Source organism: Tardiphaga sp. 619_E2_N8_4, from assembly GCF_051810905.1.
Lineage (GTDB): Bacteria > Pseudomonadota > Alphaproteobacteria > Rhizobiales > Xanthobacteraceae > Tardiphaga > Tardiphaga robiniae.
This window is the reverse complement of record NZ_JBPWQJ010000001.1, coordinates 6,147,256-6,203,413: the sequence shown is the minus strand read 5'-3', so window position 1 is coordinate 6,203,413 and position 56,158 is coordinate 6,147,256. Positions and strand designations below refer to the sequence as shown.

The 56,158-nt window shown below is 61.2% G+C and carries 55 protein-coding genes and 1 pseudogene (2 of these 56 running past the window's edge); 32 read left to right on the top strand and 24 right to left on the bottom strand.

The window, feature by feature from the left end; genetic code table 11:
- Positions 1 to 1,577, bottom strand: partial view of a dicarboxylate--CoA ligase PimA gene (gene pimA / locus AB8A23_RS29480; RefSeq protein WP_439057429.1) — the 5' portion only. It extends 127 nt beyond the left edge of the window; only the first 1,577 of its 1,704 coding nucleotides appear in the window; it begins with the start codon at positions 1,575 to 1,577; its stop codon lies off the left edge, out of view.
- Between the two features lie 166 nt (positions 1,578 to 1,743).
- Positions 1,744 to 3,828, bottom strand: coding sequence for a 3-hydroxyacyl-CoA dehydrogenase NAD-binding domain-containing protein (locus AB8A23_RS29475; RefSeq protein WP_093759244.1), 2,085 nt, complete (start codon positions 3,826 to 3,828; stop codon positions 1,744 to 1,746).
- 161 nt (positions 3,829 to 3,989) lie between these two features.
- Here AB8A23_RS29475 and AB8A23_RS29470 point away from each other — a divergent pair, with 161 nt between their 5' ends.
- The 7 genes from AB8A23_RS29470 (at position 3,990) to AB8A23_RS29440 (ending at position 11,119) form a co-directional block, all read left to right on the top strand.
- Entirely contained in the window at positions 3,990 to 4,856 is an 867-nt protein-coding gene (locus tag AB8A23_RS29470; protein WP_120288678.1) for an IclR family transcriptional regulator, read from the top strand.
- Between the two features lie 63 nt (positions 4,857 to 4,919).
- Positions 4,920 to 5,732: an ABC transporter ATP-binding protein gene (locus AB8A23_RS29465; RefSeq protein WP_089261596.1), complete on the top strand. Its 813-nt coding sequence runs from the start codon at positions 4,920 to 4,922 to the stop codon at positions 5,730 to 5,732.
- Positions 5,729 to 6,442: an ABC transporter ATP-binding protein gene (locus tag AB8A23_RS29460; RefSeq protein ID WP_116663743.1), complete on the top strand. Its 714-nt coding sequence runs from the start codon at positions 5,729 to 5,731 to the stop codon at positions 6,440 to 6,442. The genes AB8A23_RS29465 and AB8A23_RS29460 overlap by 4 nt, the downstream gene beginning before the upstream one ends.
- 10 nt (positions 6,443 to 6,452) lie before the next feature.
- Positions 6,453 to 7,331 carry a branched-chain amino acid ABC transporter permease gene (locus AB8A23_RS29455; protein ID WP_089261600.1) on the top strand — a complete coding sequence of 293 codons (879 nt, stop codon included), beginning with the start codon at positions 6,453 to 6,455 and terminating at the stop codon, positions 7,329 to 7,331.
- Between the two features lie 2 nt (positions 7,332 to 7,333).
- Positions 7,334 to 8,362 carry a branched-chain amino acid ABC transporter permease gene (locus AB8A23_RS29450; RefSeq protein ID WP_320447118.1) on the top strand — a complete coding sequence of 343 codons (1,029 nt, stop codon included), beginning with the start codon at positions 7,334 to 7,336 and terminating at the stop codon, positions 8,360 to 8,362.
- A gap of 6 nt (positions 8,363 to 8,368) precedes the next feature.
- Positions 8,369 to 9,598 (top strand): ABC transporter substrate-binding protein, encoded by a 1,230-nt coding sequence (locus AB8A23_RS29445; RefSeq protein ID WP_184513957.1) that lies wholly within the window; start codon positions 8,369 to 8,371, stop codon positions 9,596 to 9,598.
- 315 nt (positions 9,599 to 9,913) lie between these two features.
- Positions 9,914 to 11,119, top strand: coding sequence for an ABC transporter substrate-binding protein (locus tag AB8A23_RS29440; protein ID WP_231081190.1), 1,206 nt, complete (start codon positions 9,914 to 9,916; stop codon positions 11,117 to 11,119).
- Positions 11,120 to 11,181: 62 nt separating this feature from the next.
- Here the strand turns inward: AB8A23_RS29440 and AB8A23_RS29435 are convergent, their stop codons facing one another.
- The 8 genes from AB8A23_RS29435 to AB8A23_RS29400 form a co-directional block, all read right to left on the bottom strand.
- Positions 11,182 to 11,655 carry a hypothetical protein gene (locus tag AB8A23_RS29435; protein WP_439057428.1) on the bottom strand — a complete coding sequence of 158 codons (474 nt, stop codon included), beginning with the start codon at positions 11,653 to 11,655 and terminating at the stop codon, positions 11,182 to 11,184.
- Positions 11,656 to 11,790: 135 nt separating this feature from the next.
- Positions 11,791 to 12,108, bottom strand: coding sequence for a hypothetical protein (locus AB8A23_RS29430; RefSeq protein ID WP_439057427.1), 318 nt, complete (start codon positions 12,106 to 12,108; stop codon positions 11,791 to 11,793).
- A 619-nt stretch (positions 12,109 to 12,727) separates the two neighbouring features.
- Positions 12,728 to 13,726: a M23 family metallopeptidase gene (locus AB8A23_RS29425; RefSeq protein ID WP_309947362.1), complete on the bottom strand. Its 999-nt coding sequence runs from the start codon at positions 13,724 to 13,726 to the stop codon at positions 12,728 to 12,730.
- A gap of 37 nt (positions 13,727 to 13,763) precedes the next feature.
- Positions 13,764 to 14,906, bottom strand: a complete 1,143-nt coding sequence (locus tag AB8A23_RS29420) for a helix-turn-helix transcriptional regulator (protein WP_439057426.1) — start codon at positions 14,904 to 14,906, stop codon at positions 13,764 to 13,766.
- 45 nt (positions 14,907 to 14,951) lie between these two features.
- Positions 14,952 to 16,298, bottom strand: a complete 1,347-nt coding sequence (locus AB8A23_RS29415; protein WP_231077868.1) for an HlyD family type I secretion periplasmic adaptor subunit — start codon at positions 16,296 to 16,298, stop codon at positions 14,952 to 14,954.
- Positions 16,299 to 16,309: 11 nt separating this feature from the next.
- On the bottom strand, positions 16,310 to 17,980 hold the full coding sequence (locus AB8A23_RS29410; RefSeq protein ID WP_439057425.1) for a type I secretion system permease/ATPase: 1,671 nt from the start codon (positions 17,978 to 17,980) through the stop codon (positions 16,310 to 16,312).
- Between the two features lie 128 nt (positions 17,981 to 18,108).
- On the bottom strand, positions 18,109 to 19,518 hold the full coding sequence (locus tag AB8A23_RS29405) for a calcium-binding protein (RefSeq protein WP_439057424.1): 1,410 nt from the start codon (positions 19,516 to 19,518) through the stop codon (positions 18,109 to 18,111).
- Between the two features lie 922 nt (positions 19,519 to 20,440).
- Complete coding sequence (locus AB8A23_RS29400) at positions 20,441 to 21,502, bottom strand: class I SAM-dependent methyltransferase (protein WP_439060437.1); 1,062 nt, start codon at positions 21,500 to 21,502, stop codon at positions 20,441 to 20,443.
- Between the two features lie 212 nt (positions 21,503 to 21,714).
- Here AB8A23_RS29400 and AB8A23_RS29395 point away from each other — a divergent pair, with 212 nt between their 5' ends.
- Positions 21,715 to 22,632 (top strand): alpha/beta hydrolase, encoded by a 918-nt coding sequence (locus AB8A23_RS29395; protein WP_439057423.1) that lies wholly within the window; start codon positions 21,715 to 21,717, stop codon positions 22,630 to 22,632.
- 119 nt (positions 22,633 to 22,751) lie between these two features.
- Here AB8A23_RS29395 and AB8A23_RS29390 read toward each other — a convergent pair whose 3' ends face one another.
- Complete coding sequence (locus AB8A23_RS29390) at positions 22,752 to 22,937, bottom strand: hypothetical protein (RefSeq protein WP_439057422.1); 186 nt, start codon at positions 22,935 to 22,937, stop codon at positions 22,752 to 22,754.
- Between the two features lie 37 nt (positions 22,938 to 22,974).
- On the opposite strand from AB8A23_RS29390, the gene AB8A23_RS29385 reads away from it, so the two are divergent.
- The 9 genes from AB8A23_RS29385 to AB8A23_RS29345 all read left to right on the top strand — a co-directional run bounded on the left by AB8A23_RS29385 (position 22,975) and on the right by AB8A23_RS29345 (position 29,182).
- Positions 22,975 to 23,175 (top strand): hypothetical protein, encoded by a 201-nt coding sequence (locus AB8A23_RS29385; RefSeq protein ID WP_439057421.1) that lies wholly within the window; start codon positions 22,975 to 22,977, stop codon positions 23,173 to 23,175.
- 61 nt (positions 23,176 to 23,236) lie between these two features.
- A complete protein-coding gene (locus AB8A23_RS29380; RefSeq protein ID WP_439057420.1) occupies positions 23,237 to 24,037 on the top strand; it encodes a FadR/GntR family transcriptional regulator in 801 nt (266 codons plus the stop codon).
- The gene (locus tag AB8A23_RS29375) at positions 24,027 to 24,524 is read left to right on the top strand and encodes a 2,4'-dihydroxyacetophenone dioxygenase family protein (protein WP_439057419.1); all 498 of its coding nucleotides are present in this window, start codon (positions 24,027 to 24,029) and stop codon (positions 24,522 to 24,524) included. The genes AB8A23_RS29380 and AB8A23_RS29375 overlap by 11 nt, the downstream gene beginning before the upstream one ends.
- Positions 24,524 to 25,300 carry an SDR family NAD(P)-dependent oxidoreductase gene (locus AB8A23_RS29370; protein WP_439057418.1) on the top strand — a complete coding sequence of 259 codons (777 nt, stop codon included), beginning with the start codon at positions 24,524 to 24,526 and terminating at the stop codon, positions 25,298 to 25,300. Before AB8A23_RS29375 ends, AB8A23_RS29370 begins: the two co-directional genes overlap by 1 nt.
- 115 nt (positions 25,301 to 25,415) lie before the next feature.
- A complete protein-coding gene (locus tag AB8A23_RS29365) occupies positions 25,416 to 26,237 on the top strand; it encodes an ABC transporter permease (RefSeq protein WP_439057417.1) in 822 nt (273 codons plus the stop codon).
- Complete coding sequence (locus AB8A23_RS29360; RefSeq protein ID WP_120288669.1) at positions 26,234 to 27,040, top strand: ABC transporter permease; 807 nt, start codon at positions 26,234 to 26,236, stop codon at positions 27,038 to 27,040. Before AB8A23_RS29365 ends, AB8A23_RS29360 begins: the two co-directional genes overlap by 4 nt.
- Positions 27,037 to 27,795, top strand: coding sequence for an ABC transporter ATP-binding protein (locus AB8A23_RS29355; RefSeq protein WP_068731304.1), 759 nt, complete (start codon positions 27,037 to 27,039; stop codon positions 27,793 to 27,795). Before AB8A23_RS29360 ends, AB8A23_RS29355 begins: the two co-directional genes overlap by 4 nt.
- Positions 27,792 to 28,124 carry a hypothetical protein gene (locus tag AB8A23_RS29350; protein WP_092138836.1) on the top strand — a complete coding sequence of 111 codons (333 nt, stop codon included), beginning with the start codon at positions 27,792 to 27,794 and terminating at the stop codon, positions 28,122 to 28,124. Before AB8A23_RS29355 ends, AB8A23_RS29350 begins: the two co-directional genes overlap by 4 nt.
- Before the next feature lie 2 nt (positions 28,125 to 28,126).
- Positions 28,127 to 29,182 carry an ABC transporter substrate-binding protein gene (locus AB8A23_RS29345; protein ID WP_093759258.1) on the top strand — a complete coding sequence of 352 codons (1,056 nt, stop codon included), beginning with the start codon at positions 28,127 to 28,129 and terminating at the stop codon, positions 29,180 to 29,182.
- A 124-nt stretch (positions 29,183 to 29,306) separates the two neighbouring features.
- Here the strand turns inward: AB8A23_RS29345 and AB8A23_RS29340 are convergent, their stop codons facing one another.
- The 5 genes from AB8A23_RS29340 to AB8A23_RS29320 form a co-directional block, all read right to left on the bottom strand.
- Positions 29,307 to 30,053, bottom strand: coding sequence for an SDR family NAD(P)-dependent oxidoreductase (locus AB8A23_RS29340; protein WP_439057416.1), 747 nt, complete (start codon positions 30,051 to 30,053; stop codon positions 29,307 to 29,309).
- A gap of 134 nt (positions 30,054 to 30,187) precedes the next feature.
- Entirely contained in the window at positions 30,188 to 31,105 is a 918-nt protein-coding gene (locus tag AB8A23_RS29335) for an MBL fold metallo-hydrolase (RefSeq protein WP_439060436.1), read from the bottom strand.
- A 151-nt stretch (positions 31,106 to 31,256) separates the two neighbouring features.
- On the bottom strand, positions 31,257 to 32,462 hold the full coding sequence (locus AB8A23_RS29330; protein ID WP_439057415.1) for an NAD(P)/FAD-dependent oxidoreductase: 1,206 nt from the start codon (positions 32,460 to 32,462) through the stop codon (positions 31,257 to 31,259).
- Positions 32,463 to 32,584: 122 nt separating this feature from the next.
- Complete coding sequence (locus AB8A23_RS29325; RefSeq protein WP_139285859.1) at positions 32,585 to 32,914, bottom strand: hypothetical protein; 330 nt, start codon at positions 32,912 to 32,914, stop codon at positions 32,585 to 32,587.
- Between the two features lie 101 nt (positions 32,915 to 33,015).
- Positions 33,016 to 33,960: a helix-turn-helix domain-containing protein gene (locus tag AB8A23_RS29320; RefSeq protein ID WP_439060435.1), complete on the bottom strand. Its 945-nt coding sequence runs from the start codon at positions 33,958 to 33,960 to the stop codon at positions 33,016 to 33,018.
- 479 nt (positions 33,961 to 34,439) lie between these two features.
- Between AB8A23_RS29320 and AB8A23_RS29315 the strand changes: the two genes are divergently transcribed.
- Both AB8A23_RS29315 and AB8A23_RS29310 read left to right on the top strand, forming a co-directional pair.
- Positions 34,440 to 35,285 (top strand): tetratricopeptide repeat protein, encoded by an 846-nt coding sequence (locus tag AB8A23_RS29315; RefSeq protein WP_439057414.1) that lies wholly within the window; start codon positions 34,440 to 34,442, stop codon positions 35,283 to 35,285.
- Positions 35,286 to 35,370: 85 nt separating this feature from the next.
- Positions 35,371 to 35,802 carry a hypothetical protein gene (locus tag AB8A23_RS29310; protein WP_439057413.1) on the top strand — a complete coding sequence of 144 codons (432 nt, stop codon included), beginning with the start codon at positions 35,371 to 35,373 and terminating at the stop codon, positions 35,800 to 35,802.
- Positions 35,803 to 35,919: 117 nt separating this feature from the next.
- Here AB8A23_RS29310 and AB8A23_RS29305 read toward each other — a convergent pair whose 3' ends face one another.
- A complete protein-coding gene (locus AB8A23_RS29305) occupies positions 35,920 to 36,324 on the bottom strand; it encodes an Imm63 family immunity protein (protein WP_439057412.1) in 405 nt (134 codons plus the stop codon).
- Between the two features lie 159 nt (positions 36,325 to 36,483).
- Here AB8A23_RS29305 and AB8A23_RS29300 point away from each other — a divergent pair, with 159 nt between their 5' ends.
- Positions 36,484 to 36,717, top strand: a complete 234-nt coding sequence (locus AB8A23_RS29300; protein ID WP_439057411.1) for a hypothetical protein — start codon at positions 36,484 to 36,486, stop codon at positions 36,715 to 36,717.
- On the opposite strand, the gene AB8A23_RS29295 is transcribed toward AB8A23_RS29300, so the two are convergent.
- On the bottom strand, positions 36,714 to 37,181 hold the full coding sequence (locus AB8A23_RS29295; protein ID WP_439057410.1) for a low molecular weight phosphatase family protein: 468 nt from the start codon (positions 37,179 to 37,181) through the stop codon (positions 36,714 to 36,716). The genes AB8A23_RS29300 and AB8A23_RS29295 overlap by 4 nt on opposite strands.
- Before the next feature lie 140 nt (positions 37,182 to 37,321).
- Here AB8A23_RS29295 and AB8A23_RS29290 point away from each other — a divergent pair, with 140 nt between their 5' ends.
- The 3 genes from AB8A23_RS29290 (at position 37,322) to AB8A23_RS29280 (ending at position 38,684) form a co-directional block, all read left to right on the top strand.
- A complete protein-coding gene (locus tag AB8A23_RS29290) occupies positions 37,322 to 37,759 on the top strand; it encodes a hypothetical protein (RefSeq protein ID WP_068731288.1) in 438 nt (145 codons plus the stop codon).
- 395 nt (positions 37,760 to 38,154) lie between these two features.
- On the top strand, positions 38,155 to 38,373 hold the full coding sequence (locus tag AB8A23_RS29285) for a hypothetical protein (protein WP_068731389.1): 219 nt from the start codon (positions 38,155 to 38,157) through the stop codon (positions 38,371 to 38,373).
- 122 nt (positions 38,374 to 38,495) lie between these two features.
- A complete protein-coding gene (locus tag AB8A23_RS29280; protein WP_439057409.1) occupies positions 38,496 to 38,684 on the top strand; it encodes a hypothetical protein in 189 nt (62 codons plus the stop codon).
- A 42-nt stretch (positions 38,685 to 38,726) separates the two neighbouring features.
- On the opposite strand, the gene AB8A23_RS29275 is transcribed toward AB8A23_RS29280, so the two are convergent.
- Positions 38,727 to 39,701 carry a VOC family protein gene (locus tag AB8A23_RS29275; protein WP_439057408.1) on the bottom strand — a complete coding sequence of 325 codons (975 nt, stop codon included), beginning with the start codon at positions 39,699 to 39,701 and terminating at the stop codon, positions 38,727 to 38,729.
- Between the two features lie 209 nt (positions 39,702 to 39,910).
- Here AB8A23_RS29275 and AB8A23_RS29270 point away from each other — a divergent pair, with 209 nt between their 5' ends.
- Positions 39,911 to 41,773 carry a tannase/feruloyl esterase family alpha/beta hydrolase gene (locus AB8A23_RS29270; protein ID WP_439057407.1) on the top strand — a complete coding sequence of 621 codons (1,863 nt, stop codon included), beginning with the start codon at positions 39,911 to 39,913 and terminating at the stop codon, positions 41,771 to 41,773.
- Positions 41,774 to 42,096: 323 nt separating this feature from the next.
- Positions 42,097 to 44,292: a TonB-dependent siderophore receptor gene (locus AB8A23_RS29265; protein ID WP_439057406.1), complete on the top strand. Its 2,196-nt coding sequence runs from the start codon at positions 42,097 to 42,099 to the stop codon at positions 44,290 to 44,292.
- A gap of 256 nt (positions 44,293 to 44,548) precedes the next feature.
- Here the strand turns inward: AB8A23_RS29265 and AB8A23_RS29260 are convergent, their stop codons facing one another.
- A complete protein-coding gene (locus AB8A23_RS29260; protein WP_231077880.1) occupies positions 44,549 to 46,168 on the bottom strand; it encodes a hypothetical protein in 1,620 nt (539 codons plus the stop codon).
- Positions 46,169 to 46,221: 53 nt separating this feature from the next.
- Entirely contained in the window at positions 46,222 to 47,514 is a 1,293-nt protein-coding gene (locus tag AB8A23_RS29255) for an adenylosuccinate synthase (protein WP_089261652.1), read from the bottom strand.
- A gap of 473 nt (positions 47,515 to 47,987) precedes the next feature.
- Here AB8A23_RS29255 and AB8A23_RS29250 point away from each other — a divergent pair, with 473 nt between their 5' ends.
- The 4 genes from AB8A23_RS29250 to AB8A23_RS29235 all read left to right on the top strand — a co-directional run bounded on the left by AB8A23_RS29250 (position 47,988) and on the right by AB8A23_RS29235 (position 52,393).
- Positions 47,988 to 48,509: a FecR domain-containing protein gene (locus AB8A23_RS29250; RefSeq protein ID WP_175367553.1), complete on the top strand. Its 522-nt coding sequence runs from the start codon at positions 47,988 to 47,990 to the stop codon at positions 48,507 to 48,509.
- A gap of 37 nt (positions 48,510 to 48,546) precedes the next feature.
- Positions 48,547 to 50,436 carry a CHASE2 domain-containing protein gene (locus AB8A23_RS29245; RefSeq protein ID WP_439057405.1) on the top strand — a complete coding sequence of 630 codons (1,890 nt, stop codon included), beginning with the start codon at positions 48,547 to 48,549 and terminating at the stop codon, positions 50,434 to 50,436.
- A gap of 200 nt (positions 50,437 to 50,636) precedes the next feature.
- Positions 50,637 to 51,989 (top strand): HWE histidine kinase domain-containing protein, encoded by a 1,353-nt coding sequence (locus tag AB8A23_RS29240; RefSeq protein ID WP_439057404.1) that lies wholly within the window; start codon positions 50,637 to 50,639, stop codon positions 51,987 to 51,989.
- An 11-nt stretch (positions 51,990 to 52,000) separates the two neighbouring features.
- A complete protein-coding gene (locus tag AB8A23_RS29235; protein ID WP_231077883.1) occupies positions 52,001 to 52,393 on the top strand; it encodes a response regulator in 393 nt (130 codons plus the stop codon).
- An 8-nt stretch (positions 52,394 to 52,401) separates the two neighbouring features.
- Here AB8A23_RS29235 and AB8A23_RS29230 read toward each other — a convergent pair whose 3' ends face one another.
- A complete protein-coding gene (locus AB8A23_RS29230; protein ID WP_439057403.1) occupies positions 52,402 to 52,593 on the bottom strand; it encodes a hypothetical protein in 192 nt (63 codons plus the stop codon).
- Positions 52,594 to 52,767: 174 nt separating this feature from the next.
- Complete coding sequence (locus AB8A23_RS29225; protein WP_068731259.1) at positions 52,768 to 52,977, bottom strand: cold-shock protein; 210 nt, start codon at positions 52,975 to 52,977, stop codon at positions 52,768 to 52,770.
- Between the two features lie 268 nt (positions 52,978 to 53,245).
- Between AB8A23_RS29225 and AB8A23_RS29220 the strand changes: the two genes are divergently transcribed.
- On the top strand, positions 53,246 to 53,947 hold the full coding sequence (locus AB8A23_RS29220; protein WP_439057402.1) for a class I SAM-dependent methyltransferase: 702 nt from the start codon (positions 53,246 to 53,248) through the stop codon (positions 53,945 to 53,947).
- Positions 53,948 to 53,953: 6 nt separating this feature from the next.
- Here the strand turns inward: AB8A23_RS29220 and AB8A23_RS29215 are convergent.
- Positions 53,954 to 54,863 (bottom strand): annotated as a pseudogene (locus tag AB8A23_RS29215) (PhzF family phenazine biosynthesis protein).
- A gap of 263 nt (positions 54,864 to 55,126) precedes the next feature.
- On the opposite strand from AB8A23_RS29215, the gene AB8A23_RS29210 reads away from it, so the two are divergent.
- Both AB8A23_RS29210 and AB8A23_RS29205 read left to right on the top strand, forming a co-directional pair.
- Positions 55,127 to 55,912 (top strand): alpha/beta fold hydrolase, encoded by a 786-nt coding sequence (locus tag AB8A23_RS29210; RefSeq protein WP_439057401.1) that lies wholly within the window; start codon positions 55,127 to 55,129, stop codon positions 55,910 to 55,912.
- A 108-nt stretch (positions 55,913 to 56,020) separates the two neighbouring features.
- A protein-coding gene (locus AB8A23_RS29205; protein ID WP_439057400.1) for a cupin domain-containing protein crosses the window boundary here: on the top strand, positions 56,021 to 56,158 show its 5' portion. The gene runs 1,110 nt beyond the window's last position; 138 of the gene's 1,248 nt are visible here — the first part of the coding sequence; the start codon lies at positions 56,021 to 56,023; its stop codon lies beyond the right edge, outside the window.

The window sequence follows — 56,158 nt, the reverse complement described above, 5'->3', positions numbered from 1 at the left end:
TCGACGAAGTCCACGGCTGCCGGCAATTCATGCTTGCCGAGCTTGCCGGTGAGAAACGCGCGCAGCTCGTCGATGGTGAACGGCGCCGCGCCATTTCGCAGCCTGATAAAGGCCTTGGCCGCCTCGCCGCGATACTGATCGGTGACACCGATGACGATCACTTCCTGCACCGACGGATGTTCGTAGATCGCCTGCTCGATCATCTGCGGATAGACGTTGAAACCGCCGGAGATGATCATGTCCTTCTTGCGATCGACCAGATAGAAGAATCCGTCTTCATCCATGTAGCCGATATCGCCGGTGAGGAAGCGATCGCCGACGAATGACTCGGCACTCTCCTGCGCGCGGTTCCAGTAGCCTTTGGTGACGTTCGGCCCCTTGATGCGGATTTCGCCGGTCTCGTTGACACCGAGCACCCTGGTCGGGTCATCGAGCGACACAACGTCAATGTCGATCCCCGGCAGCATCAGGCCGATCGAGCCCGGCTTGTCGAGGCCGCCCGGCGGATGGCTGGTGCCGGGCGAACAGGTCTCGGTCATGCCCCAGCCGCTCTTCAGCGACAGGCCAGTCTTACGCTCGAACAGACGCGCCACTTCATCGGGCAACGGCGCACCGCCAGAGGCCGCCGACACCAGCGACGACAGATCGCGCGTTTCCAGCGACGGATCGGCCGCGATGGCGATCCACATGGTGGGGACGCCGGGAAATACGGTGGCTTTCTTTTTCTCAATATCCTCGAGCACGCGGCTGACATCGAAACGCTGATGCAGCGAGATGGTGTCGCCAAGGCTGATGCGGGCGAGCAGGATCACGGTCAGTGCATAGATGTGAAACAACGGCAGCACACAGATGACGCGCTCGATCCGATTGCGCCCGGCGCGTGCCGGCGCGCCCCATAGATTATAGATCGAGACCGCCGAGGTCAGATTGCCGTGGCTGAGCATCGCGCCCTTGGGCAGGCCGGTGGTGCCGCCGGTATATTGCAGCAGCGCCACATCATCCGCTGAAATCTCGGGCCACTGCGCAGGCAACGTGGCACCCGCGGTGAAATTACGAAAGGTGACAATCGCGGGATTTTCCGGCAGCGGCAGCTGCGGATTGTTCACCGCGCCCCAGTCGTCGTCTTCACAGACGATCAGCCTGTCGAGCAGGCCCTTATCAAGAAACTTCAGCGCCATCGGCAGCAACGCGGCAAGGTTGCTCGTCACCAGCACGCGCGCGCCGGAATCCTTGAGCTTGTGCGAGAGTGCGATCTCACCATCGAGCGGCGACAGATGCACGAGCCGCGCGCCGGCCTTGAGACCGCCGAAGAAATGGACCGGATGATCGGGCGTATTGCCGAGGAAGATGCCGATGGAGGAGCCCTTGCCATAGCCGGCGCGCATCAGCGCGGCAGCGACGATATCGACGCGCGCCTGCAGATCGTTGAACGAGATTGGCTGATCGCGGAATTCGATGGCGGTGCGGTCGCCATGTTTTGCAACGGAGTCGGCAAGCAGGCCCGGCAGCGACCCACGCGCAATCGGCGCGTCCCATCTGACGCCCGGTGGGTAGTGCTGTTCGCCGGGATGGGTCATGGCGTGGCCTGCTTACATAAGGAGCGCACGGCGCCAATGTTCCCTCCCCCCTTGCGGGGGAGGGTCAGGGAGGGGGGTAAGCCACAAGTGACGTCGCCCGGGGACCCCCGCCCCCGGCCCCTCCCCGCAAGGGGGAGGGGAGCACATCGTGCTCGCGTCACCACAACTAGCCCTTCGCCAGCGAAGCAAACGTCTTGCCTTCATCCGCCAGCTTCTTCAGCAGCGCGGCCGGCTCTAGCGACGGATCGTTGGTCTGCTTGGCGTAGAACTGCAGGCGCTCGACGATCTGCTTGAGACCGACCTGATCGGCATAGAACATCGGGCCGCCGCGATAGATCGGCCAGCCATAGCCATAGAGCCAGATCACGTCGATATCGCTCGGGCGCGATGCGACCTTCTCTTCGAGGATGCGGGCACCCTCGTTGATCATCGGATACATCATGCGTTCCAGGATTTCCTGATCGCTGACGGCGCGACGGGTCAGGCCCAGGCTCCGGCAGGTATCGTCGATGAGCTTCTCGACGTCCGGATCCGGGACCGGCGCGCGGGAGCCGGCTTCATACTTGTAATAGCCCTTGCCGGTCTTCTGACCGAAGCGGCCGGCTTCGCAGAGCGCGTCGGCGATCGGCGAGGTGATGCCGCGATCCTTGCGCGAGCGCCAGCCGATATCGAGGCCGGCGAGATCGCCCATGGCGAACGGACCCATCGGCATGCCGAACTTGGTGACGACTGCATCGACCTGCTGCGGCAGCGCGCCTTCGAACAGCAGCTTCTCGGACTGCTTGGAGCGGGCCGCGAGCATGCGGTTGCCGACGAAGCCGTCGGAGACGCCGACCACGGCCGGCACCTTGGCGATCTTGCGGGCGACAGCGACAGCGGTGACGAGCGCATCCGGCGCGGTCTTGTCGGCGCGGACGATTTCGCACAGCTTCATGACGTTGGCTGGCGAGAAGAAGTGCATGCCGAGCACGTCCTGCGGACGCTTGGTGACAGCTGCGATCTCGTCGATGTTCAGATACGAGGTGTTACTGGCGAGGATGGCGCCCGGCTTGGCATAGGCATCCAGCGCGGTGAACACTTCCTTCTTGATCGCCATGGTTTCGAACACGGCCTCGATCACCAGATCGACATCCTTGACGTTCTCAAGGCCAACGACGCCGTTGATCAGCGCCATGCGCTTGGCCGGCGCATCGGCAGGAATGCCGCCGCGCGCTGCAGTCGCCTCGTAATTCTTCTGCATGATACCGAGACCACGCTTGAGCTGCTCCTCGCCGGTCTCGATCAGCGTGACGGGAATACCGGCATTGGCGAAGGACATCGCAATACCGCCGCCCATGGTGCCGGCGCCGATGATGGCGACGCGCTCGACCGGACGGGGCTTGACGCCTTCCGGCACGTTCTGGACCTTGGCGGCTTCGCGCTCGGAGAAGAAGGCATAACGCTGCGCCTTCGACTGGTCGTCGGCGACCAGCTTGAGGAACATCTCGCGCTCCTTCTTGAGCGCCTCGTCGAACGGCACATCGAGCGTCCAGCTGACGGCTTCGGCGCAGGCCAGCGGCGCATTCATGCCGCGGTTCTTCTTGTTGGCGGCTGCGGCGGCGTTGGTGAAGATGGTGCGATCGGCGCGAGCGGCGGCGAGCTTGGAATCGTCGTTACGCAGCAGGCGCAGCGGACGCTTTTCGGCGATCACCTTGCGCGCGAAGGCTTCTGCGCCCGAGGCCGGACCTTCGACGATCTCTTCGATCAGACCGTTCTTCAAGGCTTCAGCAGCGCTGATCGGATCGCCGGTGACGACCATCTTGACGCCGAGTTCAGGACCGACTGCGCGCGGCAGGCGCTGCGTTCCGCCGGCACCCGGCAGGAGGCCGAGCTTCACTTCGGGCAGACCGAGCTTGGCTTCTTTTGTCGCCACGCGGAAATGACAGCCGAGTGTGAGCTCGAGGCCGCCGCCGAGCGCGGTGCCATGGATCGCGGCGATCACCGGTTTGGAACAATTCTCGATTTCCGAGATGACTTCGCTCAATCCGGGCGACTGCGGCGGCTTGCCGAATTCGGTGATGTCAGCGCCGGCAACGAAGGTACGGCCTGCGCATGCGATGACGATCGCCTTCACGGCAGGATCGGCAGCGGCCGTTTTGACGTTCTCAAAAATGCCGCGGCGAACCGCCGCACTCAGCGCATTTACAGGGGGAGAGTTGATCGTGACGATGGCGACTTCATCATGACGTTCAAGCTTTACGACATCGCTCACGGCATTCTCCTTGGCTACGTTTACCGGTCTGATTTTCTTAGTTTCGCACTGCGAAATTTAATTCCACATCTTGACACGGAGGGTTATTTTGAAGAGCGTCCCTTGTCAACGAGGGCCGTGGTGCAATCGTATGAAACTGACAAAACCAAATTTTGGGAAGCATGAAACGTCCAGCGAAGAATGTGGCGACAGATCGCAATTTCGTCGTCGCATTGGCTCGCGGCCTGGATGTCTTGCGTGCATTTCGCCCCAATGACGGGCTTCTCGGCAATCAGGAGATTGCCGCCCGCACCAAACTGCCGAAGCCAACCATCTCGCGATTGACTTACACACTCACGAAGTTGGGCTACCTTACACCTGTGCCACGCTTCGAGAAGTATCAACTCGCGCCAGCAGCCATGGCCCTGGGGTATGCTGCACTTGCGAACTTGGGCGTTAAGCATCTCTCGGAATCGTTTCGCGACGAATTGATGCGGCAGACCGGCGGTGCCTGCGCAGTCGGCGCGCGCGATCGATTGAGCATGATCTATTTCGGGCAGAGCCGCTCCAGTCTCACTGTCGGCGTTCAACTCGACGTCGGCTCGCGCATTCCCATTGCAACCACGGCGATGGGCCGCGCCTATTTCTGGGCGCTGCCACCGGAAGAACGTGCCCAATTATTGCGCGAATTTCGCGAGCACTACGGACATCGCTGGTCGAAGATGCGCGACGGGCTTGAGCGCGCAGGCGAAATGGTCGCGCGCCACGGCTTCGTCATCTCGGCTGGCGAGTGGCAGGACGATGTGCACGCTGCCGGTGTTGCAATGACATTGAATGACGGCACCGGTCCTTATGCCTTTAATTGCGGCGCGCCCGCGTTCCGTTTCACGGAAGAGCGCTTGCTCAACGATATTGGACCTCGGCTATTGGCGATGGTAAGAAACATCGAAGCGGCGCTCGGGGGAACAGCTGCACCACAATCCAAAAAACTCGACAGCAAAAAAATCAAATCAGGAGGGAAAGTTGCACGCATTGTTGAAGGGCTCTGACAGCCTTCATCGTCGTGACCTGCGCAAGACTTCGCCGCAGCCGACGATCGAGGATCACCGCACATGACGCAGGCACAACTCGCAGAGCGCGCGCCCGTCGCATCGACGGCGCCGCTGCTTTCGGTTCGCGACGTCAGCGTTGTGTTCGGTGGCATCATCGCGTTGAACGGCGTCTCGTTCGACATGCAACAGGGCCACATCCTTGGCCTCATCGGACCGAACGGCGCCGGCAAGACCACGCTGTTCAATTGCCTCAGCCGGCTCTACCAGCCGAGCAAGGGCGATATCCTGATGGACGGCCAGACGATCCTGAATCGTCCGGCCCACAAGATTTCCGAGATCGGCATCGGCCGCACCTTCCAGAATGTTGCGCTGTTTCCGAACCTGACCGTGCGTGACAATGTCCGCGTCGGCAAACATGCGCGCACCAACAGCGACATCATCAGCGATTCGCTGAAGCTGCCATGGGTGCGATCAGGCGAAGCTGCGATCAACAAGGACGTCAACGACATCCTTGATTATCTCGATCTGCACAGCGTTGCCGATACGATCGTCAGCGGTCTTCCCTTCGGCACGCAGAAGCGCGTCGAACTCGCGCGTGCGCTCGCCGCCGAACCGAAGATCCTGCTGCTCGACGAGCCCGCAGGCGGTCTCAACCATGAGGAAGTCTACATCCTTGGCGACCTGATCCGCCGTATCCGCGACGATCGCGGCGTGACGGTGCTCCTCGTCGAGCATCACATGGGTCTCGTGATGTCGATCGCCGACCATGTCGTCGCATTGAATTTCGGCAAGAAGCTCGCTGAAGGCACACCCGCTGCCGTCCAGAAAGACCCTGCTGTGATCAAGGCCTATCTGGGAGACAAAGACTCATGACCGCGATGCTTCACGTAAAAGACCTGCGTGCGTATTACGGCCAGGTCCAGGCACTGCACGGCCTCGAATTCGAACTGCAGGAAGGCAGCCTCACCACCCTGCTCGGCGCTAACGGTGCCGGCAAGACCACCACGCTGCGCTCGATCTGCAACATGATCCGCTCCACGGGCTCGATCGAGTTCGAGGGCAAGAAGCTCGACAACAAGTCGACCGAAAGCATCGTGCGGCTGGGCATCGCCCATGTGCCGCAGGGCCGCGGCACCTTCACCACTATGACGGTGGAAGAGAACCTGCAGCTCGGCGCGATCAGTCGCAAGGACACCAAGGCGATCGGTGACGACATCGAGCGCATGTATGCCCATTTCCCGGTGCTCAAGCAGCGCCATACCCAGCAGGCCGGCACACTCTCCGGCGGTGAACAGCAGATGCTCGCGGTCGCCCGCGCGCTGATGCTGCGTCCCCGCCTGATGCTGCTGGACGAGCCGTCCTTTGGCCTTGCGCCACTGATCGTGCGGGATCTGTTCAAGATCCTCGGCAAGATCAACCGAGAGGACAAGGTCAGCATCCTGGTCGTCGAACAGAACGCACAGCTCGCGCTCGAACTCGCCGACAAGGCCTATGTCATCGAAACAGGACGCATCGTGATGTCCGGCACTGCCGACGAGATCGCGAACAATGAAGACGTCCGTAAATCGTATCTGGGATATTGAGGGGGCGGCCATGGAACTCTTTACCAACCAAGTCCTGGCTGGCATCGCCACCGGCGCGATCTACGCCTGTATGGCGCTCGCCGTGGTCATGATCTACCAGGCGATCGACCACCTGAACTTCGCCCAGGGCGAAATGGCGATGTTCTCGACCTTCGTCGCCTGGCAGATGATGCAGTGGGGCATACCCTATTGGGGCGCATTCGCGCTGACGCTGATTTTCTCCTTTGTCGGCGGCATCGTCATCGAGCGGGCTTTGTTCAAGCCGCTCGCCAAGGCGCCGGTGCTGACCCACGTCGCCGGCTTCATCGCGCTGTTCGCCATCATCAACAGCGTCGCGGGCCTGACCTGGGACTTCACCATCAAGCAGTTTCCCTCGCCCTTCGGCTCGTCGCCCTTCCTGGGCAGCCAGCTGATCTCGACGCATCAGGCCGGCATGATCGGCGTGACGATCATCCTGCTCGTCCTGCTGTTCATCTTCTTCCGCTACACCCGCGTGGGCCTTGCGATGCGGGCAGCGGCGTCGATGCCTGAATCGGCGCGGCTGGTCGGCATCAACACGTCATGGATGATTGCACTCGGCTGGGGCATGGCGGCCGCGATCGGTTCGATCGCCGGCATGCTGATTGCCCCCGTCGTGTTCCTCGAGCCCAACATGATGGGCGGCGTGCTGATCTACGGATTTGCCGCGGCCGTCGTCGGCGGGCTCACGAGCCCACTGGGTGCTGTCATCGGCGGGTTCCTTGTCGGCGTCTTCGAGAACCTCGTCGGCACCTATATCCCGGGTGTCGGCAATGAGCTGAAACTGCCCATCGCCCTGGCGCTGATCATCACCGTGCTGGTCGTCAAACCTAATGGCCTGTTCGGCCGTGCCATCGTGAAGCGAGTTTGATCATGAGCACCGTTCAAGACGTCTCCGCCGCTCCCGTGGTCGCTGCCGTTCCTAAAAAGGCAATGGCGCTCGGCCCGCTGGCATCGCTGATCATCCTGGCGCTGCTCATCGTCACTCCGCTGTTCGTGAAGAACTTCATCATCTTCCAGATGACCATGTGGCTGATTTACGCCATCGCGGTTCTCGCACTGAACATCTTGACCGGCGCCAGCGGCCAGTTCTCGCTCGGCCAGAGCGCGTTCTACGCCCTCGGCGCCTATACGTCGGCGATCCTCATGGAACATGCCGGCGTCAACTACGCACTGACGCTCCCTGTGGCCGGCCTGGTCTGCTTCATCGCCGGCTTCCTGTTCGGCCTGCCGGCGCTGCGGCTCTCCGGCATCTACCTCGCGCTGGCGACCTTCGCCCTCGCGGTGGCGATGCCGCAGCTCCTGAAGCTCGGCGTGTTCGAACACTGGACCGGCGGCGTGCAGGGCCTTGTCGTCACCAAGCCTGATGCACCGGAAATCCTGGCCTCGCTGGGTCTGAAAGTGTCGCAGGACATGTGGCTGTACTTCTTCACCCTCGCGGTCACGATCCTGATCTACATCCTCTCGGTCAACCTGCTGAAGTCGCGGTCGGGCCGGGCCATGATGGCGATCCGTGACAACGAAATCGCCGCCTCGGCGATGGGTGTGGACGTCTCGCTCTACAAGACGCTGGCTTTCGGCGTCAGCGCAGGGATCACCGGCGTTGCCGGCGGTCTCGGCGCCATCGCCGTGCAGTTCGTGGCGCCGGATGGCTACACCATCCAGCTCGCCATCGCGCTGTTCCTCGGCATGGTCGTCGGCGGCGTTGGCTGGCTGCCGGGCTCGCTCGCCGGTGCGGCTTTCATCGTCTTCGTTCCGAATATCGCGGAACACGTCTCGAAGGGTCTGTCTGGCGCCGTGTTTGGCGTCATCCTGATCATCATCATCTTCCTGCTCCCGAATGGGGCCAGGCAACTCGCCTATTTGGCACAGGGCTTGATAGGCAAACTACGTAAACACTGAGGACCTATGAACTGCAGAAACTTTCTGCGCACCGCCGCGCTCTCGAGCGCGGCGTTTGCGTTTCTCGCCTTCTCAACTTCCGCGAATGCCCAGAAGAAATACGACACCGGGGCGAGCGATACCGAGATCAAGATCGGCAACATCATTCCCTATAGCGGCCCGGCTTCGGCCTACGGCATCATCGGGAAGATGGAAGAAGCCTACTTCAAGATGATCAACGATCAGGGCGGCATCAACGGCCGCAAGATCACCTTCGTCAGCTATGACGATGCCTATAGCCCGGCCAAGGCCGTGGAACAGACCCGCAAGCTCGTCGAATCCGACGAAGTGCTGTTCGTGTTCGGTCCGCTCGGCACGCCGTCGAACACGGCGATCCTGAAATACCTGAACGCCAAGAAGGTGCCGCAGCTGTTCGTCGCCACCGGCGCGACCAAGTTCGGCGAATACAAGACCGCGCCATGGACGATGGGCTGGCAGCCGGCCTATCAGAGCGAAGGCCGCATCTTCGCGCAATACGCGATCACCGAGAAGCCGAACGGCAAGATCGCCGTGTTCTACCAGAACGACGACCTCGGCAAGGACATGCTGAAGGGCCTCAAGGACGGTCTCGGCGAGAAGGCTTCGATGATCGTGGCTGAAGACAGCTATGAGGTGTCCGAGCCGACCATTGACTCGCACATCGTCAAGATGAAGGCCTCGGGCGCCGACATCTTCGTCTCGATCTCGACGCCGAAATTCGCCGCGCAGGCGATCAAGAAGGTGGCCGAAATCGGCTGGAAGCCGATGTTCTTCCAGAGCAATGTCGGCTCCTCGGTCGGCGCAGTGATGCGTCCGGCGGGTATCGACAACGCGCAGGGCGTGCTGTCGCTGGCCTATGCCAAGGATGCCATCGATCCGCAGTGGAAGGACGATGAGGGCATGAAGAAGTATCTCGACTTCCTGGCCAAATACGCCCCCTTCGCCAATCCGGCCGAAAGCTCGGCTGCCTATGGCTACGGCCAGGCGCAAACCGTGGTGCAGGTGCTCAAGCAGGCCGGCGACGACCTGACGCGTGCGAACATCATGAAGCAGGCCGCCAGCCTGAAGGACTTCGCACCCGACACGCTGCTGCCGGGCGTCAAGATCAACACCTCGGCGACCGACTTCTACCCGATCGAGCAACTGCGCATGATGCGCTTCACCGGCGAGAAGTGGGACGTGTTCGGCCCGCCGATCGACAGCAAGCTCGGCGGGTAAACTCAATCGTCATTCCGGGATGCCCGAAAGGCGACGAAGTCGACTGAAGGGTAGACCCGGAATCTCGACATGAGTGATGAACAATACGAGGTTCCGGGTTCGCACGCGCGAAGGCGCGCGTACGCCCCGGAACGACAGCGATAATGCCCAATAAAACAGCCCCTTACGACGAAAGTCGTGAGGGGCTTTTTCTTGCTAGTTGCAGCGGAAAAGTATTCAATCCGACGCGCCGCAGCATTCAATAAAAACAAGAATACGCGCGGTTTTATCCAGAGATCAGGGAGATCAGAAATGCCTTCGTTCAGCTCGCGTGCAATGACGTTCACGGTTGCCGCAGCCCTCAGTGCGGCCCTTGGCGGTACTGCCTTCGCCCAGAAAAAATACGACACGGGCGCCAGCGATACCGAGATCAAGATCGGCAACATCATGCCCTATAGCGGGCCCGCATCCGCCTATGGCGTGATCGGCAAGATGGAAGAAGCCTATTTCAAGATGATCAACGATCAGGGCGGCATCAACGGCCGCAAGATCAATTACATCACCTATGACGACGGCTACTCGCCGCCGAAGGCCGTGGAGCAGGCACGCAAGCTCGTCGAATCTGACGAAGTGCTGTTCATCGCGAGCTCGCTCGGAACCCCGTCGAACTCCGCCATTCAGAAATACATGAATGCGAAGAAAGTCCCGCAACTGTTCGTGGCCACCGGCGCCACCAAGTTCGGCGACTACAAGGACTTCCCCTGGACCATGGGCTGGCAGCCTGCCTATCAGAGCGAGTCCAGGATCTATGCGGCCTATCTGCTGAGAGAAAAGCCCGACGCCAAGATCGCGGTCATGTATCAGAACGACGATTTCGGCAAAGACATGCTGAAGGGTCTGAAGGATGGTCTCGGCGCCAAGGCGGCATCGATGATTGTCGCCGAGGAAAGCTATGAAGTGTCGGAGCCGACCATCGAGTCCCACATCGTCAAGCTGAAGTCGACCAATGCCGACACCTTTGTCAGCTTCACCACGCCGAAATTCGCTGCGCAGGCGATCAAGAAAGTGGCGGAGCTCAGCTGGAAACCAACCTTCATCCAGAGCAATGTCGGCTCTTCGGTCGGCGGCGTGATGAAGCCGGCGGGTTACGAGATCGCCCAGGGCATCCTGTCGGCGAACTACGCCAAAGACGGCGCCGATTCCAGCTGGGACAATGACGAGGGCATGAAGAAATTCTACGCCTTCCTCGCCAAATATGCGCCCACCATGGACAGGAGCGACGGCTCGGTCGTCTATGGCTATGGCCAGGCGCAGACCATCGTTCAGGTGCTCAAGCAGGCCGGTGACAACCTGACCCGCGCGAACATCATGAAGGAAGCAGCCAACCTCAAGGAATTCGCGCCCGACACATTGCTGCCCGGCGTGACCATCTCGACCTCGGCGACCGACTTCTACCCGATCGAGCAGTTGCAGATGCAGCGCTTCAAGGGCGAGAAGTGGGAGCTGTTCGGCCCGATCATCGCGGGCAAGATCGACGGTTGAGTTTCTGATCTCTCCCCGCCCCCGGTTGAAGCGAAGCTTCGCCAGGCGGGGAGAGATCGAGATCAGTAATAATCCCGGAACGCATCCGCGAGGCTGTCGGGCTGCCAGTCGATCTGGTCCGACGCGATCGGATCGTCCGAGAGCAGCGCACTCGCCTGCGTCTTGTAGTCCGGCGCCACGTAGTCCGCCTGCGGCAGGCCACGGCGCACGATATCCTGATAGTTGAGATAGTTGTCGCGATTGCCGACGAAGGTGCACATGCATTTGGCGGGATCGGCATAGAGATAGCGCGGACCGTTCGGCGTATTGTGGATGACGAAGCGATAGGCCGGCAATTTGCTTAAGGCCACCTTCCCTGCCGCATCGTTGGCGAAGCGCGCCTTGAAGCCCGCGGACTCCATATCGAAACCGACCTTCTGCAGCACTGGCACGCTCGGCAATTCCCGCGCCACCAGCAGCGTGACATCGAGCAGCGCCAGCGCCGCGATGACAGCGAGCGCAATACTGCGCGGGCGCAAAGGAGAAAGCGTCGTCATCGTCACTGCGCGCATGTCGCGAAACCCCGGCTATGAGCGCGCATCGCCGCGCTCTGTTGCGCGCGACAATACCGGCCCGCGCACGCGGTGTCACGGCAGCGCCGCCGCAGGAAGCAAGGCCGGTTAACAAATCCATCACGCCGCCTCGCTGGCGACGAGCGCCTCCAGGACGCGCCAATACATTTCGTCCAGCATCGCTTGCTGCTGCTCTGCATTCAGAACCCGCCGTCGTTGAAACAGAAGACAGATCGGCCGGCTGCCTGTGCAATGGTGTGCACGACGACAGGCCTTGATAATGCAAGTGCGATGGGTGCGCAGGATGTTCGCATTACCGCGCTCGATCTCTTCGATGCAGCCGGCGACGATCATGTCCGACAGCCGCTTGGCCGCCAGGTCGCTCTTGTCCCTGGCGCGCTGCGCGAGATGCCAGGCGTCGTGTTGCGAGATGATCATGTGAACTCCCGTTGTGACGATGATGACTGGATATGAGTGACTTGGGTGACGGTCACGCGCCGTCCTTGCCCGCGCCTGTGCGCGTGCGTGGCGGTCCCCGTGGTCTCCCTCGAAAATGAGGGAGATGAAGCGCCGAAAGGCGCGACCTGGTAACAGTGCCGCAGCGTAGTGTCCGGATCGCCGGACAGCAGAGGCCGCGGAAACGCCTTTCGACGCTCCATCGTGGCGATTTCTGTCCCCGGGACCGTTCTTCCGGGCAAAGGCGCAGACCTCCGCAGTCCGCTTATCCCGACGGTTTCCCGCCGTTCACCAATGCCACGTCCAGCCAGCATGAGTGGCAGACCCCCGTAGTGGGGCCGGACGGTGACCCAAGGCCTCCCGAGTGCGTGAGGAAACGTCTCCCTCCCGCCCGCAGGCACCACATCCCGCCCCGCGCTAACAAGCGTCCCTGGCAACGCCCCTCGAAGTGGGACGGGATGCAATGGAATATAATCTTATCGAAAACAACGTCAAGGATTATTTTCAGAATTCTTCGGAGGCACCCGCCAGAGAGCCCACCTCCTGAGAGAGCGACGCAGGTGTACAGATGAATATCGAGGCGTGATAGAAAACGGACCTGCTAACGCAGATCATGACGAAATACCTGGTTCAACATCGGCGCGCCGTTACGCCCGACGATATATGTCGCGGAATATACTCCGCCTGGCCAAGGTTCGGTGGACCGCTTTTTTCCGATGAAGAGAAGCGTCTGGGCCTGATTTTGCGCAACTGCAACTGGACCCTTCTCGGCGATGATCCTGCCGTCGGGATCGCGCAGCGTCAGTGACTGTTCGTCGCCCGTCTTCAAGCCAATTGTCCGAACATAAACGACAAGGGCTTCAGATTTCGTAGTTGGCTTGCGCTGAGAGACAGCGTCAACCTCGATCATATCGTTCGTGACCGCTTCGGTAGCGAATCCGAAGTTCAAGACTGCGCGCGGTGAATAGGCCAGACGAACCCGAGCATCGTCCGTCCATTCACTTTCAGTATGACTGCCGCAAGCGCCAGGCATCAAGCCTGTTCCAAAGGGATCGATGACCTTCCCTTCTCGCCGCACAATAAAGTGTAGATGCGGATACTCAGTTAGCCCCGACATGCCGACGGCACCGAGAACTTGGCCAGCGCGGACTGTATCTCCAGCTCTTACCAAGATGCTGTCTTTGGCCATATGGCAGTACTGGGTTTCGCGATCTCCGGAATGTCTGACAACAACGCCATTGCCGCATTCATTTCCTTTGGCTGCATCGCGCCTGTCGCCTTTCACAGGGCTGTCCGCAAGGCCATCGCGAGTTCGCAGCACCGTGCCCTCGGCGGCTACGACGACGTGAACCGGCTTCTGCTGTCTGCCATGTGACGTTAATCGAAAATCGACGCCGTTATGGCCGTCATAGGTCAATGTCCCGCACATGTAGTCCTTGGCCGAGGGACTATCGTCGATGTCTACGTAATTCTGGATGAAACACGTGCGACCAATGTCGCACGATAACGGTATGATCAAATCTCCAGCAGTCGCCGCGTGCGATATTCCTATAACGAGGGGCAGCGCTAACAATATCCCAATCTGTTGCCGATGCGCCATCTGATCACGTCTGGATGCCCGCGGGAACTGCACGATTTTACATGGATGAAGATGTGGTGATGTAGGGTGCCCCGGGCTGTCGCAACTTGAACGGTGAGAATGTTCGACTATGCAGAACGAAAAATTCCGATTGGCGATTGATTCCAACTTTCAGCATGACGCGTTTGATGTAAGTCCGTACGGTTTCTTCCGTGAAACCAAGTTCCAATCCGATGGCGCGTGGACAGCGCCCGCGGAGAATACAGCGAACAATCCGCGCCTCCACCCAACTCAAGCCAAACGCGAGAGCAATGCGCTGGGCACCGGCCTCCTCATTGAATTGAGGAACGTAGATGAGAGCAAGATTTGGATCGGTATTTCCAGGGATTGAACCGATCACAGCAAACAAAAATCGCTGCTCCTCTTGCGAGATGAGCACGGTCGATCCGACGTTCTTTTGGTTTAGATCCGGAATGATAGCGGCTCGAACAGCGTCCCTGAGCTGGGTGGTGATGAGGGGGGTCGATCCCGAGAGCGTACCACCATCGAGAGTGATGACACCTTCGCCGACAAGTCGCCGAAACCCGCTGTTCATGCTCCGAACGATCAGATTTTCGTCAATGGTCAGGGCGGGTGGCTCAATGTCATCCAGCCACATTTGATGAGACTGCAATGTGGTCTTTGTCAGATCAGCGACCGCATCCCATAGGAGCTCGATCGCGCGCCTAGCGGTAGCGAATTCTGCATCAGGAATCTGCACCTGCCACCATCCCGCAATAAAGATGGCAGTATCCCCAGAGACCGTACATACACGTCCGATGACCGAGTGGTGCCCGTAGACCGGGCGCGTTCCGATCAGCCGGCGTAACCCGTTTGGCGACGTAGACGACTGATATATGAAATTGCCGTCTCCGTTGAAAGTCTCCGAGATGGATCTCGCCAACGCTTCCGATGCGGGACTGGGCGCGGGTAATCCAACTGAAGTCTGATCGAGTAGATCTCCTTCTGGAGACAAGAACACAGCGTAGCAGCGTTTGCATTCGAGCAGTCGGGCTAAGGATCGCGCAAACCACAGGTTTTGTGGCGCACTGGAGTTGCGGCTGGGGCGGGGCAATGGATTCGCCGGAGTAGCTCGAAGCCTGAAGGCCAGTGAGCCGATGGTGTCAGAGCGGTCGTTTTCCTGTTGGTATCCTTGCTGCATAAATGCCTCCCAAAGAATTTGTGTGTTCAATATTCCGCCAAGGCGTCAACTCTCCCGGAAGGCACGGTGGACGCGTAGGCGCAGCGGCTGAATTAAGTACTCCGCAAATGTTCTTATGCCTGTTTCAACAAAGACTTCGACCGGAAGGCCGGGCTTCAAAGTCGTGAGATGAGGTTCGACCTCCGGTGATCGCTGCAAATCAATTTCTGCCATGTAGGATGTGACGCCGCTCTTCGTGTCAGTGAACGCATCCGCCGCGACAGCAGTCACCTGGCCTTCCAGCATGGGTCGGCGGCGAATGTTGAGGGCAATGATGCGGATACGAGCGTTCTGCCCCGCCATGACTTCCTCGCGATCCTGCGGCCGCAGCGATGCCTCGATGACGAGGCGATCCTCGATGGGCACGATCTCCATGAGTGTCTCTCGAGGCGCTAACACAGTGTTCAATTCCCTGCTGTTGAGGCGAACAACCCGTCCCGACTCCGGTGCGCGTAAATCAGTCCGCGCCAGTTGTTCACGCAATGCGCCAATCCGATGTCTGAGATCGCCGATCGATTCTCGCGTTGCGTGACTCTGTTTTGCGATATCCTGACTTTGGTTGAGACCCAGCTGTTTTCCACGATCGACGAGTTCTGCGATTTTCCCGCGTGTTTCTGCTTGCTGGGTCAGATTGCGCGTGAGTTGGGCCTGCATGTCCGCTTCCGCCCTCTTCAACGCAAGTACGCGTGGCTTTCGTGCGAGCCCTTTTTCCAATAGCGATGCTGTATCTCGTATTTCTTCCTGAAGAAACTGAAGTTGCTCTTGCAGGCTTGTCCTGCTGTTTTCGAGGCCATGGGCCGTTTCCATGAGTTGTCGGGTCTGCTGATCGATCAATTTCCGCTCGCCGGTCAATGCACTTGATCGCGTCGCGAACTCCGTCTCCTGGGTCTGAATTGCCGTCTTTGCTTCGGGGCGAGGAGAATTCCGTAATTCGTCAGGAAATGAAATAGCGGTGGACTGCATTTGTTCAGCGAGTAACCGTGCATCCAGCGAGAGATCAGCAAACAATTTTGTCTCTAATACGCCAAGGCTTCCCTCAACTTGGGTCGTATCGAGTTTTGCAACGATCTGACCGGCCTCGACTTGCTCGTTCTCGCGGACATAAATGGTCTTCAATATCCCACCGTCGAAATGTTGCACCGCCTTCCGCTTGGATTGGACCTTTATGATACCGGGAGCGATGACGGCGCTGCGCAGCGGGACGAATGTAGCCCAAAGGCCGAATCCGCCGAATTGAATCGCTAAAAGGAAGGCTCCCCATTTTATGAGTCGTCGGGCATCGGACCTGGGTTTCTCCAGGATTTCGTGGCTGCTCGTTGCACCGAGTAAAAGTTCGTGGACGTGAGTTGTCACAATTCCTGCTCCTAGCCAGATAGCAGTTGCGGGCGCTCGGGCTGACGCGGACCCCGGCGTGAAGGGAGCCCCGCTGTGTTGCTGGGTAGAACTTCCGAAACGGGACCGAAGGCGACCTGCGTGCCGTCGCGGAGCAGCAATACGTGATCCGCAATCGTCAGGAGGCGTGGCCGGTGGGTCACGATCAGGAAGGTTGCGCCCTGCGATCGTGCGCTCAATATCGCAGTGCACAGCGCTGCCTCGCCATCCGGATCGAGATTTGCGTTGGGCTCGTCGAGCAGTATCAGTTTACGGTTGCCGAAGAAGGCTCGTGCCAAGCCGATGCGCTGTCGCTGGCCACCAGAGAGGCGATGACCGTCGCGACCGATCTGCGTTTGATACCCGGCCGGCAGTGCCAGAATCATCTGATGCGCGCCAGCCAGAGTTGCCGCCATGACGATATCTTCGTCGCGCGGGCTCTCCTCAAATCCCGAGATCGCTTCAGCAACGGTACCGGCGAGCAATTCGACATCCTGAGGAAGATAGCCGATGTAGCTTCCGAGCTGATCGGGGTGCCAGCTCTCCAGCAACGCGTTGTCGAGCCGGATTTCACCGACGCTGGGCTTCTCCAAGGCGGCCGCCATCCGCAAGAGAGTGGACTTGCCCGCGCCGGTCGGACCAACGACCACGACGATCTCGCTGGGCCTGCATCGGAAGGCAATACCTCTCAGGATCGAACGTCTCGCCTGCGGAATGGTGAAGCCGACACCATTGAGTTCCAGTAAGCCATTTGGGGCAGTGAGGCGGGTCCGATGAGGTTGCTTCAACACCCATGTCGCCGCGGCGCTGACGCGTTTCCATGCCTCCTGCGCCGCGGTCACCCCGCGCCAGGCAGAGATAAGGCTCTCCATCGGTTGCAGGGTTCGGCTGACCATGATCGAGCTCGCGATCAGGCTGCCGGCGAGTACCTCGTTTTGCAGTACAAGCCAGGCACCACATCCGATAGATAGAACTTGCAGAGTAGACCTCACCATGCGTGCCGCCGATGCGATCGCGGCGACCCGTTCGCTGGCGCGAACGACAGGAGATAACGCCTCATCATTGGCGCGCATGAAGGCGCGGATGGCGCCTCCAGTCCAGCCCATGGCCCTGATGAAGTTGCCGTGTCGTACGATGCCATCCATTAGCATCTGACAACGTGCGGCTGCACCGCTCGCTTCATTGACCTCCGCCCGGGCAATACAGCTACTCACATATCCCATGATCGACAGAACGACCGCGCCAGTCAGCGCAATAGCGCCGTAGTAGGGATGGATGAGAAAGAGGATAAGTATGAAGACGGGAAGAAACGGGGCATCGACCAACGTAATGACAGCGCCGCCTGAAAAGAAGTTCCGTAGCTCCCGAACTTTCACCAGATCATGCGTCGAGCCTTCGCGGCGTCGCGCCGGATCGGCAATGGTTGCCTCCAGGATGAGCGGTGCGATGCGCTGTTCGAAGGTGACGGCGAACCGGCTGAGCAATCGAAATCGAATGACGTCGAAGAAGGCGCTGAAGATCAACGCCGCAATTCCGAGGGAGGTCAGGCCGATGAGAGTCTCGATGCTTCCGCTGCTGATGACCCGGTCGAAGACCTCGATGGAGTAGAAGGGTAACACAAGCAGAAGGATGTTGGCCGACACGCTGAAGACGACGACCCACACGAGCGTGGTTCGCCCTGGAACGGCGCTGACAACAGATTCTGCTCGGGCCGAGTGAGCCAGACGCATAGTGACTGCCTAATTGCGCAGAATGCGTAGGGCGGCAACGTGCCGCCCTACGTCGTCAATAATCAGACAACTTCGATAGCGGTGTAACCCGCTGCGTTATTTATGTCCTCGATCGAGGCATAGGGGGTTCCTCCGCCCGTAATGCCATCGAGGGTGATGGTTCCGAAGCCGAAATCCAGCGTGGTATTGGTACCATCGTCGTCGACGACCACCGTTGTCGGGTCATAGCCAGGCGCCGCATCGATGCTGATGGTGTCACCGTCAGCGAAACTAAGATCGGTAACTTCGTCATCACCGAAGTCCGCGCCCGTACCATCGCCAGCGTTGATCGCGTCGGTTCCGGCGCCTCCTGTAAGCACGTCATCACCGATACCGCCGTTCATCGCGTCAGCGCCGTTACCGCCGCTCAGCTCATCGTCGCCCGCCGCGCCGTTGAGCGTGTCATTTCCTGCACCGCCGGCCAGCGTATCGTCACCGTCGCCGCCTTCAAGCGCATCCGCTCCATTGCCGCCGGCAAGCGTATCGTCGCCTGCATCGCCGTTTAACGTATCGACGCCGGTGCCACCGGACAGTTCGTCTGCCCCGTCGCCACCACTAGCGACGTCATCGCCAGCGCCGCCTTCGATTGTGTCGTCACCGGCGTCACCTGCCAGCAGGTCGTTACCCGCACCGCCATCCATGACGTCGTCGCCCGCTCCACCATTAAGTGTGTCGTTTCCGGCGTCGCCGTTCATGATATCGTTCCCGTCATCGCCATTGAGGGTGTCGATACCATCGCCTCCGTTCATGGTGTCGTTACCGGCACCGCCATTCAGTGTGTCATCACCGAGACCGCCATTCACCGTATCATCACCCAGGCCGCCACTGGCGGTATCATTGCCGTCGCCGCCTTCCAGCGTGTCATTGCCGAGCCCGCCGGTCAGGGTATCGTCGCCGGCATCACCATTGATGGTATCATCGCCCACCCCGCCAGACAGGACGTCAGCACCATCACCACCATTCAATGTGTCATCGCCAGCAGCGCCTGCGAGTGTATCATCGCCTGCGCCCCCCGAGAGGACGTCATTTCCAGCACCGCCGTCGACGTTGTCATTTCCGTCGCCGCCATCGATCGTATCCGCCCCGGCGTTGCCGGAGAGATCATCATTCCCTGAGCCGCCATTGATCGTATCGTCCCCCGCGTCGCCGCTAGCCGTATCATCTCCAGCGCCACCGTCGATCGTATCAATGCCAGCGCCGCCACTGATCTGGTCGTTTCCGTCTCCTCCGAGAATGGAGTCGTCTCCCGCGTTGCCGTTCAAGGTGTCGTTGTCGACGCCACCATCGATCGAGTCGTTACCGGCTCCACCGTTGATCGTGTCATCACCGCCGAGGCCTGAGAGAGTGTCATTACCCGGGAGCCCATTGATCGTATCCGCAACTGGGGTTCCGTCCAGAATGTCGTCACCTGGTGTACCATTGATCAGTGCCATGATTGCCACTCCATGATGATGTCGCGCTTCTAACGCGACTACGCTTCGCGCTGAACATAGATGCATGATCCTAGCTATCCCCTCGACAACCGGAGATCGCTGACACCGAGCGTGTCGATCGAGCGAATTTTGCGCAATCCCCAGGTGGGGACAAAATGCAGCGCGTGATAGGGAAAGCTATTGCGTAAATGTTCGCTCAGGATTCATCTGAAGGACAGCCCTGCTGCCGTAACTCAAGTTCGACAATAATGCTCTGAGGCCATGATTAAGCGCGTCGAGCGTGCAATCTGAAGATGAAGGGCAGAGCAGAACTCTAACTATCCGGTATTCTTACGGATTACAGAGTGCTCTCGCGCGTGGCTCGTGACGACTGCTCCATCTAGCCGAGTGCCTTCGTCTACTTCAGCCATAATCTCGTTAATCGTCTCAATAGGTCTTGCAGAAAGGAAGGATGACGCGAAGCTCATGTGCGTGAAACTGGCTTAACGCCAACAATGTGCAACGCCCGTCCCAAGTATATTATCCTGGAATCGATCTATCCTACGAGTGTCACATGTAATCGGCATCGTGTCGCACATCGACGAGCTGCTCGACCGCAATATCGGTGCCGGGTATCCAATTGGTCCATTTGAAGCCGCTCACGCATGCGGCAATCCCTTGCGACATTAAGATAGCTCACGTCCGCTTCTGGTGCCAAACCGACAATCGGTAACGGACGATGTCGGCCGCTTGCCACGAGCGAGACAAGACCTTTGTGGCGGTCAACTTACTCTGAACTACACTTTCGAGAGATTTTTGCAGCGGCTCCTTTTCGAATCTGCAGCGCTCCTGTCGACAGGTGACATCAATCCAGAGCGACGCAGCCCCTAGAAGCCGCATTTCCCGCGGCATCCGGGTCGCTCCGCACGGTTGATCTGAGAGATTAAGCGCGCACTTCGAAGATCATATTGAAGGGCGTCTCAGTCGCGCGGCGGAAGCGCTTGAATCCTGCCTCAGTCGCGACCTGACGCAATTTGCTTTCACCTGCCTGGGCACCGAGCCCCAAGCCCACCTCCTGAGAGAGCGACGCAGGTGTACAAATGAATGTCGAGGCGTGATAGAAAATGGACCCGATCGGGTTGAGATTATCCTTGAGATTGTCATGAGCGAACGGCTCGACGATCATCCACGACCCGTCTTTGGCCAGTGTTTCCTTGACATGCTTGCCCGCACCAACGGGGTCGCCCATGTCATGCAGGCAATCGAAGAAAGCGACGAGATCGTAGTCTTTTGCCGGAAAATCCTTGGCACTGGCCTGCGCGAATTCAATTCGGTCTCCGACCCCCGCTTCCTGGGCCAGGACCTTCGCGCGATCGATCGAAGGTTTGTGGTAATCAAACCCGAAGAACCTGGATTTGGGGTACGCCTGCGCCATCACGATGGTAGAGGCGCCGTGGCCGCATCCGACATCGGCCACCTTGGCGCCAGCTTTCAATTTGGCTTCGACGCCTTCGAGCGTCGGAATCCAGTTTGAGACCAGATTGGCGTTATAGCCCGGCCTGAAGAAGCGTTCGGTGCCCGAGAAAAGGCACTTCGAATGCTCATGCCAGCCAACGCCCTTCCCTGTTCGAAATGCTTCGGCGACCTTGGGTTCGTCGAGATAGGTGGACTGCACGACATCGAATGCACCGGCGAAGAAAGCTGGCGACCCTTCCTCGGCGAATGCCATCGCTTGTTCGGCCGAGAGCGAGAACGCGTTCTTTTCAGGGTGATAATCGATGTAACCAGAGGCGGCTTGGCCGGAGAGCCACTCGCGGACATAACGCTCATGCAGGCCGGTCTTCTTGGCAAGCGCCGACGGCGTGAAGATATCTCCATTCGCCATTGCCTTGTAGAGGCCGAGACGATCGCCGAGCAGTATACTGGCACCGCCAAGTGAAATGCCGAGGTCGTTGACCAGCTTTCCTACGAGTGCGTTCAGCTTTTCAGGATTTGGTTCACGCATTGCAGCATCCTCCACTTTGTGAAGAACAGCCCTCGCTCTAGTTAAGCACGACTGGCGAATTACAAGTGGGCGCCGAGCGCCACGCGATGTCAGATTCAGAATTATGCGGAATTGTCCGCTGCTGGCGCAATCCCCGCGTTCCCTCTAGACTTGCTTCTGCGAAGTTTTGAAATTGCCGCTCAATTTTCACGAATTTTCGGGGGAAAGTATCCTTGGCCGAAAGTGGGATTGCGAATATTCGCGCGGTACTGTTGTCAAAGCCCCGCCCGGTCGGGTGGGATCAGCGCCGGCAGCGACTTGACGAAGTCGGGTCGATCTGGCCGGTGGCCGACGATGTCGAGCTGCGGACTGTCGATTGCGGAAATGTCGCGGGGGAATGGTCCTTCTCACCGGGGGCAGATACGACGCGCGTGCTTCTGTATTTTCATGGCGGCGGTTTTTGTTCGGGATCAATCCTCAGTCATCGACGCCTCGTGACAGAGGCGGGGCGGGCTGCTGGCATAAGCACCCTGGCGATTGACTATCGGCTCGCGCCGGAAAACCCGTTTCCTGCCGCTCACGACGACGCGATGAGCGCTTGGCGATATCTGCGCCAGCAGGGCATAGACGCCAGCAATATCGTAGTTGGCGGTGACAGCGCTGGCGGCAATCTAACAATTACCCTCATCAACGCTTTGCGCGGAGCCAATGAAGAGTCGCCGGCATGCGCTTGGCTTATTTCGCCCTGGACCGATCTTTCAATGTCCGGGACGACGCTACAAAGCAAGGATCAGATCGATCCGATCATCCACCGTGGCTACCTTGAGGAACTGGCTGACGCCTTTGCTCCGGCATCGCTCGACCGCAGGAGCCCGTTTCTGTCTCCGCTGTTCTCGAACCTCATCGGATTTCCACCAACACTCATTCAGGTCGGGTCAGCCGAAACTTTGCTCGCAGACTCGACGCGTTTCGCGGAGGCTGCCGCAATAGCCAACGTCGCGACGACATTGGAGGTATGGCCCGATATGATCCATGCGTGGCCTCTGTGGAATGGCGGTCTTACAGACGCAAGGTTGGCGCTCAGGTCAGCTGGACAATTCATCAAGTATCAATTGTCTGATCTAGTTCAAATCAGTTCCAAGTCTTCGTGATTCATGATTCTTCACTCTGACATCGGAGGGAGTTCGCCGCATCGCAGGACATCAAGGCGCCATTCCCGCCACGACACTACGGACGGCACTGCGCGCATTCGGAAGGCGGCATCGCAACCTCAGCTCTGATGCGGGCCTTGCATGATCTTCATGGCATCCTTCACGTGGCGCCACTCGTTGGCTTCTTCCAGCTGACCTTTTTGCTCGCATGTCAGTGCATTCTGAGCGGCATGAGCGATGGACACGGCGCCGTGCCGATCAAGCATCTGCCGGGCGATGGTGTGGACTTGAGTTTCGGACATCATTTGCTCTCTCCTGATTTACCCGAGCCAAGGAGAACCGGTGCTGCTGGAACAGAACCGGCCCGGTGTCTCTGAAAACGGTGGAACAGCCAATCTCGTTCCCGGAAAAAACAACCGGCCGCGCGCTGACATGGGCCGGCCATCTATCGCCACCGCTTTGCCACGAATTTCAAACTCGAATTGCGATCAAACAAAGCATTGTGCACCGCAAATCAATCATCCGATGTTAAACATCGGATGATTGCATTCATTCCAAAAACGTGAGATAGGCCACAGAGGAAACAAGCGGGGAAAGAACACTCGTGGCACGAAGTCCTACGAAATCGTTGGAGCGGGGAAGCAAGCCAGGCCGTATCAATTCGGTCCTGACCACGCTCGGCTGCGAAATCGCGCAGGATATTATCCCGATTGGCGCAACCCTCCCCCCCGAGCCGGAATTGGAGGCGCGCTTCGGTGTCGGGCGCGGCGTCATCCGGGAAGCGATCAAGACCCTTGCTGCGAAAGGAATGGTCAGCGTGCGTCCACGTTACGGTACGCACGTCTTGCCGCGCCGCGACTGGAGCCTGCTCGATCGCGATGTGCTGGGATGGCTGGTCGGCGGCGGCGAACCTGACCGCGATCTTCTGATGGCGATTCAGGAAGTCCGACTGATCATCGAGCCGGCAGCAGCCGCGCTCGCGGCAACGCGGAGCACCAAGCAGGACAGGTTGCGCATCGAGGCCGCACTCGTCGGCATGGAAACCTCGCACGATCAGGAAAGCGCCATCAAGGCGGACAAGGCATTCCACCTCGCCATTCTAGATGCGACGCATAACCCCGTGTTGCAGGGTTTTCGCGGCGCCATCGATACCATTCTGAGCGCGGTGTTTCTTGTCGCGGTCGGCAGCCCCGGCTGGTTCGAAGACAATCTGCCAAACCACGCGGCCGCCGCGCGCGCGATCGCCGCCGGCGATGCAAAGAAGGCCAAGACCGCCATGGAGCAGGTGCTCGGCTACACGCAATTCAAGCTCTCGAAGCGTCGCGCGACTGCGCCGCCTGAAGGCATAACGCGGGTCTCAACCGCGACGGCGAAAAAAAGAAAGAGGAAGCCCCATGTATCGTGACATGATCGGATCGACGCACGTTCTTGCATCACCGGAAATCGCCGTCGTCGCTATTCCCGAGGACGAGCGCGTCTGGGTGCCGCAGGCGCCGGATGTCTGGTTTCGTCCGCTGATGCTGAACACACGACAGGGGCAGTGGTGTAATCTGCTGCGCGTGCGACGGGCCGGCGTGCTATCGCGGCATCTGCATCCCAATCCGGTGCACGGCTTCGTGTTGCGTGGCAAATGGTTCTACCGCGAACACCAGTGGGTGGCGACGGAGGGCTCATACGTGTTCGAGCCTCCGGGTGAGATCCACACGCTGGTCGTCCCAGAGGACGTTCCCGAGATGATAACCTTCTTCAACATCCAGGGATCGATGCTGTATCTCGATGAGAACAACAAGCACGTCGGCTATGAGGACGTCTTCACCAAGATCGACATGTGCCGCGCCCACTACGAGTCCGTCGGCCTTGGCCGTGACTATGTCGACCAGTTCGTGCGCTGATGACAAACGGTGCCAACATGATCGAGGAGATTCCGTCGGCCGCATGGGCGTCGATCTGGTACGCGGGAAAACGCGTGCTGGTGACGGGCGGAACGTCAGGGATCGGCGCGGGCCTCGCGCGCGGCTTCGTTGAGGCCGGCGCGGAGGTCATCGCGACTGGCGTGAATGCTGCGGAGATCGAGCGGGCGCGTTCGGATTCGGTGCTGCGCGAGGCTCAGGCGCATCAGCTCGACGTCCGCGACGACAGCGCGATCAAGTCCCTTGTCGGCTCGCTCGGCGAGCTCGATGTGATCGTCAATTGCGCCGGCGTTATTCGTCGCAGCGAAGAACTCGACCCCGCGGTTTTCCAGTCGGTCGTCGATATCAATCTCAACGGCACCATGCGGATGTGCGCCGCCGCGCGGCCGCTGCTGGCACGCTCCAAGGGCGCGATCGTCAATCTGGCATCCATGCTGTCGTTCTTCGGCGGCGGTCTCGTTCCCGGTTATGCCGCCAGCAAGGGCGGTATTGCACAACTGACGAAATCGCTGGCGATCGCCTATGCGAATGACGGCATTCGCGTCAACGCGATCGCGCCGGGCTGGATCGCGACGCCGTTGACGACCGATCTGCAGGCCAGCCCGGAACGCAGTCTGGTCATTCTGGGGCGCACGCCGTTGGGCCGTTGGGGCAAGCCGTCGGACCTTCTGGGCGGCGTGCTCTATCTGTGCTCGCCGACGGCTTCTTTTGTGACGGGGACGATCCTCGTCATCGACGGCGGATATGCCGTGACGTGATCAGGCGGCGGCGAAGTGCCGCCGTTCGCAGACGAGATTTGAGTACTAAACTGCGTAGCCGAGAGCCTCGCAGATAAAAACAAAGCGGCCAGAACGCTGGTCAAAGGGAGGTCGCGTGCTCGTTGCGCCCGGTCAAAAAGTGCGGTCCCGCGTCGCCTGGCGCGGCATGAACTCGCTGGTGGGCGCAGCCTTGTTCGTGGCGCCCTTGCTGGTGCTCGTCGCCATCTGGGCGATCGTGGTCCCGCTGTTCAACGTCAATCCGCGGATTTTTCCGTCGGTCGGCTCGGTGACCGAAGCAGCGGTTGCGGCGATCGGCGATGGCTCACTCATCCGCCATATCGGCGCGAGCATGCTGCGTGTCGGACTGGGCACGTTTCTCGGCGTACTCGTCGCTGTTCCGCTTGGCGTCGCCATGGGCGTGAGCCCTGCGGTCTCGGCGTTCCTGACGCCGCTGTTTCGCTTCTTCTCGGTGCTTGCCGGCATCGCCTGGATACCGATCGCAACGTTGTGGTTCGGCTACGGCTTCGGCGCCATCATCTTCGTGATCTTCAACGCCGTCTTCTTTGTGGTCGCCTACAACACGCTGCTCGGTGTCTCCACCATTCCGATGACGATCCGCAATGCCGCCGCCTCGCTCGGTGCCGGACGATGGGCCTTGCTCACCGAAGTGCTGCTGCCGGGTGCGCTACCCAATATCGTGACAGGCGTGCGCACCGGGCTCGGCTTCGCGTGGCGCGGCCTGATCGCGGCGGAGATGATCGCGACCAATGTCGGGCTTGGCTACATGCTGTTCGTCGCCCGTGACTTCTATCGCACCGAAGTGATCGTGCTCGGCATGATCGTCATCGGCGTGTTGTGGCTATTCATCGACCGGTTGCTGCTCGTTCCGCTGGAACGCGCGACGATCGAGCGATGGGGACTGGTGAGGCGCACATGAACATTGCACTGAAATTCTGGAGCGGTTACGTGCGCGCGACGCATCGGTGGCCAATTATCGCGACCATCGTGCCGTTTATTCCCGTGGTGGCGATCTGGAGCATCGTCGCCAATTCAGGCATGTTTCCGCGCGCCTTCTTCCCGGCGCCGGTGGATGTGATGCGGTCGTTCATCTCCCTCACCTACAAGGGAATTCTGCCGGACTATCTGCAGGACAGCCTGATCCGGCTGCTGTTCGGTGCATCCATCGGCGTCGCGCTGGGCATTCCGCTCGGCATCCTGATCGGCTCCAGCCGCCTCGCACATCGCATCTGCTGGCCGGTGCTGCTGTTCTTTCAAGCCATCGGCGATATTGCGTGGCTGCCGATACTGCTGATCTGGTTCGGCTTCGGCCTCACCACCATGACCTTTGTCATCGTTTACACCGTGCTGTTCCCGATCGTGCTGAGCACCGTGCTCGGCGTGCAGTCGGTACATCGCGATCTTGCCCGTGCGGCGCAGAGCCTCGGCGCGTCGCCGATGCGGGTATTGTGGGAAGTGACGCTGCCCGGTGCTTTGCCGAATATTATTACCGGCCTGCGCAATGGCCTCGGCTATGGCTGGCGCGCGCTGATCGCGGTGGAGATCATCGTCGGCACCAGCGGCATCGGATTCATGATGTTCGATGCACGTCGTGCCGGCTCAACGGTCGAGATCCTGCTCGGCATGATCGTTCTCGGCACTCTTTGGTACATCGTCGATGCCTGGATCCTTGCGCCGATCGAGCGCGCAACGGGCCAGCGGTGGGGATTGGTTACGTCATGAAAACACTGTCGCTGAAAAATCTTCGCAAGACCTATTTCGATCCCTATGCGGGATCGCAGGTCACCGCCGTCCACGACGTCTCGCTCGACGTCGAGCAGGGCGAATTCGTCTCCGTCGTCGGTCCCTCCGGCTGCGGAAAGACGACAATCCTGAACATGATCGCGGGCTTCATCCCCTATACGGGTGGTGAAATCCTGATCGACGGCAATCTCGTCAAGGGACCGGGTCCGGATCGCGGCGTCGTTTTCCAGTCGTTCGCCCTCTTCCCGTGGAAGACGGTGCTGGAGAATGTCGGCTTCGGCCCGAAGATGCGGGGCGTGCCAAAGGACGAGCGCGACCGCACTGCGCGGGAATATCTCGCGCTCGCCGGCCTCTCGCATGCCGCGGATCGCTACCCGAATGAACTGTCCGGCGGCATGCAGCAGCGCGTCGGCGTCGTCCGCGCATTGGCCAACAATCCGGCCGTGCTGCTGATGGACGAGCCGTTCGCCAGCGTCGATGCGCAGACCCGCATGACACTGCAGGAAGAGCTGACGCGGATCTGGCAGGAGCGCAAGCCGACCGTCATTTTCATCACACACGATGTGGCGGAGGCCGTGTTCCTCGCCAACCGCGTCGTCGTGCTGTCCAAGGGCCGCGTGCTCGATCAGATCAAGGTCGATCTTCCGCGTCCGCGCGTCTGGGATCACCTGATCGAAGATGAAACGTTCAAGCGTCTATCGGCGCAGGTGCTGCAAATGGTGCGGGCCGCATGAGTATTGCGCGAGATGTCATTCGTTCGACCCGCGGGCGTGTGGTGCTCGCTGTCATCGCCGTGTGGGCCGCGTTTCAGGGCTGGCTGAGCATCGAGGCGCCGGGCAAGATTTCCAAGGAGCTCGCCGGCGCGTCCGACAAGGTCAATATCCAGATCGATATGCCGTTTACGCCGGAGCGTTTTCACGTTCTGGCGTTTCAGAAGTATGGGCGGATCGCCGGAGCCGACGATCATTCCATCGGACTAAGGGGTGTGAAACGAACGGACCTCAACGCGGTTGCCCGGCCTTACTGGGTCACGAGCGTGGGGCCAATCAAGGAGGAGGACTGATTTTGAAACGCATATTATGGGCCTTAACTGCCGTGATGCTGGCTTGCGTGCCGGCACAATCGCAGACATTGACCAAACTGAATGTCGGCATGGTCAGCGCCATCGACATGCTGGCGATCCCGGTGGCACTGGAGCGCGGTTACTTCGAGAAGCAGGGTCTCGATGTCACCATCGCACGCCCCTATGCGACCGGCGTTGATGCGCTGAACGCGCTGCAGGCCGGCGAGACCGAGATCCTGCAGGTCGGCGTTCCGATGATCGGCGCCGTGCTGCGCGGCATGGATCTCGTGGCACTCGGCAATTACAGCGGCAGCGCCACCAAGTCCGGTTCGGATGCGACCATGGCGATCATCGCCCGTGAGGGATCTGGCATCGTCAAGGGTGACCTCAAGAGCCTCAAGGGCAAGAAGATCGCGACCTCCTTCGGCACGATCAACCATCTCTATATCCTGGCACTGCTGGAAAAGGCCGGGCTCAAGCCCGACGACGTCCAGCTGGTCAACACGCCGCCGCCGGATATGACGGTCGCGCTGCTCGCCAAGGGCATCGATGCGTTTTCCGGCTGGGATCCGTGGCCGATCATCGCGCAGAAGGACGTCCCCGGTGCCTTCGAAGTGATCCGCGGCGGCGATGTCATCGCCTATCTCGGCTATGTCGTCTCGCTTCGGTCCTGGGTCGAGAAAAATCCGGAATCGACGGAGAAATTCCTGGCCGCGACCTCACAGGCCGACCAGTGGATGCGCAAAAATCCCAAGGCCGCCGCGCAGATCGGCACCCGCTGGATTCCCGGCCTGAAGCCAGAGATCGCCGAAGCCGCGATGGAATTCAATGTCCAGCAACTTGACCGACGTCTTTCGGCAAATAGCTACAAGGCACTCTGGAGCGCGCAGGACCGGCTTCAGCGGCTGGGCGTGCTGAAGGCGACATTCGACGTCAACAAGAACATCGACGCCAAGCCGATGCTGAACGTCATGAAAAAGCATCCCGAACTATTCGCCGATCTGCCACCTATTCCGGCGGACGTCGCGCTCGGGCCGGACTTCACGTTCAAGCCATGAATAAAGGAGGCGGTCTGCGCAATTGCGGACCGCCTTTCTTCTGATCGATGCATCATTCGAAAACACTAGCTAGCAGCGTGGTGCTTTGCGACTGGCTCACGTTTATCCGCAACGTCAACCGCAACTAAGCCAGTCCCAGGCCGCCATCGATAGCGACAACCTGGCCCGTCATCCATTCCGAAGCGGGACTCGAAAGCCTCACGATCCATTCTGCCAGGTCGTCAGGAACGCCGCGCCGCCCGAGCGGTATGCGCGCCCGCTCCTGTTCCTTGATTGCCGCAGCCTGTTCCAGGGAGAGCCCCATCATGCCGGTCAGCGCGCCTGATTCCGTAGGTCCTGCCGCCACGGCGTTCACGCGTATGCCGAGCGGTGCAAGCTCCAGCGCCCAGCAGCGGGTCAAATGCTCCAAAGCCGCCTTGCTGGCGGCGTAATGAGACAGTCCAGCCACCGGCTTGTGACCGAAAGTGCTCGAGACATTAACGATCGTCCCCCGTGTTGCCCTTAGGTGAGGAAGAGCAGCAGAGGCGAGGAGACTTGGGCCGAGCACATTGACGGAGAAAATGTCCCTGATCCGATCGGCTGTCGCGTCTGCCAGCGGAAGGATGGCGCCTGCGCCCGCGTTGTTGACCAAGGCATCAACCCTGCCCCAAAGATCGACCGTCTTGGCAATTGTGCGCTTGGCATCTTCGGCGGAGGCTGCATCCGCCACCGTGCCGGCTATGTTCGCATGCTCGGCAATCGTTTCTTCGATAGGGCCGGAACGGCGGCCGGTCACGAACACCTTGTTGCCTTCCCTTGCGAAGCGCAGCGCCGCCGCCTTCCCTATGCCGGAGCTGCCGCCCGTCACGATCACGACCTTTTCACTCTGCATTTTCAATCTCCTTCTTGCCAAGATGACGCGGCTTGGCTCCACGACTCTACAGTCCTTCTGAATCGACGCTGCTAAAACCAGGGCGCGCACTCACTAGCGAAGAGAACGCGCCCCGGTCCTAACCCGGCAAACGATCAGTAGTCCCAGGAGATCGGAACCCAGCGAAACGCGTCGCCATCGATCGCCACGTGACCGGCGGACGGGAATGGCAGATGGGTCGCGACCAACAATTCGCCTGTTGCCGCCAGCTCCCGCAACAGGCGGGTCCGCACGCGCGCTGCTTCTTCGGGGTCATGCTCGAAACCGTTGTGCCAATCGGGTTGGTCAAACCCGACCGTGAATACGGCGTCGCCGGCGAAGGTCAGCGCGTCACCGCCGGATGCCAGGCGGACGACACTGTGTCCGGGCGTGTGGCCGCCGGTCCGACGCACGATGACTCCCGGCGCCAATTCATGCTCGTCCGTGAATGTCCGAAAATGCTTTCCATATTCGGCCATGAACCGCTTGGCAGTCGCCCGCAGCGCGTCCGGGAATCCCGGCGGCATTTGGGTGTGAGAGAAATCAGGCGCTTTCCAGAATTCGACCTCGGCGGCAGCGACGTGAATCCGCAGATCCGAACGCAATTGATCCTTCACCCCTTCGACGAGAAGTCCGCCGATATGATCCATATGCAAGTGCGTCAGCACGATATCGGTGACGCATGCAAGATCGATCTCGGCAGCGGCCAATCGCTGGATCAGTTGTCCGGCCCGCGGCAAATGCAGGTCAGGGTCCAATCCCAGCCCGGCGTCGACAAGAATGGTCTGCTCGCCACTCTGCACGACGACCACGTTCAGCGGCCAGTCGAAAGCGTCCGGCGGCAGGAACATGTCGCGCATCCAGGCGGCCCGGAGGGCGGGGTCTGCGTTATGTCCCAACATGGAGGTTGGAAGTGGCAACACGCCATCGCTGACCACCAGCACGTCGATGTCGCCGATCTTCACTGCATAGCGCGACGGAACGAGTTCGTTACGCCCCGACTTGGCAGGGGCTGATGTCGTATCAAGATTCATGTGTTTCTCCTTCTGAGTATTTTGCTGGGTATTTTGCTGAGTGTTTTTCCGAGTGGCTTGAATCGTCTGTGTCATCTGTGGGTCCTCCTGGTTGATCGTGAGAGCTGGCCGCGCTCCTGCATGGAGCGCGGTTCTTTCTTGTGTGGGGTGGCTAGACTTCGGTCACATGCTCCGGATCGGCCGAGGCGAGAGCGGCAGCACGCTCGGGCTTCGGCGGATAAATCCAGACGGTGTTGATTTCCTGCTTGGTCTTCTTGGCAACGTCGCCAACCATCTCGACCTTGCGGTCCCAGCCGCGCGTGAACAGTGCGCCGGCTTCGCCGAGGTCGAGACAGGTGACGTAGGCCTTCTGGTGATATGGCCTGGTCGCCATGCGCAATAATTCGGCGGCGGCATTGTTGCCGGCAAAGGCGCCCATCCGCGTCGCATGCTGGCACGACATCAGCGCGTAATTGCCGACATCGTCGCTGGCCGCTCTGGCGGCATCGCCAGTGGCAAAGACGCCAGGCACAGAGGGTACGCGCAAATCGCGGTCGACCAGCAGCCGGCCGAAATTGTCGCGCTCGGCGGGGATCTGCGTGGTCAGCGGCGCAGCGCGAATGCCTGCCGCCCAGATCACGGTCTCGGTTTCGATACGTTCGCCGTCGGACAGTGTGATCCCGGATGCATCCAGCGAGGCAACGCCGGCACCGAGCCGGGTCTCCACACCGAGCTTGCGCAGCGCCTCCTCGATGATGGGACGCGGACCCTCGCCCATGTCGGGGGCGATCGCACTGTTTCGTTCGACAATGATGACGCGCGGCTTGGCATCCTTGCCGAGGATCGTGCGAAGCCGCGCCGGGATTTCGGTCGCTGCTTCAATTCCTGTGAAGCCGCCGCCGGCTACGACGATGGTGTCGCGTCCGTTCGATGCCGGCCGATCGGCCAGGCCATGCAGATGCTTGTCGAGCGCGATCGCATCGTCGAGATTGTCGACGCTGAAACCATGCTCCGCGAGGCCGGGAATATTCGGACGGAACAACCGGCTTCCGGTCGCCACGACCAGCCGATCGTAGGACAGCGACTGTCGCTTATTGTTGGCGGTCGCGACCTGCACGATGCGGGATGCGGTGTCGATCGTCTCGGCGCTGCCTTTGATATAGACGACGTCGACGGCCTTGAGGACATCCAGCAAAGGCGCCGTCAAGGTTTCGGGCTTCGGCTCATAGAGCCGCGGGCGAATGACCAGTGTCGGCTCGGGTGCGACCAGCGCGATCTCGAGCTCTTCGGGCGAAACACCCTTGATGTCGCGCAGGCGTGCTGCGGACAATGCGGCGTACATGCCGGCGAAGCCGGCGCCTATGATGACTATTCGCATGTGATTTTCTCCTTGGGTTTAAGTTGCTCGGCAGTACGCGCGTCACCGCCGCCGCTTCTCACCTGCGGCAAATTTGTTGCGATCAACGATGACGCGAAGACGGGAAACGACGAGGTGAGCCCCTATGGAGGGGTACAGTCCAGCATCGACGCCAGTTGCATGGGACGTTCACATTCGGCGCGGCAGATTCGCGGAACCAGCGGCCGGTCACGGTGAAAGATGATCGGCTGTGCGAACGTCAGCGGCCGGTCGTTCAACGCCTGGATGTCATCGCTCACGATGATGGACAACGAAGGGGTGCTGTCTTGCGCGGGCTGCGCTGGCTTCTCGGCCTCTTCGCCCGTCGATGTCGTCAGTCGAATGGTCAGTGAAAGTCCATATATCAGAGAGCTCGTGACGACCCTCCGTCGCGGTATCATTGCAAGTGGGTCGACGAAGGTCTTCCAGGCCATTGTCTGTCTCCGTCCGTTATTGGCGTGGGCACGGTGATGATCTAGCTGATCGGATCTGCAACTGCCCCAGAGCGATTGACGTACCTGTCGAGAGATTGCGGCTAACGCGTCCGTCGGCGCCAATCGCTTGGACTTTCGCCGGTCAGCTTCCTGAACGCCGCTGCAAACGCTGTCTGCGAGGCATAGCCAAGCGCCGCTGCCACCGACACGACCGATGCGTCGGTGTCGCGCAGCATGTTCATGGCCTGCTCGAGCCGGTGTTGGCGCAACCAGGCATGTGGCGAAAGCCCGGTGCTTTCCTTGAAAGCGCGGCAGAAGTGAAAGCGCGACAGGCCGGCATCCGAGGCCAAGGCGGAAAGAGAGACGTCCGTATCGCTGTCGGAGCGCAAACGTTCGATGGCACGTAGCAGCGTCTTCGGCGCCAGCCCACCCATGGTCTGCTGGAACGTGGTTGGCGTGCCGGTGTGCGCAGCCAGCAGGCGCGTGGCCAGTAGATCCGTCACTTGCTGCCTGAACAGGGCATCCAGGGCCGCATTGCCCTCGAGGACGTCCGCTGCACTTATGAGCAACCGCGATGTGATGGGGTCGGGATGCGCCGTTCGCTCCAGCAGGTCGCCAGGAGCGGCGATGTCGGCTTCGTGGGCAACGCGCTCGAGTATTCTGTGCGGAAGATAGAGCTGAACGACATCAACAGGTTTTGGAATATCCCATCGGGAGCTTGATCCTTCCGGAATGATGATCACAACACCGGGGCGAAACGTTCCAATCGCAACCGATCTTCCCGACCGCCGCTCCATGCGCTGCATCGAACCGTTGTAAGCCATGATGACGTGATGGGTCATGGGCTCGACGACGTCGTGCAATGGCTCATGTTTCCAGTGGGTGATTCCGGCACCGGAGGAATCCAAAGCCATATGAAATGGTGTGGTCCCGAGCACGCGGGACATCTCCGCACCGGCAGAAGGTCGCTCGGCATGGGACGGAGTTTCCTGGGACGCCTCTGATGCGGCTGCCGGGTCATTCGGACGATCGTGAGGCTTGGTCATGGACGTGCACCCGCAGCAAGGGTTCGTGTGCGTCCGATGAGACCCGTACCGCCCATGACGATAATCCTCATGACTTTCCTCCGATTGTTCGGGCCATCCGTGGCCTTGCTCCTGAAAGCACTGCCAGAATGCGCGCGGACGGGCCGGAAAGCCTTGTAGGCACCTTGAATTGCCGTTGACTTTTCCTTGGCTTCTTGTGCAATCGACGCGCGGACGTGCAGTTTTCATTCAAAAATGATTGCCTGGACGCCGATCAGCGCGAGCTCAAGCGAGGCGCCCGAACTCGTCGCTGCTGGACCGAAGCCGTTCGATCTGCTGCTCTTTCCGGTCCCGAACAATGACCCGAAGCGGAAACCGAGGATCCAATCATCGCTGATGAACTATTTGATCTGCGACCCCGACCAAGGGACAAATGAGCGTCCGGGGAATGGCGGTCGGGTATCCCGGCTGCTCCGGACAAGGTGCGGAGACCACATGCGATGCAGATGCGCTTCTCAACATACCGGTTGTTCGCATGCATGGGCGTGGTGCTTCTCGCCGGGTTGCCGGGAGTGGCCGCCGCAGACGAGTCGGATTCCTGCATAAAGCTGTCGGATGACCTCGCGGTCGCGGGGTGCACGCGCACCATCGACTCGCACCAATACACGGGTCGAAGCCTCGCGCGGGTCTATGCGCGTCGCGGCGGGGCGTACCGGGCACAGGGCGACCTCACCCACGCCATGGCGGATTACAACGAGTCGATGCGGATCGATCCGACCTATCCGTCTGCCTACAACAATCGCGGCAACGCTTGGTACCACAGCGGAAAATTCGATCGGGCCATCGCGGACTATAACCAGGCGATCCAGCTCGATCCGAAATCAGGGCTCGCCTACGCCAACCGTGGCAGCGCCTGGGGCGCCAAGGGCGACTTCAACCGGGCCATCGAGGACTTCGACCGGGCGATCCAGCTCGATCCGAAAGATACTGACGCCTACTACAACCGCGGCAGCGCCTGGAGCGGCAGGGGTGACCTCGATCGGGCCATCGCGGACTACGATCAGGCGATCCAGCTCGATCCGAAACATGGGGCTGCCTACGTCAACCGCGGCAACGCCTGGGGCACCAAAGGCAATTTCGACCGGGCCATCGCGGACTTCAACCAGGCGATCCGGCTCGATCCGAAAGATACCAAAGCCTATTACAACCGCGGCATGGCGTGGGAGAAGAAACGCAGTCTGAAAGAGGCATTGGCTGACTTCAGGATGCACGCGCGACTGGCTCCGTCCGATCCAGAAGGCCTGAAGGCGTTGAAGCGCGTATCGAAAGAATTGAGCGCAATATGACGGGGCGGCGCTGACATGGCTTGATGTCTGGAAGCGGCACATTCCAAGCGTCATGCCTCCGACGTCTCCCATTCCCGCACCACCGATGTCCCGCGTCTCGCGATGCCTGATCGACATCGGGCGCATGATCGTCGGCCTGATCGCGGCGATTATCATCGCGCCTTTGGCCATGGGAATTCTGCTGCAGCTCAGCCTTCGGCCCACCGGCGGACTCGCCGCGCATCTCGGCGCGGTCGTCCCGACGGCTCTGCTGACTCTCGTTTTCGGCGTGGCGGGTTCATTCAAGGCCACCGTTTTCATCGCCCTGCCCGGAATCCTCTTTGCGCGATGGGGCGGGATCATGTCGCCCGCGATGTGCATGATCGGCGGCGCCATCACCGGTGGCGGCTTCTTCGGCATCGGCGCCTCCGTTGGCTCCTCACTGCCGACCGAATGGGGGCTGATCGGCGCAGCGGCGTGCGGCGGAAGCGTTGCCGCGCTCGCTTACTGGTGGCTGGCGGAGCGTCACATCCGGTGACCGTCGCGACACCGCCAATGAGAACAATAGGCCTGTTTTGGGATCAACCGACATAGCGAAGCCTGTCGCGCCGCCCATTGCTCACATCACGCCTGCTTCCGCAGCGATGCATGCCGATCAACGCCCGTCGACATAAGGATGACGCGACAGGATATCATCGAGTCCGGCGCGGCAGCGATCCGCCCATGCAGGATCAAGCCGGCCCAGTAATGCGAGCTGATGCGCAAAACGCAGGCGCCTGATATCGCCGGCGTTGGAATTGCGGTGCATGAGTTCATAGGTTCCGGCCATCGCCGAGGTGATGGTCTCAAAAGTCCAGTACATCAGCTCATCTAGATCGTCGGTGGTCCGCATGTCGTATCGCTCGCCGCGTTCGACGAACATGTAGTGGAAGTGCCCGTCATGCTCGATCAGCGCACGGCCGGAATCGACATACCGATACCCCGGCAGCAGCTCCTCGGGCGCATGGATGCGTGCGGCAAGCACACGCATGCGGTGATCGACTTGTTCAAGGGGTGTCACGGCAGCGGCCTCGTGATTAGCCAATGCGGCCGTGGGGCGGTGGCGATAAGTCGGGATAACTGCGCACCAGGTTCACTCAGACAGAGGGCACCAGACGGCAGCAGCACGCCTGAACCCGATCTTCGCGCGCGCCGACATATTGGACGAGGAGCCACATCGATGTCCGAGCCAAGTCCCCTTCTGGAATTCATCATGCAGGCGCTGGCATCGAAGCCGGAAGAGCGTGGCGGCCTGTTCTACGCCGTGCTGACACTCACCGTCGGCATCGCCATTGCCGCGGTATGGCCGTTTGGCGGCACGCCGGGTGATGTTCTGACCGGCTATGGGATCGTGGTGGTGGCGGTCGGCAGCGGCATGTTGCTGGTGAAATGGTTCTTTCAAAGCATCAATTAAGTAGTATCGGCACAGCTGCCCTCTCGCACGTTCGCAAGCCGTTGCACCAATGCCTCTACGAGCGCCTTCAGCTCGCCCAGCGCGACGTCGGGAGGCGCCACGTCGATGTCATGCACGTGCCAATAGGTCACGCGATCTTCCCAACCCGGAAAGCGCGTCACCAGCAAGGTGCGGTGCTCGGCCTCCTTCACGGCCACGACCATATCGGACGCTTCCAGTGCATCATGCGTGCAGGGTGCCGGCATCCGCGACGCGCCAAGGGGCGCAATGCCGTCGATGGTCAGAACGTCGATGGTCTGCCGCGCCATCGGGCCGACATTGTCCTTGCCCCGCTCGATGGCCAGGGCGTGAGACGTCGCCTCCCAGTCCAGACCGGCACGGCGCGCCAGGTAATTGAAGAGTTCTTCCGCATAGCGGCTGCGATAGTAGTTGCCGGTGCAGAGGAAGAGGACGGTCCTGGCCATGGCCGAGTGTGTTTGGTGGGGCCTGCATTTGTCAATTGCAGCGCCCTCGCCGCCCGCGAGCCCATGGACCCCGCAACCATTTTGCTGGATTGTGCCGGCCTCGCCTTGCGCCAACGAATCATCCCTCGGAGGACACCCCCATGTCGCGCTCGCTTTTCCGCACCACCCTCGTCGCCGCCCTCGCGCTGATCGGCGCAAGCCTGTCCTCCGCGGCTTTCGCCGATAGCGGCACGATCCGCATCAATGTGCTGAAGGGCGGCTGGTTCATCGGCGCGTCGGGCGGTTCGGGCACGCTGACCTTTCGCGGGCGGACCTATCCGCTGTCGATCGGCGGCTTGAGCGCGGGCCTCGTCTTCGGCGCGTCGCAGACCTATCTGTCCGGCCGCGTCAGCCGCATCAACAGCCCGGGCGATGTGGCCGGCGTCTATGGCGCAGGCGGCGCGGGTGCTGCCGTCGGCCGCGGCGTCAGCGCCATCGTGCTCACCAACGAGAAAGGCGCGCTGCTGGAATTGAGCGGCCGCCAGACCGGATTGATGGTCAATGCCGATCTCTCGGGCCTCGCCATCTCGCTGAGGTAAGCGGCGCGCCCATAAGCGGAGCACGGACGCCTTGCTCCAAGGCGCCCGTGCAAAACACATATCCGCGAACCGACGCTCCGGCGAGTGATAGGGCGCATGCAGGAAGGGCGCTGTATCAAGCCCCTCATTCAGCGAAATGGCAGGGGTCATCGATCGCGCGAATGTGCACGCGACGTCATCGTGGCTTCACACTTGCTAAAGATTTTATCGATCCCTTTTTGCGCTCTGGTGTGCAGCGCAATGCGCGCGACGCGATGTCGCGCAACACCGCGTGAAGGTTCACGCCCACACTTCAAAACAATGTCACCAGCCGTCATCCACGTTTCATCGCACGGGCCAAGATACGCCCCAATGCGCCAGCATGGTCCGCGCAGCTCGAGACGACGGAGTGTAGCATGACAACCGACCCGACACCGAAGTTCGACGCAAACTATGTGGCCACGCTGCGCCAGGTGCTGGATATAGCTGTGCAGCAGATCGCCGTGCAGCATCGTACGCCGGCGACGAAGGCGATGATGGCGGAGACCATCGTGCGCCATGCGGCCGGGGGCATCACCGATGCCCATGCGCTCGTGTCGCATGCCGTGACCGCAGGCGCCAACGGCGCGCCGTAACATTGCTGCGCAATCTTTCGCAACGCGAAAAGCGGGAACTGCCATGTATTTGATGGCATGCCGCCACGTCTTCGCCAAACCGGACGGCGAAGTTCCATCGAAGCCGATGGAAAAAGATACCGATGATTATGTCAGAAAATTATTTCAGAGACCGCGCGGACGATTGCAACCGCCTCGCCCGCGAGGAGAGCGATCTAGAAATGCGCGGCATGCTCTGCGATCTCGAACTGGATTATCGCGCCAAGGCGCTCCATGCTGCAGCCCATGGCTGGCGCGACGCGCCGCGGTATTTCGAATTGGCTGAGGTGTAGGCCCGTCGCGCGACAGCAGACCGGCCGAAATCTTTCTCGACCTTACGCTTTCACGAGCCGCACCTGGGTGCCCCAGGGATCGGCGATCGCAATGCCATCTGCGATCGACTCGCCTGACAGGCCCGCCGCCGCAAGACGGCGCTTGCGGTCAGTTATGACAGCATCATCGGCAATACGGAGCGAAAACCAGGCCAGCCCGGTCTCCTGCGCATTGCGCGGACCGCTGCCGGCGCTCTGCCAGGTGTTGATGCCGATGTGATGGTGATAGCGGCCTGACGACAGGAATGCGACACCCGGCCGGCCAAGCCGCGTCGGCTCCATCCCAATCAGCCCCTCATAAAAATAGCGGCCGCGCGCGACATCGCCGACGCGCAGATGCATGTGACCGATGCGCAGCGCCTTCGGCGCGGTGTGATACTGATCGCGGGTCGTGTCCGTCTGCGCCACGATGTTGTCGATGTCGAGCTGGTCGGTCCCCATGGTGACCATGTCGCCGGTCCATGTCCACGCCGACGGCGGCCGGTCCGAATAGACCTCGATGCCGTTGCCCTCGGGATCGGTGAGATAGGAGGCTTCGCTGACGTGATGATCGGCAAAGCCATCGAACGGCGTGCGCGCCAGCGCGGCATGGACCAGCCAGCGCGCGAAGTCGGCACGGCTCGGCATCAGGAACGCGGTGTGAAACAGCCCGGCGGTGGTCTGCGCTTCCAGCGGCGCATCGGGCCGATGGATCAGATGCAACAGCGCCGCGCCATCGACGCCGAGCACGACCTCGGTTTTGTCCGCGCTGATGGTGTCGAACTTCAGCAGGTCTGTGTAATAGGTCCGCATCCTGCCGAGGTCGCGGACGCGCAGCGCCGCGGCGCCGATACGCATCGGCGTCTGCTGCGCGAAGGGGAGCGCAGCCGACGCGGCCGCGCCGGGATCGACACCGCCCTCAGCACGCACCGCGCCCATCAGTGCGGTCTGACTGGCAGCAAAGGCGGCGAGCTTCATCACCTGTCGGCGCGTGGTCATGCGGTGGTCCATAGCGGCAGAATGGGTTCAAGAGCGGATCATTGTTGATAGCAGGCGACCATACGGGGTCAAATCACATCGCTGTAGGCCCAATCCACGGGGCCTTTTTTAACATAATGTTACGTTCCGACATCGTTTTGGTAGTTGATCGCAGAGGCGAAGTGAGGAGAACTCACCCCAACTCAAAAATAAAACAGACGGGAAACGCCATGTCGACAGCCCCCCACATCATCCATGATGACAACCGCGCGCGTGCCGTCGTGACGGCGCTGGCCTTGTTTGCCGCGCTATGTGGCACTGCGGCCCCCGCTTCCGCACAGCAGCTCGCCTGCGACGACGGTATCAAGACTGCATTTCATCCGGATGAGGCCACCACCGTGGTGGCCGTGCGGGCGATCAAAAAGGGCGAGGAACTGGTCGCGCAGGATTCGCCCCGCCCGATCACCATGGCGGCGGACATGTGCCTTGTGAAGCTTCTGGTCGGGCCAGGCTTCACGGCGGAAAAGGACAAGACTACGCGCTCCTGGTCCGAGGGCATCGGCATCGAGGTCTGGCTGCCGACACCCGCGAACTGGAATACGCGCATCCGCAATTACGGCGGCGGCGGCTGGGTCGGCGGTGGCCATCGCACTGTCGACAAGATCGGCAGCAAAGTGCCCGCCCTCGTCAACGCCAATATGGGTTATGCCTCGGGCACCACCGATGCAGGACAACCCTGGTATCAGGACGGCTCCTTCACATTCCTCTCCGACGGCAAGGTCAATGCCGAGGCGTTCCGCGACTTCTCGGTCCGCGCCATGGTGGAGCAGGCCGTCAAGACCAGAGCGCTCGTCACGCTCTATTACGGCAAGGCGCCGGCTTACGCTTATTACGATGGCCATTCGCAGGGCGGCCGGCAGGGCATGAAGATCGCCCAGGACTATCCCGAGCTCTATGACGGCTACATGATCGCGCAGCCGGCGCTGAACATCCCGCAATTCGGCACGGCTGCGCTGTATCCGCAGATCGTGATGAAGACCGAACTCGGCTTCACCGCGCTCGACAAGCCGAAAGCCACCGCCTTCGCCGCCAAGATCGATGCCGCCAACAAACGTGCCCTCGCCGCCTGCGACAAAGCCGGGATCGGCTTCCTGCTCGATCCGTTCGCCTGCGATTACGATCCCGCACGCGATGCCGCAGCTCTCTGCAGCGGCGAGGCTGGCCAGGGCGTTACCGGCAGCAATGCCGATGCGGCAACCTGTATGAGCCTCAAGGAAGCGATGGCGCTCGACAGGATCTGGTTCGGCGCAACGCCCGATGGCAGCTACGACGCCGCGCAAAGCTCCAACAGCCGCAGCGGCAATGTGCTCGGCACGAAACAGGTGTGGTGGGCCTTCACCAGGACCACGGCGATCGGCAGTCAGATCACCGGTACAGCCGCCGGCAGCGTGGCCCTGGCACTGCAGGACGTCCGCTACGCCGCCGATGCCAGCGCCACCAACCCGTCGGACATTCCGTTCAACAACGGCTCGACCACCGAACGCAACAAGTGGCAGGAGCTCAGCTATGCCGATCTGGCCGATACGGTGAACAAGAACCTTGCCCTGCAACCCACTTTGTTCAGCAATCTCGGCACCGACAAGGCGGATCTCGGCAAGTTGCGCGATCTCGGTCGCAAGATCATCGTCTATAGCGGCCTTGTCGACGACGCGATCCCTCCAGCGGGCAACGTCAACTATCACGAGCGCGTCGCGGCGCAGATGGGCGGCCACGCGGAGGTGCAGAAGTTCATGCGGATGTATCTGCTGCCCGGTTCGGCCCACAGCTCGCAGGGCCGGGCCTATACGGTCAGCGGACAGAACGATTCCGTGCCGCTGCCGAAACTGCCGGGGAATGCCAACCAGACGCCGACGCGCGAGCAGGATCAGTTCTTCAGCGCGCTGACGGACTGGGTCGAAAAGGGTGCGGCTCCCGGCGAGATCGCATTGACGTCGCGCGACAGCAAGTTGAGCTATCCGGCTTGCGTCTATCCGCTGCGGACAGTGTGGAATGGCGGAGCGGTGACGCAGGCGGCGAGTTTCGGCTGCAAGTAGCTGTCATTCCGGCAGCGCGAGAGCGAAAGCTCTCGCCTCTCGTTCGTCATGGCCGGACTTGATCCGGCCATCCACAAATTGCCGCTCGGCGCGCTCCTGCGATTTTAACGATTCTAGTGTGTAGAGGTTCTAACTTGGCAGGTAATGCCATGCGCGATTTGATGTCCTAGAGACCACGCAGGAATCGGGCTCGGTCAGTCCGAACGACATGCGGGGCGTTATCGGTGGGGATCGTCGAAAGAAAAGTCACCAAGGCAATGTGTCTTGGTGCAGCGAGTTCTATTGTCTTGTTGATGGGCCTGTCAGCGCAGGCAAGCGCACAAATGCTGGCGCAAGCCACCGGCACGGAGACGCCTTCAGCGCGGGCCACGCAGCTGGATCCCGTCATCGTTCAAGGCAGCGCAGACCGGCGCGCCAAACCCAAGAACACTGCGCGCAGCAGCGCGTCGCGCACCGCCGCACGGGCGGCGCGCACAGCCACGCGTCAGGGAACAGTCACTCCGAGCAATGTGCCGGGCGCCCGCGCAACGGAATCCGCATGGGGCCCGGTTCAAGGCTATGTGGCCACGCGAAGTGCCACGGGCACCAAAACAGATACGCCTCTGATCGAGACGCCGCAGTCGATTTCGGTGGTGACGCCGGAGCAGATGCGCGACCAGGGCGCGCGAACCGTCGGTGAGGCGCTGGCCTATACGGCGGGCGTGCAAACCCAACCCTATGGCTTCGATCCCCGCTACGATCAGTTCCTGATCCGCGGATTTGCGGCCAACCAATTCGGCGAATACCGCGACGGTCTGCGGCAGGGCAACGGTTCCTTCGCCCATTTCCGCAACGAACCCTATGGCGCCGAACGCATCGAGGTCATGCGCGGTCCGTCCTCCGTGCTCTATGGCGCCAACGAAGCCGGCGGCATGGTGAACTTCGTCAGCAAGATGCCGCTGGAGACGCGGCTCAACGAAGCCGGGCTCGATATCGGCAATTTCAATCGCTATCAGGGCCGTTTCGATTTCAGCGGGCCGACGCTCGACAACGACAAGCTGCTCTATCGCTTTACCGGCCTGGTGCGTGACAGCGGCACGCAGATTCCCGGCACCTGGGACGATCGCGTCTTCCTGGCGCCGAGCTTCACCGCAAAGCTGGGCGAAGACACGACGCTCACGGTGCTGGCCGAATACGAGCGCAGCAAGACGTCGATGTGGCCGTATTATCTGCGCAACCCGGCGACGGGCGTGGTGACCAATATTCGTCTCGGCGATCCGTCATTCGATGCGCTCACGCAGTCGCAGGCCTCGATCGGCTACAGGCTCGAACATCGCTTCAATGAGGCTGTGACGTTCCGGCAGAACGTCCGGCTCGGGCACCTGTCGTTCGAAGGCAACATGATCGATGCACTCAGTCTCTCTCCCGACGGCCGCACGCTGAACCGTTACGCGTCGACCTATAAGGAAAGCCTGAACACCTTCAATATCGACAATCAGGTCCAAGCCAGGTTGGCGACCGGCCCGATCAAGCATACGGTCCTGGCCGGAGTCGATTACTTCCGGCAGGGAACGACTTTTGGCTCCTATGCGGGCGCCGGTCCGTCGCTCGACCTGACAAATCCTGTTTATAGCACTTCGGCGCCGACATTGCCCTTGTCGCTTCTAGGCGCCAACAGCCAGACGCTCGGCCAGCTCGGACTTTACGCACAGGACCAGATGGCACTGGGCGGCTGGCGGCTGACCATCGGCGGCCGGCAGGACTTTGCCGAACTCTCGAACCACGACGACCTGTCAGGCGTGACGACCACGAGCGACCCAAGCAAGTTCACGGGCCGCGCGGGATTGCTGTATCTGTTCGACAACGGGCTCGCGCCTTACGTCAACTACGCGACGTCATTTCTGCCGCAGAGTGGCACGACGGCGCCCGGGCGCGGCGCTACGCCCTTCGCGCCGACGACCGGTGAATCGTTCGAAGCCGGTATCAAGTATCAGCCGCTCGGCTGGAACAGTTACTTCACGGCGACCTGGTTCAACCTGACCAAGGACAATGTGCTGACCACCGATCCGGTCTTCGGTTCGCCGTACTCGGTGCAGACCGGCCAGATACGCTCACGCGGAACCGAACTGGAGGCGGTGATGGCGCTGATGCCGGGGCTGAAGGGCATCGCCTCCTACAGCTACACCGACGCGACCGTGACCCGCAGCAATGGCTTCGATCTCGGCAAGGTACCGATCGGCGTGCCCACTCAGCAGGCGGCGATCTTCCTCGACTACACCTGGCAATCCGGCCCGCTCGCGGGCTTCGGTGTCGGCGCCGGCGCGCGCTGGATCGGACAGACCTGGGCTGACGACATCAATACGCTCAGAAACCCTGCGATCACGGCGTTCGATGCGGGTGTGCATTACGATTATCGCGGCATGCGCCTGGCCGTGAATGCGCGCAATCTGTCGGACGAGCGTGTTCCGATCTGCAACGGTGGGACCTGCACCTTCACACAGGGGCGCACCGTTCTCGGCAGCGTGACAGCGCGATGGTGAGAGCGCGGCTGCGAAACCTCTGATGAAGCAGTTCTGGCTGCAGGAATGACGTGAAACGACGGAGCGGTGGCGCAGGCGGGGAGCTTCGGCTGCAAGTAGCTCCGTCCAGACGACGCACTATCATCCGTCATGGCCGGGCTTGACCCGGCCATCCACGCCTTCGCCTGTGACAAGACGTGGATGCCCGGCTCAAGGCCGGGCATGACGTGGAGAGATCGGTGCAGATCCACGAGCGGTGACCAGCGCGTTTGATCTGTTACTCGCCCCAGGCCGCGAAGGCGTCGTTGAAGGCACGCTCGCCGGGCGAGCCCTTCTCGATAGCGATGATGGCGCGGCGCTGGTTGGCATAGACCAGCGGGATGTCGAACCATGACCGCTCCTTCAGGAGCTGCAGGTTGCGCGCGCGATCGCTTTCGACATTGCTGAGACCGACCAGGAAGAAGCCGTCTGTGACCTTGACCGCGAGGCCGGCCAGCGGCGTGCCCCTCGCCTGCTCGTTCGACTTCATCAGCACGCCCGGAACATTGGCGATGCCGCCGCCGGCGAAATCGGGCGGCAGCACGAAAGTGAGTTCGGCCGTGTGGCTGGCAGGCAGCGACGTGTCGGTGTTGCGGCGGAACGACATGGTCATCTTGAACTTGCGTTCGGGAATCTCGATGTCCGCGCGCACGGCGATGTCACCAGGCTTGCCGCCGGTGCCCTTGATCTGCTCGGTGCGCCAGACCACTGTGCCGACATATTGCCGGCCCTTCGGCTCGGCCGGATCCTCGTCATACAGAACGACGCGCTGCGCGACCGGCGCGATCTGATCCGACGACGACGGCTGACCGACGCGATCGGCGATCTTCGGCCGCGGCGCCAGCGGCGCATCCTTGTTGTCGGTGACGACGGGCGCCGAACCGCCGGCGAAACCGCGCACCATTTTGTTGATCGTCGGCCATCCCAGAATCACGGCGCCGATCAGGATCATCACGATGCCGATGAGAAGCGCAGTCTTGAACGGGAAACCGCCGCTGACGCGCTTCGGCTTCGGAGGCTTGGGCGGCTTCGCCTTCTTGCCCTTGGAATCCTTGATGCGCGACGGCGGCACCTGCGACTCGTCGCCGTCCTGGTCGTCGTAAGCCGTTTCGTCGTAGCCGAAAGCTTCGCTCCGCGCTTCCATGCTGGGTTCGAGACGATCGAATTCCGGCGTCGGAGACGGCACGTTGGCGTAAGTCTTGCGCGCCGCGCGGTTGGCCTGCGCGGCGGCGCGACCGAGATCATCGACATCGGCGGTGACATCGCGGAAACCGCGCATCGCGGCATCGCCCTGGTCGCCGCGGTCGTTGCGGGCCGGCGGGGGTGCCGCCGGATTGTTTTCGAAGCGGCGCGGCGTGCCTGATCGTTCGCGGGTTGGTGGACCGTTCGGATCCTGCGCGCCGGCATTGGGCGACTGCTGCTTCGGAATCGGTGGCGGATCGACGCGCAAGGTGCGCGGCGGGCGCGGCTCTTCCGGCCCGCGGGGAGACGCCGGCGTCGGCGTAATCGGCTGGCGGCCGCGCGGCGACGGCTCGGCCGGCGTGGCACCGGCACGCGGCCCGGCATTGCGGAAAGCATCGCCGGCGCGCGGCTTGCCGTCGCCCGTCGTTCCAGCCGCCGCAGGCCGCGACGCATCGCGGGCGCGCTGGGCCGCTTCGGATTCGACCTTGCGGACGGCCTCTTCGAGCGACAGCCGCTCCCTAGTGATCTCTGACTCGCTGAGGGGCGGCTCGACACTGCGCAACTGGGCAATCAGAGCCGTGCGGGCGCGCTCATAGAGCGCGCGCCGCTGCTCACCGGGAGCACTGGGGTCCAGTCCGGCGATGGCACGGGCGATCAACGGGTAGTAATCAGCCATCTCGACTCAATGTTGCGGGTGCATCAATTTGGAGGCTATCCGGTAACAGTCCGTTAAGCCTCGAACGGGTTTTGCACCAGAATAGTATCTTCGCGTTCCGGGCTCGTGGAAAGCAAAGCAATCGGACAGCCCACCAGTTCCTCGATCCGGCGCACGTATTTAATCGCCTGCGCCGGCAGGTCGGCCCATGAACGGGCGTTCGCGGTCGGCTCTTTCCAGCCTTCGATGGTCTCGTAGATCGGCTCAATCCTGGCCTGGGCGCCTTCACCGGCCGGCAGATAGTCGATTTCCTTACCGTCGAGCTTGTAGCCGACGCAAACCTCGATGGTGTCGAAGCCGTCGAGGATGTCGAGCTTGGTCAGCGCCAGGCCATTGATGCCGCAGGTGCGGACAGTCTGTCGCACCAGCACGGCATCGAACCAGCCGCAGCGACGCTTGCGCCCGGTATTGACGCCGAATTCCTTGCCGCGACGGCCGATCTCTTCGCCGATCTCGTTGAGCAGTTCGGTCGGGAACGGACCCTGGCCGACGCGCGTGGTGTAGGCCTTGCAGATGCCGAGCACATAGCCGACCGCGCCCGGGCCCATGCCGGTGCCCGTCGCCGCCTGCGCAGCAACCGTGTTGGACGAGGTGACATAGGGATAGGTGCCGTGATCGACATCGAGCAGCGCGCCCTGCGCGCCCTCGAACAGGATGCGCTTGCCTTCGCGGCGCTTGCTGTCCAGCAGCCGCCAGACGGCCTCAGCGTAGGGCAGCAGCACCGGCGCGAATGCGGAGAGCTCCTTCACAATGTCGGCCGTGTTGAATTCTGCGAGGCCGAGACCGCGGCGCAGCGCATTGTGATGCGTCAGCAGGCGATCGACCTTGTGTGGCAGCGTGGCGAGATCGGCGAGATCCATCAGACGGATGGCACGGCGGCCGACCTTGTCTTCATAGGCCGGGCCGATGCCGCGCTGGGTGGTGCCAATGGCGGTGGCCTTGTTGGCATTCTCGCGCAGCGCATCGAGCTCGCGGTGCAGCGGCAGGATCAGCGTGACGTTTTCGGCAACGCGCAGATTGTGCGGGCCAACATCGACGCCCTGGCCGCGGAGCTTAGCAACTTCATCGACAAAGGCCTGCGGGTCGAACACCACGCCATTGCCGATCACCGAGAGCTTGGACTGGCGCACAACGCCGGACGGCAGCAGCGCCAGCTTGTAGGTCTGGCCATTGATGACCAGCGTATGACCGGCATTGTGGCCGCCCTGATAGCGGGCGACGACATCAGCCTGATCCGACAACCAGTCAACGATCTTGCCCTTACCCTCGTCGCCCCACTGGGCGCCGACGACGACAACATTGGCCATTTGGCGCTAGTCCTCTGAAAATACACGCGTCGAAGCGTGATCAGCGCGGAAAACGGTCTGCCGTTTGCCGGATCACGCCCAGGCATCCGCCTAAACGCGGCCAATGATCTTGGTTACCCAAGTCTTCCAGGACGCTGTCTGCGATGCAAAACGGGAATAAAGGAAGCGCGGGGGGAAAACAAGCACGAACGCCCCGAAAATGGCCTCGTTGGCCTCATGCAAACCTTTGATATCCCCTGAAAATCCGGGGCGATGTGGCGAGATTGCGGCAGCGCTCGCGGCCCGATTACTGAGAATGCCTCTCAATCTCACATGGTCGTGAGATCGGCCGTACCGGTTGGATCTGCCCTCGTTGTGCCGCGGCGTCGCCCTATATGGGTACCTCCGAGCGTTAATCACGCCGCTCGCCCGCTGACGTTGAACGGAATCCCCCGCCGCCCGCCTTACCGATGTGGCGTTCAGGAGTAACCAACATGACCCATTCAATCAGGCTGGCGGCGGCCACTGTCGCTGCGGCGTGCCTGTATGGCAGTGCTGCATCGGCGCAGCAGGCCGGCCCCGGCTGTACATCGAGCCAGCCGACCGGCGGCCCACAAACCCTGCACTGCGGCGGCGTGACGATCATTGCTGAAAACGGCGCGCGTTTCACGCTGCTCGACCGCGACCGCAACGGCCGTGTCGACGGCGTCGACCTGCAAAGCAAGGCCATTTTCATCGAGGCCCCCAAACAGAAGGCCGGCAAAACCTTCGAGGTGATGACACCGCAAGCAATCGCCGCCGTGCGTGGCACCAAATGGGCGGTGGACGCCGAGGGCAGCAAGACCTCCGTCTTCGTCGAGACCGGTCGTGTCGGCGTCAGGCGTGTGACCGGCCCCGGCAGCGTGAGCCTCGGCCCCGGTGAAGGCGTCGATGTCGATGCATCAGCGACACCACTCGACATCAAGCGTTGGCCCGCGCCGCGCGTCGCCGCATTGATGGCAAGGCTTGGTCGTTAGCAAGGCTTGGACGATAAAGAGGCCTGGATACGCGACGATGATGAAGGCCAGCAGATTGCAGACACCGCTCGCCATGGTCCTTGCGGGCGTGTGGGCGGCAGCACTGGCCTTTGGTCACAACCGCGGCGATGTCGGCTTTCTCGACCGGTTAGAGGCGACGCTGACCGACCTGCGCATCCAGATCCGCGGCGTGAAGAAACCGCCCGATCTCGTCACCATCATCGCCATCGACGATCGGGTCGCACGCGAACAAGGCAGCTATCCGCTGCCCCGCGCCACGCTGACGACAATCATCGAGGAAATCGCACGCTACAAACCGAAAGTGCTCGCACTCGATCTGCTGCTGGTCGATGCCGGCGCAGCAGAGAGCGATGCCGCACTGGCGCAGGCGCTCGGCAAGACCAACACCGTCATCGCCGCGGCGGCGCTGTTCAGCGAGTCCAAACAGACGGTAGCCACCAAGGAGGCCGGGCCGCTTGCGGATCTGCCGGTGGCGTCGGGATTTCTGCTGCCGCTGAAAGTCTTCGCCGATCAGGCCACGGTCGGCGTGGTCAATCTCAATACCGACAGCAGCGGCGTGCCGCGCTCGATGCCGATGCTGATGCGCTCGGCCGACCGCGTGATGGTGTCGATGCCGCTGCGCATCGCATCCGCCGCCTCGCGCGACGATGCCCAAATCGGCGAGTATAATTTCTCCCTCGCCGGCACCCATGTCCCGACCGATGTCGGCCATTTGTTGCCGATGTCTTTCTATGGGCCGCGCGGCACCATCAGGACGATCAGCGCATCGGAGGTTCTGGCGGGCAAACTGCGCCGCGGCGATGTCGAGGATCGCGTCGTCGCCATCGGCGTTACCGTGACCGGCGGCGGCGATTTCTTCTCGACGCCGTTCGATCCGGTGATGCCCGGCGTCGAAGTCGTGTCCACCGCAATCACGCATCTGCTCGCCAAGGACACCTTGCTGCGCAATACATCCATCCGGCTGTTCGATGCCGGCTTTGCGATCGTCCTGGCGATGCTGTGCATCGCCCTGCTCGCCTGGCGGCGCAATGCCGTCGGCCTCATTGCGATTGTCGCCGTCGTCGCATTGTGGGCCGTGATCAACACCGTCGCCTATGCCCATGGCATCTGGATGAGCGCTGCATTGCCGCTGGCCGCGGCTGTGCCGCCGGCCATGGCGTTCGGCGCGCTGCAGATCTGGAGCAGCCGGCGCAGCGTGCAGCATTTCGCCGCCCGCAGCGATCTGCTGCGCCAGTTCCAGGCGCCGGGCCTGCGCGAATGGCTGATCAAGGATCCGGACTATCTGTTGCAGCCGGTGCATCAGCATGCCGCCGTCATCTTCATCGATATCTCGCGCTTCACCGCACTCAGTGAGGCACTCGACGCAGATGCGGTGCGCGAATTGCTGAAGTCCTTCCACGCCATGATCGATCAGGTGACCCTCGCCCATGGCGGTGTGGTGACAACCTTCATGGGCGACGGCGCGATGATCCTGTTCGGATTGCCTGTGGTCGCCGATGACGATGCCGCCCGCGCCGTGCGCTGCTGTATCGAACTGACGACGCGCACCGGCGCATGGATCGCCGGTCTTCCGCCTGAGATCGCCAGCCAGATCGGATTCAAGATCGGCGCACATTTCGGCGATATCGTCGCATCGCGTCTCGGCGGCGCCAGCTACCAGCACATCACCGCGACCGGCGATACCGTCAATGTCGCCAGCCGGCTCATGGAGGTCGCCGCGAGCCACGGCGCCAAGGTGGCCCTGAGCGACGACCTGCTGCGCGCCGCGGGGGCTGATTGTGCGGTGCGCGCAACGGGGGCGCTGAGCGGCCCGACCGAAGTCCAGATCCGCGGCCGCAGTGGCGCGGTCAGCGCGTGGCTGTGGCACGACGGCAGCGCGGCGGAGGCTATATCGACCTCCGCGTAAATCAACGCACGCGGCATCGCCGCGATTGAGCCGGAACCCGGTCTGGTCTGGCACGTTTGCTCGAAGACCTGTTAGCGTACATCCGCAACCGTATCTGTTTGCGGTCGTATTTCGTTGCAGCGTATTTTGCGATCGGAGCCGCAGCTCCCGGGGTATTCGTGGATCAATCGTTAGGACCTATTCAGGACGCCAATTCATTCTTGCGAAGTTTGCTCGAAGCATCGGGCGACTGCATCAAGGTTCTCGATTTCGACGGCAACCTCATCTTCATGACCGACGGCGGCCAGCGCATCATGGAGGTCACGGACTTCGGCGCGATCAAGGGCTGCCCATGGCCTGACTTCTGGCAGGATCAGGGCAATATCGACGCCAAGGCGGCTATTAGAGCCGCTCAGCTTGGGCGTACCGGACACTTCCAGGGTTTCGCCACCACGATGGCCGGCACGCCGAAATGGTGGGATGTCACCGTCACCGCCATTCCCGGCCCCGATGGAAAACCGCATCAGCTGCTTTCGGTGTCGCGCGATATCACTGCATCGCGTGCCGTGGATGTGGCGCTGCAGGCCAGCGAAAGCCAGCTACGACTTGCACTCGACGCCGCCGACACTGGAACCTGGGATCTCGACCCGCGTACCGGCGTGCTGCAATGGGACCGGCGCTGCTACGAATTGTTCGGCCTCACCTTCGGCAAGCCGATCTCGTTCGACGTCTTCCTGCAAGGGCTTCATCCCGACGATCGCGACGTCACTGAGAAGGCGTGCGTGAACGCCATGAAGCTGGACGGACCGCAGACCTATGACATCGAATACCGCACCATCGGCCTCGATGACGGCATCGAGCGCTGGTGCTCGGCCAAGGGCCGTGCGGAATTCGAAAACGGCGAAGTCAGTCGCTTCATTGGAACCATTCGCGATATCGGCAAGCTGAAGCGCGCCGAAGCGCAACAGCAAATGTTGACGCGCGAACTCGAGCACCGCATGAAGAACACCATGGCCATGGTCGGCGCCATCGCCAGCCAGACGTTTCGGACCGCCGCGACCAAGGAAGAGGCGCGTACGATCTTCGATGCGCGTCTGGCCGCGCTCAACCAGGCGCATGACATCCTCACGCAATCGAGCTGGACCAGCGCGTCGATGCCCACGGTGATCGCAGGCGCGCTGGCCCCGCATCGAACGGGCGAAAAGCGTATTCGCGTCTCGGGCCCCGAGGTGGAACTGACGGCCAAACAGGCACTGTCGCTGGCGCTCGCGCTGCATGAACTCGCAACCAACGCCACAAAGTATGGTGCATTATCCGTTCCGGACGGAACGATAGATATCGACTGGGCTTGTCACATCGGCAGCGACGGGCCGGCGTTAGGTTTCGCGTGGCGCGAATCCGGCGGCCCCGTCGTGGCGCCGCCGACGCGACGTGGATTTGGCTCACGACTAATCGAAGGTACGCTGTCTGCCGACTTCGGCAGTTCCGTCAAAATCGAATTTCTGCCCGAAGGGCTCACATGTCGGTTCGAAACCAGATTGAGCGATCTGGCTTCGATGCCCGACGAAAGGTGACACCAATTTTTATGGCATCACTCCAAGAACTCAATGCACGTGACATGCAGCGGCCCGCCGTCCTCATCGTCGAGGACGAGCCTCTGCTCCGTATTCACGCGGCCGACATCGTCGAGGAAGCCGGGTTCTTCGCCATCGAGGCCAACAATGCCGACGAGGCCGTGCGAATTCTGGAAACGCGCGACGACATCGTTCTGCTGTTCACCGACGTACAGATGCCTGGAAGCATGGACGGGTTGAAACTGGCCCACGCGGTACGCAACCGCTGGCCACCGATCAAGATCGTGATCGTTTCCGGCCATTTGCAGGTCGCCAAGAACGATCTGCCCGACGACAGCCGCTTCTTCGGCAAGCCGTTCGAGACGACGAAGATGATCGCGGAACTACGCGCGCTGATCGGCTAGAGCCGACGCTATTGGACGGATTGCTCTCCGACGATGGCGCGATCGATGGCGTCGACCACGTTCTGCATCTCGACAAACTTCATGCGAGCCCGTTCCGCATTATCGCGATTGAAGGGCGCCGCCAGCACTTTTGCGTGCGCATCACGTTCCTCGATCATGCGCATACGCGCCGCCTTGAGCGTATCCAGACGTTCAATCATCTTGATCGATCCTCATATCGGACGCTGAAATCAGGCGTATGGTCATGCGTATAGCACGAAGCCCGCCGGTGATGATCACCGGCGGGCTTCAGTCATTTCAAATCTATGAGACGACGCAAAACTTGTCGGTCGAGAAATCCCAGTACATCCGTGGAAATTTCAGGACCTTCAAGCTCAGATCGCGCGGAGATCTTCCGCGCTGGTCTTGCCGCGCATCTTGTCAGCCTTGGCTTCGAAAGAAACCTTCTGGCCTTCATTGAGCGAACCCAATCCAGCGCGCTCGACTGCACTGATGTGAACGAACACATCCTGGCCGCCGTCATCAGGCTGAATGAAACCGAAACCCTTGGTCGCGTTGAACCACTTAACTGTACCGACTGCCATAACTATTCTCCAAGATGTGCGAATGCGCGAGCCCTACGCGACATCGCGTGAACCCGATCCGATTTCAACGATGTCTTGGGGAATGGAGCCGATTACGGCGCGGTCAACAAGCCAGAGCATATATTCGAATAACTGCAATATAGACGATTTCAGCCGAATTACAAGAACAATGATTCCAGAGCGTGTTTAACGAGCATTTACAACGCTGAACTTCAGATCGAAGCTGGCTGCGGAACTCTGATTTACCGTTGCTGCAGCGGGCGCGCGAATGGACAGATCGAGGCGACGCACACCGGTTCTGGCCGAAATTCGCTTCGCCGAGCGGCGCTGCGAATTCGACGGGCTCGATCTCACCACGCGTTTCGAGCTGATCTATCGCACCAATCTGTGGGGCGCTGAAAAATCGCAATCCGGCCTCGGCTCCGAACTCGACGCAACAATGTCACTCCGCCGCGACCTCACGCAATTGCTGCGGCGATTGCGGGTGCAATCGATCCTCGATCTGCCCTGCGGCGATTTCACCTGGATGGCGCAGATGGACCTCGGCGGTATCCGCTATCTCGGCGCCGATATCGTTCCGGATATCGTGGCAGCCAATGCCGCGCACTATGGCAATGCAGGCCATATCGATTTTGCCCGACTCGATCTCGTCAGCGATACCCTACCCGCTGCCGATCTGGTGTTGTGCCGCGACTGCCTTGTGCATCTGTCATTCGCCAACATCCACCGCGCCATCGCCAATCTGAAACGCTCCGGCACCTGCTGGCTGCTGACCACGACATTTCCCGACGCATCAGCCAATCGCGATATCGAGGACGGTGACTGGCGCGTGCTCAATCTGCAGTACGCGCCGTTCCTGTTTCCTGCTCCCTTAGCCGTGATCAACGAAGGCTGTATGGAAGCCGGCGGCGACTATGCCGACAAGTCGCTGGCCCTGTGGCGCGTGGAAGATCTGCCGGGCGATGCGTGATTCAGCTTACACGTCGATACGGCCCTGCATCACCGGCACGCAACGGCCGGAAATGCGAACGCTCTGCACCTGCCCCTCGGCTTTGTGCACTCCAACCTCAATGAGGCTGCGGCGCCGCATCTCAACGCCCTGCTCGATGGTGATGCTACAGACCGCATCGCGGCGCGGGTCGAGCGTGACGAGATAGGCCGCGAGCGCCGCGGAGGCGCTGCCGGTGGCGGGATCTTCGGGGACGTTGTCGAGCGGCGCGAACATCCGCGCGCGCAGGCGATCGAAACCATCGCCGATCCGGACATAGATGAAGGCCGAAAAACGATCGTCGTGATGCCGGTGTTTCCGTTCGGCCTGCTCGAAGGCCGTTGTGTTTGGCCGTGCGGACGCCAGCGCATCGAGACTGCTCAGTTCGGTCACCGCGAAAGGCAGACCGACGGACACCATGCGCGGCCCGTGCGTTGACGTGACGATGGCATCGGGCGCGAGTGATACGCAGGCGGCCATCATGTCACGGTCAATCTCACCATGCATCGTGAGGGGCTGCGGCGCGACGAAGCCGGTGCCGACAATCGCGCCGCCATCGCGCAGCAGATCGAGATGGACGAGGCCTGCCTTCTCTTCGAACACCATGTGATCGCCGACAGGCCTGCCGAAGGCCGTGCCCTGGCGGCCAAGCACGAAGGCGGTGCCGACATTGGGATGACCGGCGAAAGGGATTTCAGTGGTCGGCGTGAAGATGCGAACGCGTGCGGTATGTGCGGGATCATCCGGGGGAAACACGAAGGTCGTTTCCGAATAGTTGAACTCGGTGGCGATCTTCTGCAGCAGCGCATCGTCGATGCCGCGCATCCGGAACGACTGCCAGCGGATTGCCGCCGAAACGCTGGTCCGTGAACACATCCACGGTGACATAGTCGATCATGCTGTAGCCCTCACCATTCCGTTACCGCCGGGTTCGCCGACGTAACAGTCGGCGCCGGCCCTGCGTATTCGTAGCCATAAACCTAGGTATGCCGGCTGCACACCACCGTCCGATTCACCGCAGCCTCGCCATCCCGTAAACCCGATAATGTCATGCCGATCCGCTCCCGTTCGAGCTGACCGGCGCGAACTCGTCAAGTGCAACATCCATGCTTCCTTCATCCCTCCGGCGAGGACAATCGCCGGCAACCGAATGGTGATACCATGTTGATGAACTCCCTTTCCAAGACGACTCTGCGTGCGATGCTGATGGCGACCATGTGCCTGCTGACGGCGCCGATGGCGCAAGCTGCAACCGCAGCGCCCGTGAAAGCGAAGAACGTGGTGCTCGTGCATGGCGCCTGGGCTGATGGATCGAGCTGGGCCGGAGTCATTCCGCTGTTGCAGAAGGCAGGCCTGCACGTGACGGCCGTGCAGAATCCGCTGAGCTCGCTGGACGACTCCAATGCCGCGACCCGCCGCGCCCTCGCGTTGCAGGATGGCCCGACCGTCCTCGTCGCGCATTCCTGGGGCGGCACGGTAATCAGCGACGTCGGCACCGACCCGAAGGTCTCGGCGCTGGTCTATGTCGCGGCCCGCGCGCCGGACGCCAATGAGGACTTCGTGGCGCTGTCCGGCAAATTTCCGACGGGCGAGGTGCGCGCCGGAATCCAGACCCATGATGGCTACACCCAGCTCTCCGAAGACTCGTTCCTGAAATATTTTGCCAATGGCGTTCCGCGCAAGCAGGCCGAAGTGCTCTATGCCGTGCAGGGCTCGACCGCCGCATCGATCTTCGCAGGTCGCACCACTGCGGCCGCGTGGCATGACAAGCCGTCATTCTATGCCGTGTCGAAAGAGGACAAGACGATCAATCCCGATCTCGAACGTTTCCTCGCCAAGCGCATGAATGCGACCACGATCGAGCTCAATGCAGGACATCTCTCGCTGGTCTCGCATCCCAAGCAAGTCGCCGACCTGATCCTCGCAGCCGCGGGCGTCAAGAAGTAGAGCTGTTTCTTCCCCTTAACAGCGCGCGTCGGAGGTTACCCGGCGCGCAACGCTTTCATCGATCCGACAATCATGACGCAGATCTGCGTCGCAACAGGAGGACGTCCCATGTTCTCACGGAGAGATCTCATGGCCGCAACAGCATCGGGCATCGTGATGAGCGCCGCAGCATCGGCACAGGCCGCGACATTCGGCAATCCGGATCTGCCGCCACAGGGCGCGATCAACGCCAAGGGGCCGAACAAT

What these genes read in the sequence shown, in the direction of transcription:
- AB8A23_RS29470 (WP_120288678.1), top strand. Translation starts at nt 3,990, where the DNA reads ATGAAACGTCCAGCGAAGAATGTGGCGACAGATCGCAATTTCGTCGTC.
- AB8A23_RS29465 (WP_089261596.1), top strand. Translation starts at nt 4,920, where the DNA reads ATGACGCAGGCACAACTCGCAGAGCGCGCGCCCGTCGCATCGACGGCG.
- AB8A23_RS29460 (WP_116663743.1), top strand. Translation starts at nt 5,729, where the DNA reads ATGACCGCGATGCTTCACGTAAAAGACCTGCGTGCGTATTACGGCCAG.
- AB8A23_RS29455 (WP_089261600.1), top strand. Translation starts at nt 6,453, where the DNA reads ATGGAACTCTTTACCAACCAAGTCCTGGCTGGCATCGCCACCGGCGCG.
- AB8A23_RS29450 (WP_320447118.1), top strand. Translation starts at nt 7,334, where the DNA reads ATGAGCACCGTTCAAGACGTCTCCGCCGCTCCCGTGGTCGCTGCCGTT.
- AB8A23_RS29445 (WP_184513957.1), top strand. Translation starts at nt 8,369, where the DNA reads ATGAACTGCAGAAACTTTCTGCGCACCGCCGCGCTCTCGAGCGCGGCG.
- AB8A23_RS29440 (WP_231081190.1), top strand. Translation starts at nt 9,914, where the DNA reads ATGACGTTCACGGTTGCCGCAGCCCTCAGTGCGGCCCTTGGCGGTACT.
- AB8A23_RS29435 (WP_439057428.1), bottom strand. Translation starts at nt 11,655, where the DNA reads ATGACGACGCTTTCTCCTTTGCGCCCGCGCAGTATTGCGCTCGCTGTC.
- AB8A23_RS29430 (WP_439057427.1), bottom strand. Translation starts at nt 12,108, where the DNA reads ATGATCATCTCGCAACACGACGCCTGGCATCTCGCGCAGCGCGCCAGG.
- AB8A23_RS29425 (WP_309947362.1), bottom strand. Translation starts at nt 13,726, where the DNA reads ATGGCGCATCGGCAACAGATTGGGATATTGTTAGCGCTGCCCCTCGTT.
- AB8A23_RS29420 (WP_439057426.1), bottom strand. Translation starts at nt 14,906, where the DNA reads ATGCAGCAAGGATACCAACAGGAAAACGACCGCTCTGACACCATCGGC.
- AB8A23_RS29405 (WP_439057424.1), bottom strand. Translation starts at nt 19,518, where the DNA reads ATGGCACTGATCAATGGTACACCAGGTGACGACATTCTGGACGGAACC.
- AB8A23_RS29400 (WP_439060437.1), bottom strand. Translation starts at nt 21,502, where the DNA reads ATGCGTGAACCAAATCCTGAAAAGCTGAACGCACTCGTAGGAAAGCTG.
- AB8A23_RS29390 (WP_439057422.1), bottom strand. Translation starts at nt 22,937, where the DNA reads ATGATGTCCGAAACTCAAGTCCACACCATCGCCCGGCAGATGCTTGAT.
- AB8A23_RS29375 (WP_439057419.1), top strand. Translation starts at nt 24,027, where the DNA reads ATGTATCGTGACATGATCGGATCGACGCACGTTCTTGCATCACCGGAA.
- AB8A23_RS29370 (WP_439057418.1), top strand. Translation starts at nt 24,524, where the DNA reads ATGACAAACGGTGCCAACATGATCGAGGAGATTCCGTCGGCCGCATGG.
- AB8A23_RS29360 (WP_120288669.1), top strand. Translation starts at nt 26,234, where the DNA reads ATGAACATTGCACTGAAATTCTGGAGCGGTTACGTGCGCGCGACGCAT.
- AB8A23_RS29355 (WP_068731304.1), top strand. Translation starts at nt 27,037, where the DNA reads ATGAAAACACTGTCGCTGAAAAATCTTCGCAAGACCTATTTCGATCCC.
- AB8A23_RS29350 (WP_092138836.1), top strand. Translation starts at nt 27,792, where the DNA reads ATGAGTATTGCGCGAGATGTCATTCGTTCGACCCGCGGGCGTGTGGTG.
- AB8A23_RS29340 (WP_439057416.1), bottom strand. Translation starts at nt 30,053, where the DNA reads ATGCAGAGTGAAAAGGTCGTGATCGTGACGGGCGGCAGCTCCGGCATA.
- AB8A23_RS29335 (WP_439060436.1), bottom strand. Translation starts at nt 31,105, where the DNA reads ATGAATCTTGATACGACATCAGCCCCTGCCAAGTCGGGGCGTAACGAA.
- AB8A23_RS29330 (WP_439057415.1), bottom strand. Translation starts at nt 32,462, where the DNA reads ATGCGAATAGTCATCATAGGCGCCGGCTTCGCCGGCATGTACGCCGCA.
- AB8A23_RS29325 (WP_139285859.1), bottom strand. Translation starts at nt 32,914, where the DNA reads ATGGCCTGGAAGACCTTCGTCGACCCACTTGCAATGATACCGCGACGG.
- AB8A23_RS29320 (WP_439060435.1), bottom strand. Translation starts at nt 33,960, where the DNA reads ATGACCAAGCCTCACGATCGTCCGAATGACCCGGCAGCCGCATCAGAG.
- AB8A23_RS29315 (WP_439057414.1), top strand. Translation starts at nt 34,440, where the DNA reads ATGCAGATGCGCTTCTCAACATACCGGTTGTTCGCATGCATGGGCGTG.
- AB8A23_RS29310 (WP_439057413.1), top strand. Translation starts at nt 35,371, where the DNA reads ATGTCCCGCGTCTCGCGATGCCTGATCGACATCGGGCGCATGATCGTC.
- AB8A23_RS29300 (WP_439057411.1), top strand. Translation starts at nt 36,484, where the DNA reads ATGTCCGAGCCAAGTCCCCTTCTGGAATTCATCATGCAGGCGCTGGCA.
- AB8A23_RS29295 (WP_439057410.1), bottom strand. Translation starts at nt 37,181, where the DNA reads ATGGCCAGGACCGTCCTCTTCCTCTGCACCGGCAACTACTATCGCAGC.
- AB8A23_RS29290 (WP_068731288.1), top strand. Translation starts at nt 37,322, where the DNA reads ATGTCGCGCTCGCTTTTCCGCACCACCCTCGTCGCCGCCCTCGCGCTG.
- AB8A23_RS29285 (WP_068731389.1), top strand. Translation starts at nt 38,155, where the DNA reads ATGACAACCGACCCGACACCGAAGTTCGACGCAAACTATGTGGCCACG.
- AB8A23_RS29280 (WP_439057409.1), top strand. Translation starts at nt 38,496, where the DNA reads ATGATTATGTCAGAAAATTATTTCAGAGACCGCGCGGACGATTGCAAC.
- AB8A23_RS29275 (WP_439057408.1), bottom strand. Translation starts at nt 39,701, where the DNA reads ATGACCACGCGCCGACAGGTGATGAAGCTCGCCGCCTTTGCTGCCAGT.
- AB8A23_RS29270 (WP_439057407.1), top strand. Translation starts at nt 39,911, where the DNA reads ATGTCGACAGCCCCCCACATCATCCATGATGACAACCGCGCGCGTGCC.
- AB8A23_RS29265 (WP_439057406.1), top strand. Translation starts at nt 42,097, where the DNA reads ATGCTGGCGCAAGCCACCGGCACGGAGACGCCTTCAGCGCGGGCCACG.
- AB8A23_RS29260 (WP_231077880.1), bottom strand. Translation starts at nt 46,168, where the DNA reads ATGGCTGATTACTACCCGTTGATCGCCCGTGCCATCGCCGGACTGGAC.
- AB8A23_RS29255 (WP_089261652.1), bottom strand. Translation starts at nt 47,514, where the DNA reads ATGGCCAATGTTGTCGTCGTCGGCGCCCAGTGGGGCGACGAGGGTAAG.
- AB8A23_RS29250 (WP_175367553.1), top strand. Translation starts at nt 47,988, where the DNA reads ATGACCCATTCAATCAGGCTGGCGGCGGCCACTGTCGCTGCGGCGTGC.
- AB8A23_RS29245 (WP_439057405.1), top strand. Translation starts at nt 48,547, where the DNA reads ATGATGAAGGCCAGCAGATTGCAGACACCGCTCGCCATGGTCCTTGCG.
- AB8A23_RS29235 (WP_231077883.1), top strand. Translation starts at nt 52,001, where the DNA reads ATGGCATCACTCCAAGAACTCAATGCACGTGACATGCAGCGGCCCGCC.
- AB8A23_RS29230 (WP_439057403.1), bottom strand. Translation starts at nt 52,593, where the DNA reads ATGATTGAACGTCTGGATACGCTCAAGGCGGCGCGTATGCGCATGATC.
- AB8A23_RS29225 (WP_068731259.1), bottom strand. Translation starts at nt 52,977, where the DNA reads ATGGCAGTCGGTACAGTTAAGTGGTTCAACGCGACCAAGGGTTTCGGT.
- AB8A23_RS29220 (WP_439057402.1), top strand. Translation starts at nt 53,246, where the DNA reads ATGGACAGATCGAGGCGACGCACACCGGTTCTGGCCGAAATTCGCTTC.
- AB8A23_RS29210 (WP_439057401.1), top strand. Translation starts at nt 55,127, where the DNA reads ATGTTGATGAACTCCCTTTCCAAGACGACTCTGCGTGCGATGCTGATG.